At 64.7% G+C, this 57,671-nt stretch carries 47 protein-coding genes and 5 pseudogenes (1 of these 52 cut by a window edge); 16 read left to right on the top strand and 36 right to left on the bottom strand.

Annotated elements, in window-relative coordinates; genetic code table 11:
• From V3C33_16750 to V3C33_16715, 8 genes are all read right to left on the bottom strand, one after another.
• Positions 1-469 carry the 5' portion of a hypothetical protein gene (locus tag V3C33_16750; GenBank protein XAS67083.1) on the bottom strand. The gene continues 272 nt to the left of window position 1, outside the view, so 469 of the gene's 741 nt are visible here — the first part of the coding sequence; it begins with the start codon at positions 467-469; its stop codon lies beyond the left edge, outside the window.
• Between the two features lie 69 nt (positions 470-538).
• Positions 539-709 (bottom strand): hypothetical protein, encoded by a 171-nt coding sequence (locus tag V3C33_16745; protein ID XAS67082.1) that lies wholly within the window; start codon positions 707-709, stop codon positions 539-541.
• Positions 706-1,083 carry a hypothetical protein gene (locus V3C33_16740; GenBank protein XAS67081.1) on the bottom strand — a complete coding sequence of 126 codons (378 nt, stop codon included), beginning with the start codon at positions 1,081-1,083 and terminating at the stop codon, positions 706-708. The genes V3C33_16745 and V3C33_16740 overlap by 4 nt, the downstream gene beginning before the upstream one ends.
• The gene (locus tag V3C33_16735; GenBank protein ID XAS67080.1) at positions 1,073-2,947 is read right to left on the bottom strand and encodes a hypothetical protein; all 1,875 of its coding nucleotides are present in this window, start codon (positions 2,945-2,947) and stop codon (positions 1,073-1,075) included. Before V3C33_16735 ends, V3C33_16740 begins: the two co-directional genes overlap by 11 nt.
• Positions 2,948-2,963: 16 nt before the next feature.
• A complete protein-coding gene (locus V3C33_16730; GenBank protein XAS67079.1) occupies positions 2,964-5,048 on the bottom strand; it encodes a glycosyltransferase in 2,085 nt (694 codons plus the stop codon).
• A 12-nt stretch (positions 5,049-5,060) separates the two neighbouring features.
• Positions 5,061-6,161, bottom strand: coding sequence for a hypothetical protein (locus tag V3C33_16725; protein XAS67078.1), 1,101 nt, complete (start codon positions 6,159-6,161; stop codon positions 5,061-5,063).
• A gap of 60 nt (positions 6,162-6,221) precedes the next feature.
• Positions 6,222-7,220 (bottom strand): glycosyltransferase, encoded by a 999-nt coding sequence (locus V3C33_16720; protein ID XAS67077.1) that lies wholly within the window; start codon positions 7,218-7,220, stop codon positions 6,222-6,224.
• 1 nt (position 7,221) lies between these two features.
• Positions 7,222-8,073 carry a glycosyltransferase family 2 protein gene (locus V3C33_16715; GenBank protein XAS67076.1) on the bottom strand — a complete coding sequence of 284 codons (852 nt, stop codon included), beginning with the start codon at positions 8,071-8,073 and terminating at the stop codon, positions 7,222-7,224.
• A 243-nt stretch (positions 8,074-8,316) separates the two neighbouring features.
• On the opposite strand from V3C33_16715, the gene V3C33_16710 reads away from it, so the two are divergent.
• On the top strand, positions 8,317-9,186 hold the full coding sequence (locus tag V3C33_16710) for a glycoside hydrolase family 16 protein (GenBank protein XAS67075.1): 870 nt from the start codon (positions 8,317-8,319) through the stop codon (positions 9,184-9,186).
• Positions 9,187-9,256: 70 nt separating this feature from the next.
• Here the strand turns inward: V3C33_16710 and V3C33_16705 are convergent, their stop codons facing one another.
• Positions 9,257-10,306 carry a metallophosphoesterase gene (locus V3C33_16705; GenBank protein XAS67074.1) on the bottom strand — a complete coding sequence of 350 codons (1,050 nt, stop codon included), beginning with the start codon at positions 10,304-10,306 and terminating at the stop codon, positions 9,257-9,259.
• A 235-nt stretch (positions 10,307-10,541) separates the two neighbouring features.
• Here V3C33_16705 and V3C33_16700 point away from each other — a divergent pair, with 235 nt between their 5' ends.
• The 6 genes and pseudogenes from V3C33_16700 to clpB all read left to right on the top strand — a co-directional run bounded on the left by V3C33_16700 (position 10,542) and on the right by clpB (position 17,321).
• Positions 10,542-10,952 (top strand): TOBE domain-containing protein, encoded by a 411-nt coding sequence (locus V3C33_16700; GenBank protein XAS67073.1) that lies wholly within the window; start codon positions 10,542-10,544, stop codon positions 10,950-10,952.
• Positions 10,949-11,332, top strand: a pseudogene (gene modA / locus V3C33_16695) (molybdate ABC transporter substrate-binding protein). Before V3C33_16700 ends, modA begins: the two are co-directional and overlap by 4 nt.
• 49 nt (positions 11,333-11,381) lie before the next feature.
• A pseudogene (locus tag V3C33_16690) lies at positions 11,382-12,241 on the top strand (ABC transporter permease).
• A gap of 38 nt (positions 12,242-12,279) precedes the next feature.
• Positions 12,280-13,355, top strand: a pseudogene (locus tag V3C33_16685) (ABC transporter ATP-binding protein).
• Between the two features lie 282 nt (positions 13,356-13,637).
• Positions 13,638-14,393, top strand: coding sequence for a trypsin-like serine protease (locus V3C33_16680; GenBank protein ID XAS67072.1), 756 nt, complete (start codon positions 13,638-13,640; stop codon positions 14,391-14,393).
• 258 nt (positions 14,394-14,651) lie between these two features.
• Positions 14,652-17,321: an ATP-dependent chaperone ClpB gene (gene clpB, locus V3C33_16675; protein XAS67071.1), complete on the top strand. Its 2,670-nt coding sequence runs from the start codon at positions 14,652-14,654 to the stop codon at positions 17,319-17,321.
• Between the two features lie 35 nt (positions 17,322-17,356).
• On the opposite strand, the gene V3C33_16670 is transcribed toward clpB, so the two are convergent.
• Complete coding sequence (locus tag V3C33_16670) at positions 17,357-18,046, bottom strand: hypothetical protein (GenBank protein XAS67070.1); 690 nt, start codon at positions 18,044-18,046, stop codon at positions 17,357-17,359.
• Positions 18,047-18,337: 291 nt separating this feature from the next.
• Here V3C33_16670 and V3C33_16665 point away from each other — a divergent pair, with 291 nt between their 5' ends.
• From V3C33_16665 to V3C33_16650, 4 genes and pseudogenes are all read left to right on the top strand, one after another.
• A complete protein-coding gene (locus tag V3C33_16665; protein XAS67069.1) occupies positions 18,338-18,571 on the top strand; it encodes a DUF3073 domain-containing protein in 234 nt (77 codons plus the stop codon).
• A 248-nt stretch (positions 18,572-18,819) separates the two neighbouring features.
• On the top strand, positions 18,820-19,185 hold the full coding sequence (locus tag V3C33_16660) for a metalloregulator ArsR/SmtB family transcription factor (protein XAS67068.1): 366 nt from the start codon (positions 18,820-18,822) through the stop codon (positions 19,183-19,185).
• Between the two features lie 18 nt (positions 19,186-19,203).
• The gene (locus V3C33_16655) at positions 19,204-20,049 is read left to right on the top strand and encodes a TIGR03086 family metal-binding protein (protein XAS69769.1); all 846 of its coding nucleotides are present in this window, start codon (positions 19,204-19,206) and stop codon (positions 20,047-20,049) included.
• A gap of 88 nt (positions 20,050-20,137) precedes the next feature.
• Positions 20,138-20,305 (top strand): annotated as a pseudogene (locus tag V3C33_16650) (amino acid ABC transporter ATP-binding protein).
• Positions 20,306-20,376: 71 nt separating this feature from the next.
• Here the strand turns inward: V3C33_16650 and purM are convergent.
• From purM to V3C33_16615, 7 genes are all read right to left on the bottom strand, one after another.
• Positions 20,377-21,540, bottom strand: coding sequence for a phosphoribosylformylglycinamidine cyclo-ligase (gene purM / locus V3C33_16645; GenBank protein XAS67067.1), 1,164 nt, complete (start codon positions 21,538-21,540; stop codon positions 20,377-20,379).
• Positions 21,537-23,156: an amidophosphoribosyltransferase gene (purF, locus tag V3C33_16640; GenBank protein ID XAS67066.1), complete on the bottom strand. Its 1,620-nt coding sequence runs from the start codon at positions 23,154-23,156 to the stop codon at positions 21,537-21,539. The genes purM and purF overlap by 4 nt, the downstream gene beginning before the upstream one ends.
• 47 nt (positions 23,157-23,203) lie before the next feature.
• Complete coding sequence (locus V3C33_16635; GenBank protein ID XAS69768.1) at positions 23,204-23,521, bottom strand: hypothetical protein; 318 nt, start codon at positions 23,519-23,521, stop codon at positions 23,204-23,206.
• Between the two features lie 177 nt (positions 23,522-23,698).
• Positions 23,699-24,037, bottom strand: coding sequence for a hydroxyisourate hydrolase (uraH, locus tag V3C33_16630; protein ID XAS67065.1), 339 nt, complete (start codon positions 24,035-24,037; stop codon positions 23,699-23,701).
• On the bottom strand, positions 24,034-24,531 hold the full coding sequence (gene uraD, locus V3C33_16625; protein XAS67064.1) for a 2-oxo-4-hydroxy-4-carboxy-5-ureidoimidazoline decarboxylase: 498 nt from the start codon (positions 24,529-24,531) through the stop codon (positions 24,034-24,036). The genes uraH and uraD overlap by 4 nt, the downstream gene beginning before the upstream one ends.
• Before the next feature lie 422 nt (positions 24,532-24,953).
• Positions 24,954-25,886 (bottom strand): aldose 1-epimerase family protein, encoded by a 933-nt coding sequence (locus V3C33_16620; GenBank protein ID XAS67063.1) that lies wholly within the window; start codon positions 25,884-25,886, stop codon positions 24,954-24,956.
• 262 nt (positions 25,887-26,148) lie between these two features.
• The gene (locus V3C33_16615; protein XAS67062.1) at positions 26,149-26,532 is read right to left on the bottom strand and encodes a hypothetical protein; all 384 of its coding nucleotides are present in this window, start codon (positions 26,530-26,532) and stop codon (positions 26,149-26,151) included.
• Between the two features lie 132 nt (positions 26,533-26,664).
• Between V3C33_16615 and V3C33_16610 the strand changes: the two genes are divergently transcribed.
• Positions 26,665-27,348: a response regulator transcription factor gene (locus tag V3C33_16610; GenBank protein XAS67061.1), complete on the top strand. Its 684-nt coding sequence runs from the start codon at positions 26,665-26,667 to the stop codon at positions 27,346-27,348.
• A complete protein-coding gene (locus V3C33_16605) occupies positions 27,345-28,754 on the top strand; it encodes an ATP-binding protein (protein ID XAS67060.1) in 1,410 nt (469 codons plus the stop codon). The genes V3C33_16610 and V3C33_16605 overlap by 4 nt, the downstream gene beginning before the upstream one ends.
• On the opposite strand, the gene V3C33_16600 is transcribed toward V3C33_16605, so the two are convergent.
• The 4 genes and pseudogenes from V3C33_16600 to V3C33_16585 all read right to left on the bottom strand — a co-directional run bounded on the left by V3C33_16600 (position 28,738) and on the right by V3C33_16585 (position 32,616).
• On the bottom strand, positions 28,738-29,196 hold the full coding sequence (locus tag V3C33_16600; GenBank protein XAS67059.1) for an ATP-binding protein: 459 nt from the start codon (positions 29,194-29,196) through the stop codon (positions 28,738-28,740). The genes V3C33_16605 and V3C33_16600 overlap by 17 nt on opposite strands.
• Positions 29,189-29,521: an STAS domain-containing protein gene (locus V3C33_16595; GenBank protein ID XAS67058.1), complete on the bottom strand. Its 333-nt coding sequence runs from the start codon at positions 29,519-29,521 to the stop codon at positions 29,189-29,191. Before V3C33_16595 ends, V3C33_16600 begins: the two co-directional genes overlap by 8 nt.
• Positions 29,505-31,478, bottom strand: a complete 1,974-nt coding sequence (locus V3C33_16590; protein XAS67057.1) for a glycosyltransferase family 2 protein — start codon at positions 31,476-31,478, stop codon at positions 29,505-29,507. Before V3C33_16590 ends, V3C33_16595 begins: the two co-directional genes overlap by 17 nt.
• Positions 31,475-32,616, bottom strand: a pseudogene (locus V3C33_16585) (SpoIIE family protein phosphatase). Before V3C33_16585 ends, V3C33_16590 begins: the two are co-directional and overlap by 4 nt.
• A gap of 123 nt (positions 32,617-32,739) precedes the next feature.
• Here V3C33_16585 and V3C33_16580 point away from each other — a divergent pair.
• A complete protein-coding gene (locus tag V3C33_16580) occupies positions 32,740-33,837 on the top strand; it encodes an alanine--glyoxylate aminotransferase family protein (protein XAS67056.1) in 1,098 nt (365 codons plus the stop codon).
• Between the two features lie 486 nt (positions 33,838-34,323).
• The gene (locus tag V3C33_16575; protein XAS67055.1) at positions 34,324-34,896 is read left to right on the top strand and encodes a polysaccharide deacetylase family protein; all 573 of its coding nucleotides are present in this window, start codon (positions 34,324-34,326) and stop codon (positions 34,894-34,896) included.
• 230 nt (positions 34,897-35,126) lie between these two features.
• Here V3C33_16575 and bcp read toward each other — a convergent pair whose 3' ends face one another.
• The 7 genes from bcp to V3C33_16540 form a co-directional block, all read right to left on the bottom strand.
• Positions 35,127-35,606 (bottom strand): thioredoxin-dependent thiol peroxidase, encoded by a 480-nt coding sequence (bcp, locus tag V3C33_16570; protein XAS67054.1) that lies wholly within the window; start codon positions 35,604-35,606, stop codon positions 35,127-35,129.
• 104 nt (positions 35,607-35,710) lie between these two features.
• Positions 35,711-36,478 carry a winged helix-turn-helix domain-containing protein gene (locus V3C33_16565; GenBank protein ID XAS67053.1) on the bottom strand — a complete coding sequence of 256 codons (768 nt, stop codon included), beginning with the start codon at positions 36,476-36,478 and terminating at the stop codon, positions 35,711-35,713.
• Between the two features lie 10 nt (positions 36,479-36,488).
• On the bottom strand, positions 36,489-37,832 hold the full coding sequence (gene allB, locus V3C33_16560) for an allantoinase AllB (protein XAS67052.1): 1,344 nt from the start codon (positions 37,830-37,832) through the stop codon (positions 36,489-36,491).
• A complete protein-coding gene (locus tag V3C33_16555; protein ID XAS67051.1) occupies positions 37,825-39,039 on the bottom strand; it encodes a glycerate kinase in 1,215 nt (404 codons plus the stop codon). The genes allB and V3C33_16555 overlap by 8 nt, the downstream gene beginning before the upstream one ends.
• A 3-nt stretch (positions 39,040-39,042) precedes the next feature.
• A complete protein-coding gene (gene gcl / locus V3C33_16550; GenBank protein ID XAS67050.1) occupies positions 39,043-40,821 on the bottom strand; it encodes a glyoxylate carboligase in 1,779 nt (592 codons plus the stop codon).
• A 152-nt stretch (positions 40,822-40,973) separates the two neighbouring features.
• A complete protein-coding gene (locus V3C33_16545; protein XAS67049.1) occupies positions 40,974-41,852 on the bottom strand; it encodes a 2-hydroxy-3-oxopropionate reductase in 879 nt (292 codons plus the stop codon).
• 59 nt (positions 41,853-41,911) lie between these two features.
• On the bottom strand, positions 41,912-42,712 hold the full coding sequence (locus V3C33_16540) for a TIM barrel protein (protein ID XAS67048.1): 801 nt from the start codon (positions 42,710-42,712) through the stop codon (positions 41,912-41,914).
• Positions 42,713-43,255: 543 nt separating this feature from the next.
• Here V3C33_16540 and V3C33_16535 point away from each other — a divergent pair.
• Positions 43,256-44,056 carry a substrate-binding domain-containing protein gene (locus tag V3C33_16535; protein XAS67047.1) on the top strand — a complete coding sequence of 267 codons (801 nt, stop codon included), beginning with the start codon at positions 43,256-43,258 and terminating at the stop codon, positions 44,054-44,056.
• 5 nt (positions 44,057-44,061) lie between these two features.
• Here the strand turns inward: V3C33_16535 and V3C33_16530 are convergent, their stop codons facing one another.
• From V3C33_16530 to V3C33_16495, 8 genes are all read right to left on the bottom strand, one after another.
• A complete protein-coding gene (locus V3C33_16530; GenBank protein XAS67046.1) occupies positions 44,062-44,772 on the bottom strand; it encodes a sulfite exporter TauE/SafE family protein in 711 nt (236 codons plus the stop codon).
• 77 nt (positions 44,773-44,849) lie between these two features.
• On the bottom strand, positions 44,850-46,280 hold the full coding sequence (locus V3C33_16525; protein ID XAS67045.1) for an amidohydrolase family protein: 1,431 nt from the start codon (positions 46,278-46,280) through the stop codon (positions 44,850-44,852).
• Complete coding sequence (locus V3C33_16520; protein XAS67044.1) at positions 46,277-47,650, bottom strand: uracil-xanthine permease family protein; 1,374 nt, start codon at positions 47,648-47,650, stop codon at positions 46,277-46,279. Before V3C33_16520 ends, V3C33_16525 begins: the two co-directional genes overlap by 4 nt.
• Before the next feature lie 896 nt (positions 47,651-48,546).
• Positions 48,547-49,221 carry a response regulator gene (locus tag V3C33_16515; protein XAS67043.1) on the bottom strand — a complete coding sequence of 225 codons (675 nt, stop codon included), beginning with the start codon at positions 49,219-49,221 and terminating at the stop codon, positions 48,547-48,549.
• The gene (locus V3C33_16510; protein XAS67042.1) at positions 49,218-51,881 is read right to left on the bottom strand and encodes an ATP-binding protein; all 2,664 of its coding nucleotides are present in this window, start codon (positions 51,879-51,881) and stop codon (positions 49,218-49,220) included. The genes V3C33_16515 and V3C33_16510 overlap by 4 nt, the downstream gene beginning before the upstream one ends.
• A 94-nt stretch (positions 51,882-51,975) precedes the next feature.
• Positions 51,976-52,605 (bottom strand): hypothetical protein, encoded by a 630-nt coding sequence (locus V3C33_16505; GenBank protein XAS67041.1) that lies wholly within the window; start codon positions 52,603-52,605, stop codon positions 51,976-51,978.
• 211 nt (positions 52,606-52,816) lie between these two features.
• Entirely contained in the window at positions 52,817-54,793 is a 1,977-nt protein-coding gene (locus tag V3C33_16500) for an amino acid transporter (protein ID XAS67040.1), read from the bottom strand.
• A 244-nt stretch (positions 54,794-55,037) separates the two neighbouring features.
• Complete coding sequence (locus tag V3C33_16495; protein ID XAS67039.1) at positions 55,038-57,545, bottom strand: bifunctional YncE family protein/alkaline phosphatase family protein; 2,508 nt, start codon at positions 57,543-57,545, stop codon at positions 55,038-55,040.
• Positions 57,546-57,671 lie beyond the last annotated feature (126 nt).

Raw genomic sequence — 57,671 nt, 5'->3', positions numbered from 1 at the left:
GGAGCCAGAGCTGTCCATTGCTGTTGTACCGGTAGACATCCGCAATACGGGTGCTGCCGGAGAAGAACCGGTAGTACGGGACGTCGTTCCCGGCGACTCCTGCCTTTGTGATGTTAAACCAGCCGTCCGCGTAGGCCGTTGTGGTGCCTGCTGCCAGGGACAGCGCAGAATTCGCTATGGAGCCGGCATCCGCTGTCACGTGCAGTGTGGCTGCGCAGGTTCCGGAGTGGGCCAGCGGGCTGGTGACAGCCGCCGTACCGGTTCCCGCCGTACTCGCAATGAATGGGGAGAGGCTGTTGGCCTCGAAGTTCGTGGCGGCCGCGACGGTGCCGGGATATGTGTTCGTTGGCGCGGCCAGGCCGGTGCGGCATGTAGCCGCCGAACCTGCCTGGGCGGAACCGAATATCAGGCCGCCCGAAATTATCACGCCGAGAGTTCCGATCGTGCCTAGTTTCTTTAACCTACTCATTTGTACGTCATCCCTATCTAGTTCGGTGGTTGGTTTCAGCTGCCCCAGCAACCAGCACGGTAGTGCCGGTCACAGCAGATGCATGAGCCGCGCCAGGAGTGAGACGCCAATTATGGAAAGGAGAGCCGCGGTAGTGTAGACGGCGGCTCGAGGGAGCGGCGCATCCGGCCGCAATACGCGCAGGACGTCGCAGGTTACGAGGGCCACTGCTGTGGCCAGTCCTGTCAGGAAGACCATCATTTTGCACCCGCCAAGGTTTCGCGGGACCGTTTGACGCCGAGCGCCAGCAGACCCAGGGTGATGAGAGACAGCAGGCACACCGCCGCCGGCGGGGACCAGATCCGGGCGTAGATCATGGCCGTGGCCACGACGGTGGAGAGCGCGAGGCTGGAGGCAACCGCAATTGCCACGGCGAGCGGAAATGTCCCGCTGGCGCGCGGACTGCCCGGAGGACCGAACCGAAGGAACAGAACCAGCGCAGTTCCCGGGCCAGCGAGCATCAACAGGCCTATGACAGCCAGCCTGAGACCCTGCGGGCCGAAGAACGACAACGGTGCGGCGGCGATGGCAAGGGCGGCCACCGCGTAGGTCACGTACTTCTGGTCAATTGCCATTGCCGGCTCCTTTAATATGGAAGACAACGCCGCCTGCGTTTTCAAATATCTTCGACCAGCCGGGGCTGGCGCCGCACGTGGCGATGAAACGTTCAAGATCCCCTGGGGGCGTTGATCCGAGAAGCTCGGCGGCGCGCTGTTGGCTGGCTGTGACTATCAGGTAGGCCCCTGAGCGCTGGGCAATCCTGTTGGTTGCATCACAGGTGAGGGGGCTGGCGCCCGGCCTTGGCTCGGCAGCAAGCAGCGCCCTGTAATCGTAATCGGCGTACTTCTGGAAATGCCACGGCGTGTTGCGCACAGCCTCAATGAGCACCGCTCCGGCAGGTGCGGTGGAGTAAAGGCGGTTCACGAGCGAGACCTCATCGTGCGTGAAGTTCTCCATGCCGTCATTGCCGTAGCGGGTGACCACAGTGGTGGCGGCGAGGACCGACCCCAGCAGCAGCAGCGCGAGGCCGCGCCGCCAGCCGGCTCCGCCGGGCTTGTCCGATATCAGAGGAAGCACGGCAAGGCAGGCGGCGAAAGGCAAGCTAAAGAGATAGAGGCGAAGCAGTAGTTCGCCTCCGTAGGGCTGAGCGGGGATCAGGACAAGAGGCGCCAGCATGCCAAGCGCCGCAGCGAGCCACGGCGCACGCCGTCTGTGAGCCATCACGGCTCCAAGAAGGGCCAGTATCCAAACGAGTGCCACCTCGGCCAGCCGCGTGTAGACCACAAGTACGTGCGAATCGCTGCCCGATACTCTCTCTGCCAGTGCGTCGAAGGTATTCGCCTGGATATCGCCGAACGAACCGAACAGCTGGCCAAGGTGTCCCTCGAAATAGGCTGATGCCACAAACACCAGCCAGCACACGGGCAGCACCAGGGCAAGAGCGGGCAGGAGGCGCAATCGGAGGAGCCCGCACAGCGCAAACACCGCCAGGGTCGGGATGACCGCAAAGGGAGTGAGCTGGTGGGAAGCGGTCATTGCCACCAGGAATCCTGCACAGACCACCGCCAGGACGGCAGCATCGGCCCGGGGAGGGCTGATCATGCCCCGCTGCGGAACAGTGGGGTCAAGTCTTTCCACCGCGCGGGCCAGCGACGCGGAGAACCGGTTGCTGCCGGTGGGCCACGCCCATCCGCTGAAGACGCTGAGGACGCAGGCGAGCAGAGTCACCAGAAGCAGGAAAGCGTAGGCCTGGGGGGCCAGATAGTCCTGTCCGATCCAGCTGGTCAGGTAAAACAACCAAACGCCCGCCCACGCCTGCCGCGGATGGGACGTCAGCCTTGTTGCCAGCGCCAGCAACGGCGGCAGCAGAAGCAGGTTCATCCCAAGTGGCGCCCAGGTTGCGATGCCCATCAGGTCCTTCACCCCGGTTGCGCCCGAAAGCATCCCCAGGAGATCGAAGAAGCCCGGCCAGTTGAAGTAGGCGTCCAGATTCGGATCCAGCTGCCCGGATATGGCGATGTGGTCGGCAATGCCCAGGTGCCGGTAGCTGGCCTCAAGGCGGGGCAAACCATGAATGATGGGGTCGGCGCCATGCAGGATGATCACCGTGACCAGGACCTGACCGGCCAGAAGCGCCGGAATGTGCCGGCGCAGAGTCAGGGACGCCGCAAATCCCACCAGGCTAAGGGCGAGAGCGACGAAGTACACGGGCGGGAGGGCCCCCACGAGTCCGGTCCCGCCAATTTGCTGGGGATCCACACGGGTCAGGCTCCAGATTCCGAGAGCCAGAGACGCCGCGGCCACGACGGCAAGAGCGCCGACTTGCCAGGGAGGCGTTGACCCGCGACGCACGACGGCGGGGGGCACGGTGTCGCCGTGCCGTGCCGGCGCGGTGGCCAGCGGCGCCGCGGTGACGGTGGGTGTCGGTTTGAGTGTCATGGTTTCTCGATTCCAGCTAGGTTGTGCGCTGCTGACGGATCTTGGGCCGGTTCAGGGCAGGCATCGCGTGGGTCAGCTTTCTTAGGCGCCAGACGGCGATCAGGGCGGCAGCGGCTTGGGCGGCGGACCAGAGTGCAGAGACGCCGGTAAGGCCATACTGCTGTGCAGCGGCGGCGGCGGGCACCACCACCAGGACGGCTGCGAGGACCGCTACAGCCGTGGCTTCAACCAGGCGCCCCTGGGCGCGGCACAGCCCGTAGTAGACCTGGGTGAGGCAGCTCAGGAGCAGGGCCGGAACGAGGACCGGGAGGAGGATCCAGGCTGACGCGTATTGCGGGCCGAGGAAGCCAAGAAGGTAGGGTCCGGCCAGGAGAAGGATCAGCCCGGCCGCCAGAGTCAGGAGGAGGCTGACGCGGATTGCGGAGGAGACGAGTCCTGGCTTGGACCGGGCACCGGCCAACGCCGTCTGAAGGGAGAAGCCAGCGGACTGCGGTACGAAGAAAACCGCTGAGGCCATCATCCACACTATGTACCACGACGCTGTCGCTGCAGGGCCCATCGTGGCGGCGACGATCAGCGGAAGCAGATAGCCGGGTGCGCGGTCGGCGAGCATCAGGGCGTGGTTCGGAAGTCCGGGCCTAAGGAGTTTCAGGGCTGGGCGCGGCCTCAGCCCGCGCTTCCAGTCCGGGGACGTCCGGGCGCGGCCGAGCTGGCGCAGACCCACGAGTACGCTGGCCAGTGCGCCCGCTGCCACCGCGCCGACAACTACCGCCAGCTCACGGATTCCGGCGGCCAGCGAGATGCCCAGGACAGCGAGCTGAACCAGACTCTGCACCAGGCTGCGTATAAGCGTGCGGTCGGCCCGCTCCTGGGCCACCCCGACGTGGTCGAGCTGGTAGGCGGAGGCGGCGAAGAGGGCAGTCGCGATGAATATCACTGTCACGAGGGGGTCGTTCCAGGCCTCTCCAACGCCCGAGCCCAACGCGTGCGTCACGGCTGCCAGTCCGCCAGCGACAACGAGAGAGGAAATCGCCACTGTCAGCAGGCTGGCGGCGATCAGGCGGCGGCCGCCGTCGGCTTCTGCCGGAAGAAGCGTGAGTGTGGCCGATCCGACGCCGAGCATCCCGAGTTGTACGGCAAGAAGGGCGGCGGACACCACTGCGGAGCCCATGCCTATTTGCGCGGGCGGAAGCATAAGTGCCGCCAGCGCCCAGAACAGGAAGCCTGTCACCATGGGCGCAACCCTTGCTGCGGTCAGCCAGGCCGCATTTTCGCCGAGGGAGAGGCCGCGGGATTCGGGCCGCAGGAGCTCGCCGAACATGGCGCGGTAGTTGTACAGCAGGAATCCAACCCAATAGGGCAGAAAGCGGGGTGCGTGCAGCAGGGACAGGCCCACGCCGCGGACCGAGGCCAGCAGCGGCAGCACCACCAGCCAGCCGGCGCGGCCAGGATGTTTGCGGATGGTGCGGGCCATGCCGGCACCGTCCTGGAGCCACTGGTCGCGGGCGCAGTCGAAGGTGTCGACAAACCGGTGCCTGACCACAGTGGCAGTGGAAACGCCGAGGCGGTAGCCGGCCTCTTCCAGCCGTATCCTCAACTCGAGATCCTCGCCGGAGCGGAAGGTGTCGTCGAATGCGACCGACAGCAGCACGTCCCGGCGCATGAGGGTGGCGCAGACCCCGAACCAGGAGCGCACCCGGCTGTGGTTGTGATGCCAGGCCAGTGCCGCTCCCCAGTACCCGGGCCCGTCCGCCTCGCTGGCCAGCCCGAACTGCAGGCCGTCATAGCCGCCGGTCTCGAATTCGTCCAGAAGCCCCCCCAAAGTGCCGGCGGGAAGGATGACATCGGCATCTATGAGTGCGACGACTTCGCAGCGGGCAGCGCTGACGCCCAGCATCCGGGCGGCAGGCAACCCGCGGCCCTCGTCGGAGATGACGCGCGCCCCGAACGAGCGCGCGATCTTGACCGTGTCATCCATCGAACAGCCGTCGACGACGATCAGTTCGCGGGGGCCCTGGCTGCGGATAGACTCCAGGCATTCGGCCAGCCAATTGGCAGCGTTGCGCGCCGGAACCACCACCGACACCTCAAGATCGCTCACGTGGCCCTCACCTCACTCGTCCAGCTTTGAGTTGATCAGGTTCGCAACATAGTCAGAGGTCCTGTCCGCAGACCACGAGACGGGTATCCGCAGCAAGGAGCACGGAACTCCTTCGAGGGCGCGCTGCACAATGGCGGCCTTTTGGGCGAAATGTTCCGCCAGCGGCACAAGGCCGGTGGCGCCCAGGGCCTCGACGAGCCGCCGCGAAACCATGGGCAGCTCGGAATGGAAGTTCCCCACAATGCGGGAGGTCATCCACTCGATGCTGCGTGCTTCCAGCCGTGCATCAGGACCGTCGAAGCGTTCAAGGAAGATCGCCAGCCGGGTGAGTGCCCCTGATGAGATCCTGTCCGCTCCGAAGACCTGCTCCGGATGCACCATCCGATGTTCCGGGGACCAGCGCCTGGTGAACGCGGCAGTTTTCGGATACCGCACAATCACCGGGTGAACGGCCGTCGCCAGGCGGGCTACGGGGTTTGTGAGCCAGCCCGGGGCCAGCGGCTTGCGGACTCCGCTGAACACGTCCGGGTAGATGGCCCGGTGGTGGGGCTTGATGAACATCGGTTTTGCGTACCCGAGGAGCAGGCCGTCGTCACCGATGAAAGCCCAGTCATCCGCCATGAACCGCACCCCGGGCTGGGCAACCAGCTTGGCCACGGTGCTGGTCTTGCCGACCCCGCCCCAGGCTGGCAGCAGGACTCCGGAACCACGGAAGTCCACCACCGCCGCATGGATCATCGCGGCATTTTCCCTGACGCATAAATGGTCCAGCAAGGGGATCACCGCCGTCAGCAGTTCGCCCCGGCCCTGGACCTTATATCCATCGTGCATTTCAACGATCTGAACCCGGTCCGCGGAAACGTACAGCGAGCCTTCGGTGAAACGGTACGCGTCCTCGGCGTGCGACTGGCCTTCCACCGGCGTCATGTCTCCGCTGACGCGCAGCCGCAGCGGCGCGCGGGACTTACCCAGGAACGGGGCGAGCATGTCGCGCAGCTGCGACTCTCCAGGCGTGCCGGGATCCACCTCGATGCCCACGAGCCCATGGACATCAAAGCTGGCTCCCATTGACGCGGACGACTCTCTCATCACGTCTCTTTCAGACTGGTTCATGATCGAAGCCTCCGGTAGTCGTGGCGGTCAATGTCGGGCCGTCCGGCGGATACATGCGAATCAATTGACTTCCCTCCAGCGGTTAAGCGGTGCGGTTGGTTTGCCTTTCGGCCGCAACGAGACGGCAGGAAGGCTGCGGCCGCGCACATAGCCGCTTGCTGTGAAGGCGAGCACCGCGATGATGGTCATCGCCCGGCCGAAACCTGCCGGGTCCTTGCCCCGGGCCCCGTTCCGGATCCCTGCAAATACCGCACGCGGCAGGACCTGGCGGACATACCGCCGTTCAGTGCCCAGGGCCCGTTTGTGTCCCACCAGCCTGCTCACCTGCGCCTTGGAGATCCCTTCGGACCAGGCGCGAGCCAGCATGTATTTCAGTGCGCCCCGTTCCGCAGGAACATGATGGTGCACGAGCGCTCCCGGTTCATAGACAACACGGGCGCCGGGGGAGCCGATGACTGCCCTGATACAGATTTCTGTTTCTTCGCAGCCGAGCGGTACGGCGTCCTGGCGGCCAAGTGCGGGATTGAACCCGCCGACACGTTCGAGGACTTCAGAGCGGAATGACATATTCGCCCCGATCACATTGCGCACCTCAGCGGCCACCTTGGGCATACCCCGGTGCGTGCAGCCGACGATCCAGTCAAGTTCTTCGGCAAAGTGGCCTGGCCGACCCACTGCCCACACCGGCTCAACCCTTCCGCCCACCGCCAGCACATCAGGGTCGTCGTAGAAGGACGTGAGACGTTCGAGCCAGTTCGGGTCAGCTTCGGCGTCGTCGTCCAGGAAGGCCACGATGCCGGCGGTCGCGGCCCCGACTCCGGTGTTGCGGGCACCGGAAAGGCCCTTGGGGCCGGTGTTTTCGACAATCACCACGTCCGGCACTGTGAAGATGAGCCGTTTGTAAAGATCCACGTTGTAGTCAACAACCACGATCGTCTGCCGGGGGGTGAGCGTCTGGGCGCGGACTGAATCCAGGACGCCCATCAGCATGTCCCAGCGCTCTTCCGTGTACGAGCAGATCACCACAGAAACGTCCGGCAACCCTGTGACCTGGGACATCCTATTCCCCTGCCAGTAGGCCCAGAACGGTCTGGGGGTCCGTGGGGAGGTGCGGGAGCGTGATATTGGGATACTTGTACTTCACGCGCCGGAGCGCCTCGGGCCGGGCGCCAGCGGTGGGTGCCTCCCAACTGACGCATTCCCGCGCGAGGGTTCGCAGTACGCGCCACCCGTCCCGGAACGTGTGGAGGTTCGAGTTGCCGGATATGCGGGCGAGCTCGCCGCTGGGCACCTCGGCGATGCGAAGGCCGGCCCGGGAAGCCCGGACTATCAGCTCGGTTTCGATTTCGAAGCCGTCCGACTGCAGTTCAAGGACTTCCAGGCACTCGCGGCGCAGGGCAATGTATCCATAGCACAGATCAGAGTAGTCGCTGTGGAGCACCAGGTTGGCCAGCCCCGTCAGCACCCGGTTGCCGATGCTGCGCAGCGGGGTCAGGTCTTCAGATCCGCCCCCGGTGACGTAGCGGGAGCCTTTGACGAAGTCGAATTCATGCTGAAGCGGAGAGACGAACCAGCCGATCTCCTGCGGGTCCATGCTCCCGTCCGCATCCAGCATGACGATGATGTCCCCGGACGCCGCGGCAAAGCCGGCACGTACAGCGACGCCCTTGCCCGCCTGCGGCTCGGAAACCACTACGACGTCGAGGCGGAGCGCACGTGCAACGTCGATTGTGCTGTCAAGGGAACGTCCGTCGACTATGACCACCTCGTCGACATACGAGGGCATTCGGCGAAGGACCCACGGTAAGTTCATTGCCTCATTCAGCGTAGGGATCACCACGCTGACCGACGGCGTTGTTAACGGGGCCAGGGCCTCGGGGCGCAGATTTGAAACAAGTATCGGGATGGACATCAGCCTCACCGCTCAATGGAGTTGTTCATGTGCCCCAAACGCAGCCATTCCTGGTCCGGTGAACCAGGAAGAAGACCTACGCGCTGAATGCTGCGTTCAAGGCAACTTGCTTCCAATCCCCCCGCCTGCAATGGTGGCCCCCGGACCTTGTAAAAAGCTTGGGATTCGTTGAAGCAGTGCAGCGTATCGGATTTCCCCAAAAAACAGTTGATCGGCTGTCGGCGTGGTGCGACACTTAGCCGCATGCGGACTTCCAGCCACGGGGCCAAACCCAGGCCGCATCTCGTTCGAAAGCGCCACTTCTGGCGTGTCCTCGTTTCCGGTGCGGTACTGGCTCTCATCGGCTGCGGCGTCGGCCTGCTGGCCCCAGGCGGGCAGACAATGCCTGTTGGCGACCTGCCCGGCTGGAAACAGGTGTTCACGGAGGATTTCAACAAAGGCGATGTGCCCGTCGGCGCATTCCCGGGCGATGCCTACAGTGCACGATGGAGCGCAGGCTATCCGGATGGGACGCCGGATACTGCCGGTCAGCAAAGCGGAGGACGGTCCGCTTACTTCCCGTCCAAAGTGCTCAGCGTCAAGAACGGTCTCCTGGACTGGGACCTGCACTCCGAGAACGGAGTCTCCATGGGGGCGGCGCCCTGGCCCAAAATTCCGAACTCCAGCTCCGGCCCGGGACGTGACAACAGCCAGCTCTATGGAAGATACTCTGTTCGCTTCATGGCGGAGTCGCTGCCGGGCTTCAAGACCGCCTGGCTACTCTGGCCCGACAGCGGCCAATGGCCGCAGGATGGCGAGATTGACTTTCCGGAGGGCGATCTCGCCAAGACGATCTATGGGGCCGTGCATTTCCGCGGGGATGACCCGAAGGCTTTCGAGATGTTCGAGTCGCACACGACCTTCACCTCGTGGCACGTGGCCACAATGGAGTGGAGCCCAGGAAACGTTGAATTCTTCCTCGACGGCAAGAAGATCGGTGTGGGCACCACCGCCACCCCCACGACGCCCATGCACTACATCCTGCAGAGCGAGTCCTGCCTGCCTACGTGTCCGCTGCCGCACACACGGGGACACGTCTACCTCGACTGGATCACCATTTGGACGCGGGACTGAAAGGTGTGACCGAAAGGTGTGGCTGAAGGGTGCGACCGAGTGCCGTGACCGACCCCTGTGAGCGCCCCGGCTATTTCCGCTGGATAATGAAGGAGTCGGTGAAACTGTAGCCTTCAGCCGCAACGAACCGGGCGTCAAGTCCGTCTGCGGTGACCGTCACGTCCAGGGTGCCCAGGGCCGGATTGGAGTTCTTTCCGGACCAGACGGCAAAATAGCCGGCCTCAGAATCGTTGTCGTTCACGTTGTAAAGTCCCACACCGCCCACGCCGGCGGTGACGAAGACAGTTCCTGCGCCCCGCACCATGCTGTTGTCGGAGTCGGTCAGGCACTTTGCCGAGAAGGTGGCGGGGACGAGTTCCGGGCAATTGCCCCCGATCCGAAGCTGATGGGTCCGCTGGTAGACGTGGTCATGCCCTGTGAGCACCAGGTCCACTTTCTTGCGGACCAGCATGTTCGTGAAATCCTGCCCGATCTGGCATTCGTAGTTACCCATGCTGAAACAGGGCGCGTGCATGCCTACCACTGTCCAGATTTTCTTGGACTTTGCCCCGTCAATGGCATTCGCGGTCCACCGCCAACGGTCGCTGTCCTTCGAGTAGTCAAGTGGCTGCCCGCCATGGAAATCGATGCCGGGCGACACCATGACGAACCGCACCAGCGGATTTTTCTCCGGGACGTCCACATACCATTGGGTGCCGTAGGTCCCTCGGAGGCCGGGCAGCCTGTTGGGCAGGCACTTGACAATGTTCTCTATGTCGCCTTCGTGGCCGTCGCTCTCATGGTTTCCCGTGACGACTTCATATGGAAAACGGGCGCCCAGCTTACCGGCAACCATGTCGCAGAATTCCTGTTCGATCCCGGACTTGTAGGTGAAGTCTCCCAGCGCGAGATTCAGCTGCGGTTTGAGGCCGGCGATGGTGTCGAGAACCTTTTTGGCCCCCGTACTGACGCCGATGTCACCCTGGGCGGTGAAGTGTACAGAGGGTGCGGTTGTCGCGGGCCGAGAGGACGGCGGGGGTTGCGGGGGGCCGGGCTGGCAGGCGGACAGCAACAGAACCAGGCTCAGGAGTGCGGCCGCGATCATGCCGGTCCTGCCCCGCTTGTCGGACGATCCAGCCATGATCCCTCACATCAAGAACGGAACCTGATACAGCGGACCAGGCCTCAGCGCAGCGTGCCAATTGCTAGGCTTCAGAGTAATCCCGGCGGTCAGGATAAGACCAGAGCGCCTTCCGCCGTACTTCAGCACCGGCGGCGGTCACGATGCGGGGCCCTTGTGAGTAAATCACCCCCAAACACGCAATTGCGTTTACTACGGTGCCGCAGTGCCGCAAATGAGGAAGTATGCTGGGACTATGCCAACCATACGCGTATCCGAAGCTGCCCGTTTCCTAGGCGTCAGCGACGACACAGTGCGCCGCTGGACTGAGAATGGCAGCCTGACTCCGGTGAAGGATACCGCCGGGCGGCTGGCCGTAGACGGACTGGAGCTCGCCCGCCTCGCCAAGAAACTGGCGCAGCTTCCGGACGATCCCACAGATATCGGCAGCTCGGCCCGCAACCGGTTCGTGGGCCTGGTCACCGGCATCACGTCGGACAAGGTCATGGCGCAGGTTGAACTGCAGTGCGGCCCGTTCCGGGTGGTCTCGCTGATGAGCAGCGAGGCCGTCCGCGAACTCGGCCTGGAACTGGGATCCGTGGCCACGGCCGTGGTCAAAGCCACCACGGTCATTATCGAAACTCCGCACGGAAAGGGAATCATATGAGAATCCCCGCCAAGACTGCCGCCGCCATAGCTGCCGGGCTCATGGCCGCCGCGCTGACCGCATGCGCTTCGGGCGGGGCACCGAATGGAACGGGCGACGGCGGGGCTTCCGCTTCCGGACGCACCGTCACCGTCTTCGCCGCGGCGTCGCTCAAAGCCACCTTCACGAAGCTGGCCAGTCAGTTTGAGGCCAACAACCCGGGGACCAAAGTCACCCTCAGCTTCGCGGGTTCCTCGGATCTCGCCACCCAGATCGCCCAGGGAGCACCGGCCGATGTGTTTGCCTCGGCGGACACCAGGAACATGGCCAGACTCGCGGACGCCGGACTTGTTGACGGACAAGCCCGGGACTTCGCCACCAACGTGCTCACCATTGCCGTCCTGGGCGACGCCGAATTCGGAACGCCGTAGCCAGCGCATGGGCGCGCCAATGAGGATCCGGAAAGGGAGCCGCAAACCCAATGCCTATACCGGCATCCCGTCCTGGATCTACGCCGTTGCCGTGCTCGGCGGCCTGCTGGTCATCCTCCCGCTCGTGGCCATGGTGGCCAAGGTCAACTGGCCACAGTTCATCCCGCTGGTCATATCCGAATCATCGCTCACCGCGCAGGGGCTCAGCCTCCGCACCTCCGGAGCCAGCACCACCCTGTGCCTGGTGCTGGGTGTGCCGCTCGCGATGGTCCTTGCCCGCGGCAGCTTCCCCGGCCAACGGCTGCTCCGCTCCTTTGTGCTCCTGCCGCTGGTGCTCCCGCCGGTGGTGGGCGGCATCGCGCTGCTCTACACTTTCGGCCGCCAGGGTCTCCTGGGCCGGAACCTCGAAGTCCTGGGCATTCAGATCGCCTTTTCCACCACCGCCGTGGTATTGGCGCCGACCTTCGTGGCGCTGCCGTTCCTGGTGGTCAGCCTTGAGGGTGCGCTGCGGACGGCCGGCGGCAGGTACGAGGCCGTGGCGGCAACACTCGGCGCGAGCCCCACCACCGTGCTGCGCCGCGTCACCGTGCCGCTGGTCCTGCCAGGTCTTGCGTCCGGGGCAGTCCTTCCTTCGCGCGCAGCCTCGGGGAGTTCGGCGCCACCCTCACGTTCGCCGGCAGCCTGCAGGGCGTGACCCGGACTCTGCGGCTGGAAATCTACCTCCAGCGGGAATCAGACGCCGATGCCGCCGTCGCGCTTTCACTCGTCCTGGTGGCCGTGGCGGTCACTGTTGTGGCGCTCGCCTACCGCGGTCCGCGCTCCTCTCCAACGCAGGGAATTACGACGGCGGCACCCGCCACGGGCGGGAACGCCGGGTGACCGGGGAACCAGCGGCGGGGGATCGAGCGGCGTTTCAGCTGCAGGCAGCCGTCCATGCCCGCCGCTTCGACGTCGCACTGAGTTTGGGGCCGTCGGAGACGGTGGCGGTCATGGGCCCAACGGCGCCGGAAAATCCACGCTGCTGGCAGTGATTGCGGGCCTGCTCCACCCGGATTCAGGCCGGGCCGAAGTAGACGGCAAAGTGCTTTTCGACTCAGCTGAAGGACACAGAACCTGGACCGCCCCGCACCACCGCGGTACGGCGCTCCTGGCCCAGGAGGCGTTGCTGTTTCCGCACCTGAGCGCACTGGAAAACGTAGCGTTCGGGCCCAGAAGCGCGGGCGCCTCCAAGGCAACTGCGCGGGAAACCGCAAGGCATTGGCTCGCCGCGGTTGACGCGGAAGAACTGGCATCAAGACGCCCCGCCGAGCTGTCCGGCGGGCAGGCGCAGCGCGTGGCCGTGGCCCGGGCGCTTGCGGCGAACCCGGAGTTGTTGCTGCTCGACGAGCCCATGGCTGCCCTGGATATCCACGCGGCCCCGTTGCTGCGTCGGTTGCTCAAACGCGTGCTGGCAGACCGGCGGGCAATCATCATCACCCACGATTTCCTGGATGCGCTGATGCTGGCGGACCGGGTGATTATTCTGGAGGACGGCCGGATCACGGAGGAAGGCGCCACCCGCGAAATCCTCCGCCGGCCGCGGAGCAGGTTTGCTGCCGGTCTTGCCGGGCTCAATCTCGTGACGGGCACCGTCACCGGGAATGGCATCCGGACCTCATCGGGTCAGGACTTTGCCGGCCACCACGATGACGGATCCGAACCAGGCACCCATACACCCGACCCGCTCATGCCGGGACAGCCGGGCGCAGCGGTGTTCCCGCCGTCGGCCGTCTCTGTCTTTCTGACGGAAGCCCATGGAAGCCCCCGCAATTCCTTCCCCGTGACCATCACCGATCTTGAGCCGCACGGCGATCAGATCCGGGTCCGCGTAGGCGAAGCCGGGGGACTGGCGGCGGACATTACGCCGGCAGCCTCTGCTGACCTCGGTCTGGCGCCGGGAATGACCGTTTACTTCGTGATCAAGGCTGGGGCCGTCTCCATCTACCCGGCGTAAGAAAGCAACCCGGCCAAAGCTGAGGGCGCGGCGGCTGCCGGAGTGGCGCTGCGGAGTTACATCGGCCGGGCCCAGTCGGTACGCATTTCCAAGGGCGCCCGCCACCTCCTTCTATGACAGATATTGTCATTTAACGTGACAGACTTCACAAGTGCCAGTAGTGTCTCACTTGGATCGCCCGCACCCTCAAGTGCCGCGGTCCATCCACTGGAACTGACCCAGGCCGGCCCGCACAACGGATCCCTGCCGGTGACGGGTCTCCTCGCGAAGGAGCCAACCGCTTTGAAGATCGCTAAATTCCTGGCCACGGCCGCCGCCACAGCGGCGCTGCTGGTCCCCCTGTCCGCCGCAACCGCAGCCCCTGCACCGGGCGGCGGGTCGGCCAGCACGGACATCGCCGGCGGCACCACCACCACCATCTCCGCGGCTCCGTACGCTGCCCAGATTTCCTTTGACACCACGGGCAACAGCGTCGGCTGCACGGGCAGTCAGATTTCGGCCAGCTGGATCATCACGGCCAGGCATTGTAATTCCACTTCACTCAAATCCGTTCGCCTGGGCACCACCTACCTTGAGTCCGGCGGAACGGTGAAGACCGTCGCCGCCCGCTACGCGTCCACAGCCGGCGACGTCCTGCTGCTGAAGCTCTCCACCCCCTATTACGGCTCCTATGTTGGCCTCGGCAGCTCCATCCCGGCCACGGGTTCCGCCGCCAAGGTGTTCGGCTGGGGCGACCAGACCGAGGGTGCCGGCACCATGTCGTACTACCTGAAGACCGCCAATGTCATGGTTTCCAGCCAGGGCACGGACACATACGGCGGACCGTCGGTCCGCACCCAGTCGCAGACCGGTCACACCCTGGGCGGAGATTCCGGCGGGCCGCTGATTGTGGGCGGCAAGCTGGTTGGTGTGCTCTCGACCTCCAGCATCCTGCCCCCGCAGAACCCGTCCGACTACACCAGGTACTACAACGACCACGCCTCGGTGGCCCGGAACCTTTCGTGGATCACCAGCGTCTCCGGAGTGTCCGGCTCCTGATCCGACCGACCATCCGTCTCCAGACGCGGCCCGCCATCCGGGAACATTTCCGGAGTTGACCAGCCAAGCCCGCAACCTGGCGGGCGGCTCCTTGTGGGGGAGGCGCCCGCCGGGTTGCCTCATGTCCGGAAGGTGCCAGTCTGGACGCCTGTGGACAGGTGTTTCGCTGTGGGCAAACATGGACCCTTGAGGGAAATCGCGCAAAGTTGAGCGTAGTAGACTCAACTTATAAGCAAAACATCCCGAAAGGAGCTCTCTTTGGACGTCAGATTCACCACCAAGAGCCAGGAGGCTCTTTCGGCAGGAGCCATGAACGCCTCCACGGCCGGCAATCCCCAGGTGGAACCCGCCCATTTGCTCAAGGCGCTGATGGATCAGCGGGAGGGTGTCGCCGTCGCGCTCCTCCGCGCCACCGGCACCGATCCGGACGCCGTCAGTGTCCAGGCGAGCACCGCCATCAAGGCGCTCCCGGCCAGCTCCGGCGGCTCGGTGCAACAGGCCCAGCTCTCCCGTACTGCCATGCAGGCGATCCAGAATGCCCAGAACGAGGCCGACAAACTCGGCGATTCCTTCGTCTCCACCGAACATCTGCTGCTGGGGCTCTCGGCCGGAAGCGACGGCGTCGGGAAGTTAATGCGCGACGCCGGCGCCTCCCATGAGGCGCTGCTCGCCGCCCTGCCGGGTGTCCGCGGCGACCGCAAGGTCAACTCGGCCGACCCCGAAAACACCTTCCAGGCCCTCGAGAAGTTCGGCACGGACCTCACGGCGGTGGCGCGCTCCGGCAAGCTGGACCCGGTGATCGGCCGTGATGCCGAAATCCGCCGGATCATCCAGGTCCTGAGCCGCCGCACCAAAAACAACCCGGTGATCATCGGCGAGCCGGGCGTCGGCAAAACGGCCGTCGTCGAAGGCCTGGCCCAGCGGATCGTCGCCGGAGACGTCCCCGAAAGCCTCCGCGGCAAGACACTCATCGCCCTGGACCTTGCCTCCATGGTGGCCGGCGCCAAGTACCGCGGCGAGTTCGAGGAGCGGCTGAAGGCCGTGCTTGAGGAGATCAAGAACTCGGACGGGCAGATTGTCACGTTCATCGACGAGCTCCACACCGTGGTGGGGGCGGGTGCCACAGGGGACAGCTCCATGGATGCCGGCAACATGCTCAAGCCCATGCTGGCCCGGGGCGAGCTCCGGCTGATCGGCGCCACCACCCTGGACGAATACCGCGAGAACATCGAGAAGGACCCCGCCCTGGAACGGCGCTTCCAGCAGGTGTACGTGGGTGAGCCGAGCGTGGATGACACCATCGGCATCCTGCGCGGGCTCAAGGAGCGCTACGAGGCGCACCATAAGGTGGCCATCGCGGACTCCGCACTCGTGGCGGCCGCGACGCTCTCCAACCGCTACATTTCAGGGCGCCAGCTGCCGGACAAGGCGATCGACCTTATGGATGAGGCCGCGTCCCGGTTGCGCATGGAGATCGATTCCGCACCGGAGGAGATCGACCAGCTGCGCCGCTCCGTGGACCGGCTCACCATGGAGGAACTGGCACTCGCCCGTGAAACCGACGCTGCATCAGTCGAACGCCTCGCAGCACTGCGCGCGGACATGGCGGACAAAAAGGAAGCACTGAATGGCCTCAAAGCCCGCTGGGAGGACGAGAAAGCGGGCCTGAATCACACGGGTGACCTGAAGGCCAGGCTGAACGAACTTCGCTCCGCCGCGGACAAGCACCAGCGCGAGGGGGACCTCGAGGCCGCCTCCCGCATCCTCTACGGAGAAATTCCCGCGCTGGAACGCGAGCTCACCGCGGCTGCCGAGGCCGAAGCCGCCCGGGCAGCAAGCGGTGCCGCCAAGCCAGAACTGATGGTGGCCGAGAAAGTCACAGCCGACGACATCGCCGAGGTTATTTCCGCATGGACCGGCATCCCAGCGGGCCGCATGCTCCAGGGCGAGAGCCAGAAGCTGCTGGATATGGAGCATGTGCTGGGGGAACGGCTGATCGGCCAGTCCAAGGCCGTTGGCGCGGTGTCTGACGCCGTGCGGCGTGCCCGTGCCGGCATCAGCGACCCCAACCGGCCTACCGGTTCGTTCCTGTTCCTGGGTCCGACGGGGGTGGGCAAGACGGAGCTCGCCAAGGCGCTGGCGGATTTCCTCTTCGACGACGAACGCGCCATGGTGCGGATCGACATGTCCGAGTACGCGGAGAAGCATTCCGTGGCCCGCCTGGTGGGTGCGCCTCCGGGCTACGTGGGCTACGAGGAGGGCGGCCAGCTGACCGAGGCCGTCCGCCGTCGGCCGTATTCAGTGGTGCTCCTGGACGAGGTGGAGAAAGCCCACACGGAGGTGTTCGACATCCTCCTGCAGGTGCTCGACGACGGCCGCCTCACCGACGGTCAGGGCCGCACCGTCGACTTCCGCAACACGATCCTGGTGCTCACGTCTAACCTGGGCAGCCAGTTCTTGGTCGACCCGACGCTGGACGCGAATGCCAAGCGCGCCGCCGTGATGGCCACCGTCAACGCGTCCTTCAAGCCGGAGTTCCTGAACCGGCTGGACGAAGTGGTGCTGTTTGATCCGCTGAATGTTGAGGAACTGGCGCGGATCGTGGAGCTGCAGGTAGCCGAGCTGGGGGAGCGGCTGCGTGGCCGCAGGCTCTCGCTGGAGGTTACTGACGGCGCCCGTGCGTGGCTGGCCATGTCCGGCTTCGACCCCGCCTATGGCGCCCGGCCGCTGCGCCGGCTCGTCCAGCGCGAAATCGGCGACCGCCTGGCCAAAGCCATCCTGTCCGGGGACATCGCGGACGGTGACACGGTGCTCGTTGACACAGCCGCCGACGTCGACGAACTCACCCTTGAGGGGCTGGAGGCGCTGGAAGGGCCCGACGGCGGTGCTCCCGCCGGAAGCGGCCTGACGGTACGCCGTAAGGACTAGTTCCTGTTGGCAGCGTGCTCCCCCTGAGACTTTCGTCAGGGGAGCACGCTGGACATGATCACGTTGCCGGTTTCCGCCGTGATGTAGCAGTCCACGCGCCGGTCGCCCTTCTCCCAGCTGGTGGTGCTGGGATACGCCCGTTGGAAGATCAGCTTGTATTTGCTGGATGCTGTGGTGAGCTTGGCCGCCTGGCAGGCTTCCAGGGCTTTCGCCTTCAAGGCGCCGCTTCCCGGGTAGGAATCCTCGGCGGGGTAGCGGAAAAGAGCCACCAGCTGGGCCGAGTGTCCGGTATTGCACGCCACCACCGTGGAGCCGAGGGCCTCCGGATCAAAGTCCTTGAAGCAGTCGCCCAGATGGAAGTCCAAGGCGCTGACGCCTCCCCGGGGCAGCGGCAAGGCGCTCGCCGGGGCGGACACCGTGGTCTCAACAACGCCGGGGGTCCCGCTGTCAGTCGCCCCGCCGTTCCCGGGCTGCTGGTTTGCATTGGCCAGAAGCGACGCCACCAACCAGATAAGGAGCCCACCCACAATGAGCAGGACCAGCACAAAGGCGGCCTTGAACAGGCCCAGTCTGGCGGTGTCCGGCGTGGTATCCGGCCTTGCATGCCTGGTCTTCATTGGAGGCGCCGCGGGCTGCTGCGACGCGGGCGGCGCCGGAGGGCGGGGCGGAACCGCCCGGGGGATATCGTCGGGCTTCGGGTCCTGCGCCGGGTCTTGATCGTTCACTGGGAAACATCCTCCCCGCGTTCTCTCAGGGTAGAGCCGCCGGCCGCCGTATGGTGGCCCTGGCAGCGCGATTTACTGTCGTGCATGTGACTCTACCGAACAAAAACGGCGCGCGGGCCCGCAGTTGTGTGGCCGAATAGCGGCGACATTGGCCGTGGCGGCCCCGGCTGGCGAGCAGTTGCCGCCGAAAGCATGTAATCTAGGTGTACGACAAATTGACCAAACATTCCGGGGCCTCACCAATCGCCAATGGTGACCACCTCCGGTCCGAGTACAAAAGGGGGTCACGCCATGGGGCGCGGCCGTCAAAAGGCAAAAGCTACCAAGCAGGCTCGGGATATCAAGTACTACTCCCCGAACACTGACTATTCGGCACTTCAGCGCGAGCTCAAGGGTCCTGAAGGTCGTGCCACGAGCCACTTCGCGAACGATCCGGTTGAACCGGACTATTCGGCGTATGTGGATAAGTACGCGGACGATTTGCAAGAAGACGACGGCGAAGTGGACACCCGTCGTATCGGTTAGTTGTCGCAGGCTGATGTTGCCGTAAGGCCCTTGGCTGCGTGCCGCCGTCGTAGGTTGTCCTGAACGGCGCAGTTTTCCAGCACCCGGGCACTTTGCTCAGTATAGTGCTGACCACAGTTATCAGGCCCGCCGCCTGTACCGGTTTCCGGTGCAGGCGGCGGGCTTTTGTGTTCTCCGGCCCGGTGCCCGCCTGGAGGCAGGGGCTGATGTCTTGACTTAATACGTTAGTGGTCACTAACGAATTAAACATGCTCGACCCCCTGGAAATTGCCGCGGAACCCAACCGCCGACGCCTGCTGCAGCCGCTGGCCGGCGGTGAGCGCACAATGACGGCGCTTGCTGCGGAGTTCACGGTCAGCAGATCGGCCATCTCCCAGCATCTGCTGCTGCTGGAACAAGCCGGTCTGGTGATCGCCCGAAAGGACGGCCGGAACAGGTTGTACCGGCCTGACCCGGCCGGCATGAACGAACTCCGGCGGCTCTTTGACCAATTCTGGACGCACGAACTGGAGCAGCTCAGACCGTCCTTGTCCCGCTGGACATCGACCAGACGTTCGCCGGATCACCCAGCCGGAGCGATTGCGCCGCTGGCAGACGGTTGCTGCCCGTGTTGACCTGATTGTGGGTGGGGAATACCGCTGGACCATCACCCGGGCAACCATGCAACCGGCACTTTCACTGAGATCGAACCCGGCAGGCGCGTTGTCTTCACCTGGGGCTGGGAGCAGAACGCTGACACGGCACCGTCGGATTCGGTAGTGGCCATCACCCTGGAACCGGCCGACGGCGGCACCACCGTCCGACTGACCCACGAGGGCCTCAGCGAGCAGCAGGCAGTGGGGCACGCCGAGGGCTGGAACCACTACCTCCACCGTCTGGTGGCCGCGGCCGCAGGCGATGCCGGCGCGGACGACTGGGCGGCCGCACCGGACCCGATGACCGAGCTGAGCGCTGCGGACGCCACGCTGGCCGTGCTTCAGCAGGTACTCCGCTCTGTCGGTTCCGAGGACCTTAACGTGGCAACGCCTTGCGCCGACTTCACCGCTGGCCAACTGCTGGATCATCTGGCCGGCTCCATTAGCGGGATCGGCAAGGCCCTGGGCGCGGCAGCCATTGACGACGCCACGAAGTCCCCGGAGGGTCGGATCGCTGATCTGTCGCAGCCCGTGCTGGAGGCGTTCTACCGTCGCGGCGTGGACGGAAGCGCTGACATGGGCTTCGCGGAGCTGCCGGCCACCGAGGTGGCATCCATCCTGAACCTGGAGTTCCTGGTGCACGCCTGGGACTTTTCCAAGGCGATGGGGCGGGAGCTCACGGTGGCTGATGCACTGACCGATTACGTGGAGGTTTTGGCACAAAGGACCATCAGCGATCAGGTCCGTGCCGGCGGCAGTTTTGCCCCGGCGCAGCCGGTCGCTGAGACCGCCAGCAGCCTGGAGCGGCTGGCCGCATTCACAGGAAGGAAGGTGCGCGCCTAACCCTGTTGTCAGTGTCGGTGCCCCGTACTAGGTTGATCGTGGGGCATTCATCGAGTCCAGGCGACGCCGCCCGGCGTCCACCCTGACGGGAATGACCATGATCGTGGTGACGCACGAAATGGGCTTCGCGCGGGACGCTGCCGACCGGGTCGTGTTTATGCACAGCGGACGGATTGTTGAAGAGGGTCCCGCGGAATCGGTCATCAACCACGCGCAGCACAAACGGACGCGCACGTTGCTCTCGGCCGTCCTGTAACCCAAAACGAGTGCTCCGCAAGTGCCGTTTTGAGCCCTCTAAACGGCAGTTGCGGAGCAGTCGATGAGTGGTTAGGCGTAGGAGTTCACCAGGCGGACAGCGCCGCCGTCAACACCCTTGGCGCCCTGGACGTAGTCCTGGCCGGTCTTGATGATCGAATCCGAGTTCACGGAAACGGTACCCATGACCCAGGACGGCAAGCCGCGCTCGTTCAGGCGGGCCACGGCAGCGTCAGCGGCTTCGGCGGAGACGATTGCCACCATGCCGACGCCCAGGTTCAGCGTGCGCTCGAGGTCCGCCAGCGGGACGTTGCCCAGCTCAGAGACCAGCTTGAAGATGGCGGGCAGTTCCCACGTGGCGCGGTCAACCGTGGCCACGAGGCCCTGCGGCAGTACGCGTGCGAGGTTGGCGGCCAGGCCGCCTCCGGTGACGTGGCTGAAGCCGTGCACGGCCTTGGCTCCTGTGGCAGTGGAGCCGTTCACCGGGAAGGCGCGGGCCAGGTCCAGGCAGTCTGCGGCGTAAACGCGGGTGGGTTCCAGCAGTTCCTCGCCCAGCGTGCGGCCGAGTTCGGAAACCTGGCGGTCCAGGGCCCAGCCGGCGTGGTTGATGACGCGGCGGACCAGGGAGTAGCCGTTGGAGTGCAGGCCGGAGGAGGCCATGCCGATCACCACATCGCCGGCGCGGACGCGGTCCGGGCCCAGCAGGGAATCGGCTTCAACAACACCGGTGGCTGCACCGGCGACGTCGTACTCATTCTCGCCCAGCAGGCCCGGGTGCTCGGCCGTTTCGCCACCCACCAGTGCGGTGCCGGCAACCGAGCAGGCTGCTGCGATGCCGCGGACAATGTCAGCGATGCGCTCGGGAACAACCTTGCCGCAGGCGATGTAATCGGTCATGAAGAGCGGCTCCGCGCCCACCACCACGATGTCGTCAACGACCATGCCCACCAGGTCAAAGCCAATTGTGTCGTGGATGTCCATGGCCTGGGCGATAGCCACCTTGGTTCCGACGCCGTCGGTGGACGTGGCCAGCAGCGGGCGCTTGTAGGTGAGGAGCCTGGAGACGTCGTAGAGGCCTGCGAAGCCGCCGACGCCGCCGATCACCGAGGAGTTGTGGGTCGCCTTGACGGCACCCTTCATGAGCTCGACGGCGCGGTCACCGGCTTCGACGTCGACGCCGGCGGAGGCGTACGTGATGCCGGCTGTGTTGTCAGCGGCTGGGGATGCGGAGGTCATACTGGCTCTTTCTTGTCAGCTTCAATTAAGCGATCAGCGTCGGTCAACAGATTCTCGAGCTCGGAATCCGGTCCCGGATCGCAGCCCGTGGCGCCTGGCTTGTTGGCCGGGTCCTCGTCCGTTGCATCGGCCGCGGCGAGCAGGCCGCCGAGGTCCGTGCGCTCCAGCAGGTTCTTGCCCGCCTTGTCCGAGCCCGGGAGCTCGATGGGGTACTGGCCGGTGAAGCAGGCGGTGCAGAGACGTTCGCGAGGCTGCTGGGTGGCGCCGATCATGCCGTCTTCGGAGATGTAGGCCAGCGAGTCTGCGCCGATCGCCTGGCGGATCTCCTCGACTGTGGCGCCGTTGGCGATGAGCTCCGCCCGGGAGGCGAAGTCGATGCCGTAGAAGCACGGCCACTGCACTGGAGGGGACGAAATCTTGACGTGGACGCTGGCGGCACCGGCCTCGCGGAGCATGCGCACAATGGCACGCTGGGTGTTGCCGCGGACGATCGAGTCATCCACCACTACAACGCGCTTGCCGCGGATGACCGATTCCAGGGCGTTGAGCTTGAGCCGGATGCCGAGCTGGCGCAGGGTCTGCGAGGGCTGGATGAAGGTACGGCCAACGTAGGAGTTCTTGACGAAACCGTGGGCGAACGGGATGCCGGATTGCTCGGCGTAGCCCACTGCCGCAGGGGTGCCGGATTCCGGGACGGGAATGACGATGTCCGCTTCCTGGGTGTTTTCGCGGGCCAGCTGGCGGCCCATCTCCACACGGGCTTCGTACACGGAACGGCCGGCAATGGCGGCGTCCGGACGGGCGAGGTAAACGTATTCGAAAACGCAACCGGCCGGCGTCGCATCTGCAAAGCGCTGCGAGCGGACGCCTTTCTCGTCAATGGCGATGAATTCGCCCGGCTCGATTTCGCGGATGAAGCTGGCGCCCACGGTGGCCAGGGCTGACTGTTCGGAGGCGACAACCCAGCCGCGTTCCAGCCGGCCCAGGCAAAGAGGGCGGATGCCGTAGGTGTCGCGGGCAGCGTACAGGGTGCCTTCGTCCATAAACACGAAGCAGAAGCCGCCCTTGATCTTGGGCAGCAGCTCGACGGCCGTCTGCTCAAGGGACTTGCCTTCTTCGCCTTCAAGGAGTGCGGTGACAAGAGCGGTGTCCGAGGTGTTGCCCTGCTTCATTTCACCGCTGAGCTGGCCGTCGTTGCGCTCCAGGATCATGGCCTTGAGCTCGGCGGTGTTGGTCAGGTTGCCGTTGTGCGCCAGGGCCACGGTGCCGGTGGAGGTGGCGCCGAGGGTGGGTTGGGCGTTGGCCCAATGGCTGGCACCGGTGGTGGAGTAGCGGCAGTGGCCCACAGCCAGGTGCCCGGTCAGGGTGTTCAGCGTGGTCTCGTCGAAGACCTGGGAAACGAGCCCCATGTCCTTATAGACGTTGATCCGCTTGCCGTCGCTGGTAGCAATTCCAGCCGACTCCTGACCGCGGTGCTGCAGTGCATACAGCCCGTAATAGGTGAGTTTTGCTACTTCTTCACCTGGTGCCCAGACCCCGAAAACGCCACAAGCGTCCTGAGGGCCTTTTTCGCCAGGGAGAAGATCATGAGAAAGTTTTCCATCGCCGCGTGCCACTGGTCGATTATCTCACGATATGGGGTAAGTCTTTTCCGGCCGGGGCTTTATGACTGGTGCCCGGCGGCGGGACCGCCGTCGGCTTCCGCTCCGTCCGCAGCGTCGGGGACGGATTCGACGACGGCGCGGCGGGCGCGCTTGACGCTCAGCCGGTCCAGGAGCAGCGCCACGATGGCGCCCAGGATTACGCCACCGGCGCCGAACATCACCATGAAGAAGCCGAAAACCGAGCTGCGATCATAGCTTTCGTCGCCGGGGAGCCCGTAAGCGATGATCGCGGCCACGGCGATGCCCACGAGCCCGCCCAGGATCAGGAACGGGACGTATTTAGGTGCCCTGCGGACAATGATTTCGCGGCGCCGCAGGGAGTCCGGTGCCGTTTCTGCAGGCGCCGTTTCTGCCGGTGCAGCTGCAGCCGCAGCAGGGGTGGTGGCCGGCGGGTTGGTGGGTCCGGTGCCGGGAGTGTCTTCAGAAGCCATGCCATCTAGCCTACTGCGAAGGCTGCACAGGCAAAGTTCGGCCCGCGCTGAGCCGGGGCAGACTCAGCTCCCGCGGTAGGTGGAGAAGGCGAACGGGCTCAGCAGCAGAGGCACGTGGTAATGCTCGCTGCCGGTCACCTCGAAGACCAGGTCCACTTCCGGGAAAAACGTGGCTGTTCCGATCCCGCCGTAGTAGGCGCCTGTGTCAAAGTTCAGCCGGTACTTGCCGGCCGGCACCTGCTCAGGCCCGAGGTTTTTCGCACGCCCGTCTGCATCGGTGGTCCCCCTGGCGAGCTGAAGCCAGCTGCCGCCGTCGTTCGCGTAAAGCACGACGGCGACGCCCGCCGCCGGGCGCCCGGCGCCCGTGTCGAGAATGTGGGTGGTGATGTGGGAAACGCTCATTCGCTGATCACTCCTTCGAGGCGCAGCAGGGCGATTTCGCGCAGCTGCTGAGCCACTATGACGTCTTCTTGCTCGGAGGTGTTGGCCAGGCGGTCGCGGAGGGCGGTAAGGATTTCCGGGGCGGTGCGTCCGGCGGCGCGGATCAGGAAGACCCGGCCGAATTTGTCCTCATAGTCGCGGTTCCCCTTGGCCAGGGCATCGGTAACGGCGGTGTCTGCGGGGTCCACGCCGGCCTGCTCGGAGCGGGACATGGATGCCTCGGTGGTCTTGGCTGTGGGCCGTTCGCCGATGCGGGGGTGGTGCGCCAGCGCGGCTTCCACCTCAGCGGACGTGAACGGGGCTGCGGCGTCGCGGGCGAAGCTGAGCAGTTCCGCGCCGCCGGCGAACGGCCGGGCGTCGGCAATCTGGTCAACCCAGCGTCGGACATCGATACAGGGTCGAAGGACCGCGGTGACGTCGGCGCGGTCGGCTTCGTTGAATTCGGCAAGCTTCATGCTTGGTGATCCCTCGTGCAAATGCTGGCATCCATGGTGTTGGCTATACGGAAAGCCGGGTTCTCCCGGCAAGACCCGGCGCGACATACCGCGTCGGGTCTTCCGCATCATGGAACTGTTATTTCAGCATACGTAATAGTCAAGCTGATGGGCCGCTCCGGTGTCAAGAGACTACCCCAACCAGGCCGCAGCTTTTACAGCTTTTGGACAAACCCTCCCACGGTTTCTGCCAAAGAAGACTGATGGCCTTCCCTGGCGGGAGCAACCTGATAGATACCGTCTGGCAAAGAAGCGCCATGTCGGCACACGGACTGACCGGTGCCGGTGCGTTGCACTTCGGCTCTGTGCTCTTGCCCGAAGTTTCGACGACGGTCCGTGGATTTGGGCGCGTGGCCAGTCAAGGGGCTGTGGTTGGAGGGTTCCTAGACCGTGATGGCCTGGATGGTCCACTGCGCTTCATGAGACTCGCCGGGGGCCAGGATGATGAGGCCGGTGCCGGTGTTAAAGGCGTCCGGCGGGCAGGTCATCGGTTCCACGGCGAGGCCCACGCGGGTGGCGGCCGGCGCCGGAAGATCGGCTGTATGGATCTGCACCCAAGGGCACTCCGGTCCCCAGGTCATGGCCGTCCCGCTGCCATCGGGGCCCGTGACGCGCGCCCGGACTTCCCCTGCGGACTCCCGGATCAGGCCGGTAAAGGCGTGATCGATCTCGGTTGACCCGATGAGCCGGGGTGTTCTGAAGTCAAAGGACGGCGTGTCCGCCACGGCGCCCACCCCTTCCGGGATCAGCCGGTCCTCGGTGACGTGCAGAACGTCTCTGGCCGGCAGCTCCAACACCCAGCCATCCACCGGACCAGCACCGCCCACCAGATACGGGTGGGGCGCAGTTCCGTAGGGCGCGGAACCCGTGCCGGTATTGGTGGCCGTCACCTCGGTCTGGAAGCCGCCGTCGTCGAGCGTGTACGTCACCTGAAGGTCCAGGCGGAACGGGTAGCCGTCCTGCGCCGGAATCTGGCAGGTGAGGGTGGCCGAGGAGTCGCTGCGGACGGCAATGGTCCAGTCCTCCCAGACCACCAGCCCGTGCAGGGCATGTCCGCGGGCCGGCTCGGTGAGGCTGAGCCGGTGCTCGGCGCCATTGAAGGAATACCGGCCATCAACCACACGGTTGGGCCACGGCGCCAGAATTGCGCCTCGGAAGGCAGGACGGACCTGGTCGGGCTCAAAAGGCACCACCAGATCCCTGTCCTCGAAGCGGAGGCTCCGCAGTGACGCGCCAATGCTGGCGATGTCCGCCGTGTACTTGCCGTGCCCGAGCCGGACCTGATGGCCGGAAAGCGGGGGCGGTGTGGAATTCATTGACATCTTTCGCACGGAAACACGGAACACGCCGGTGACCACCGGAGGCACGGAGGAGCTAAGCGAGCCCCCATGGCTGATCATATTCTGGATGACGCTGAGAAGCAGAACGGTGCCTCCGCGCCGGCCGCCGGGATGGGGCGGGATCAGGAGATGAAGCAGCCCTCCTGCGCATCACATGCGGGAGGGCTGCCTGTTTGCTCGCGAAATATGCAGGTTGCTGGCGAAATTATGCAGGAGGGTTGGGCCGGAACGGCCATAGTCAGTCGTCACCGTGGGAATGGTCGTGCCTGGCTTCGTTCCCTCCATGTCCGCCCTGATCATCGCCGGGTTCATGGGAAGGGGAAGGCGATGCGGTGTCCGTCGGGGACGGCGTCGCCATCCGGTCGTCATCTTCGTCTCGTCCGCGGCGATCATCGTCGGTGCCGGTAGGCGACGGTGTTGGGCTGGCGGTGGACTTCGGGCTGGCGGACGGCGACGGCGTGGCCGTGCCGGTGGCGGAATCCTGCGGCAGGAGAACCTCATTGGAGTTTCCGGTGGTACCGGCAGGCGAGCTGTTCAGGGTCTGGGTATTCACCGCGAGAGCGGCGGATCCGGCGACCAAAAGTCCGGCAATCGAGAGGACAAGGGCTGTCTTTGTTTTCATGTTTCAACTGTATGAATCCGATGGAAAAGACAGGTGCCCTGGAAATCCAAGGGTTGTCCAAGATTGGTCCTGCAATCCGCCCGGCTTGCGGTCATTCGCCCTATTCCACGTCCGGCGGGAACATAATCAGATATGCAGATCCTGGTGGTTGAAGACGATGAAGCCGTGGCATCCGCTGTCATTGATGGACTGACCCGAGCCGGCTTCCAGGCCACCCACGTTGCCACGGGGGCAGCGGCACTGGCCGGGGTCCGCGGCTCGGGCCCCGATTTCATCCTCCTGGACCTCGGGTTGCCTGACATGGACGGCACCGATGTGTGCCGCGCCATCCGGGCACTGATCCCGACCCCCATCATTGTTGTCAGCGCCCGCGACGAGGAGATCGATCGAGTGCTGGCATTGGAACTGGGCGCAGATGACTACCTGGTCAAACCGTTCGGAATGCGGGAGCTCATTGCCAGGATCCGGGCGGTGGCGCGTCGCACGGACGAACGGGCACCGGACGGCCACGCTGCAGCCGACAGCATCAGAACTATTGGCGGGCTGAGCATCGACCACCGATCGCGGCGGGTGCTGGTGGACAACGTGGAGGTCCACCTGACCGTCAAGGAATTCGATCTGCTGTACTACCTGGCGGAGGATCCGGGTGCCGTGTGCCAGCGAAGCGATATTCTTCGCGCCGTCTGGAACGGCACCTGGTACGGCACCACGAAGACGCTCGATGCCCACGTGGCTGCCATCCGTAAGAAGCTAGGGGATCCCCGCTGGATCGAGGCCGTCCGGGGAGTCGGGTTCAGACTGGACGTGCCCGGATGAGGTGGCGGCTCATCTGCGCCTTTATGGTCACTACCCTGCTGGTGGTGCTGGTGCAGGACATCCCCCTGGGTAACTATCTGGTCCGCGTTGAACGCGACCGCCTCACCACCTCCCTTGAACGCGATGCATTTCTGCTCGGCGGAAGGACCGGTGGCCTGCTTGAAACCGCCGGTGGCCTGCCGGATGGCGTGGCCGAAGCCGTCCGGCAATACGGTGAGGCAAGCGGTGCCCGGGTAGTGATCGTCAACCCCGCCGGCACAGCCGTGGCAACCTCGGATGATGATCAATCCGCCACCGGGTCCTCCTACATCTCACGCCCGGAAATAGCCGAGGCACTGACCGGGCAGATCAACTCGGGTCAGCGATACTCGCAGACGCTGGGCTTTGATTTGTTGTACGTGACCGTTCCTGTCCTAAGCGGCGAGAAGATTTCCGGCGCCGTCCGGCTGACCTACCCGGCGTCCGTGGTCACGGACCAGGTGTCCGGCCAGCTGAGGGTGTTGTGGACGGTGGCAGGCACCACGGTGCTGCTCGCCGGCTTGCTGGCGTTCCTGATGGCCGGCGCCGTTGCCAGCAGGATCCAGAGGCTGCAGCGGGCCACGGAACTGCTTGCCGACGGCCATCTTGGCACCCGGACCGAAGAAGGCGGGGGCGCTCCGGAGCTGAGGGCTCTTGCGGGTTCCTTCAACCGCATGGCCGAGAGGATGGAACGCCTGCTCCAGCAGCAGAGGGGCTTTGCCAGCGATGCGTCCCATCAGCTCCGCACCCCGCTGACCGGATTGCGGCTGAGGTTGGAGAACGCCGCGGACTCCCTGGACAGCGATCCGGAGGCCGCCAAAGTCATGGTGTCGGATTCCCTGGAGGAGACCTACAGACTGCAACGGATTATCGACGGCCTGCTCCTCCTGAGCAGGGCGGAGGGCCGCGAGGTGGCCCTCGTCGGAACAGATCTGAGCGAGGTTGCCCGGGGCCGGCTGGAGCAGTGGGAAGCCCTCGCCGAGGAAACCGGAGTCCGCATCACGCTCGATGCGGCGCCGGAGGCAAATGTCATGGCCATGCCCGGAGCAGCGGAACAGATCATCGACAATCTGATCGACAACGCCTTGGCCGTAGCGCCGCAGGGGTCCCTGATCCGGATCATGGTTGCGCATGCCGAAAACCCGGACAGCGTGGAGCTGCATGTCCTCGATGAGGGACCCGGGCTATCCGCCGAAGACCGCCAGCGCGCCTTCAACCGGTTCTGGCGTGGCCCGGCGAGCTCCGGGGGAAGCGGCCTGGGCCTGGCAATCGTCCAGCAACTTGCTGAGGCCAGCGGTGCCGTGGCCACGCTGGCTCCGGGAGTCAAGGATCAACTCACCGGAGCCACCGGACTGGACGCCTCCGTGAAGTTCAGGAGCCGGGAGTGACGTGCCCGTTTTCCGGGGCGAGCGAGGAGTCGCGGGACAGGATCCAGGTGTTGGTCCCGTCCTGACGCTCGAACGTCACGGTTGTCACCAAGGCCTGGATCAGGGCCAGGCCGCGGCCGGACTCGGAGTCCTCATCCGGCATGCCCGGCTCCATCTGCGAAGCGAAGGGCTCCCGGGCGTGGAAGGCGCTGACGCGGGCCTGCAGCAGTGCCAGCTGGACACTGATGTCGACGCCCAGCTCCACGGGATCCTGGGCTTCCGGTTCGGCGTGCTGGACGATGTTCGAGGCGGACTCGATGATCGCCGTGGCAAAGGTCATGCGGTCCATGTCAGGGACAAAGGACGCATCTTCCCAGAGGTCGTCCAGCATTTCATGGACAGCTTCGATGGCCTCCGGGGAGGACTGGCCCCGGAAGCTCCGGCGGGCGAGAAATTCAGTCATTGCCGAACGCCTCTTCCGCGGAATCGTAAGAGGTCAGGACCCGGTCCATGCTGGTCAGCTCCAGGACCATTTTCACCTGCGGCTGGACGCCTGAGATCCGGAGATCACCGCCGGCCTGCCGGGCGGCCTTGAGGCAGCCGATGAGGGCTCCCAGCCCTGACGAATCCATAAACGCGGTGTCTTCAAGATTCACCACGATCCGGCTGGATCCGGCAGCAACTACGCCTGCGACGAACTCCCGCAGCTGCGGGGCGGACACCATGTTGAGGCGTCCCTGGGCCTTGATTTCCGCGTATGAGTCTTTGACCTCATAGCTGAGCTCCATCAGTTTTCCTCTCCTCGGGGTCAGGATCATTTTCGGGTCTGAAACCCTTGTACAGGACTGCCCGCACCAGAATGCTCATGACCACCAGGTCAAAGATTACCCACCCGACGTTCACCAGCGTGCCAATCGGTTCCGACAGGCCCGTGGTCAGGCGGACAACACCGACGACGGCGGCAATCGCCAGCAGGACGGCCACCGCAATCTGTGGCCGGATCAGGCTCCAGCTGGGTCCGCCGGTCTGACGGGCTTTGGGGGTGACGGCAAAGCCGAGTGGGCGGCCGAACCAGACGTTGCGGGCCGCCGTCGTGCATGCCTTGATCCAGGTGGGAAACAGCGCAAGGCTGTACTGCTGGCCCCGCCAGGTGCTGATGCCGCGCCCGGCCACCGCGAACAGCAGCTGGTTGACGATCATGAAGGGGATGAACCGGATGAAGAAGTCCGTGCTGAGGCTGTTCACGGGAAGGACGCCCAGTGTCAGGTAAATGATGGGCGCGGCGAAGTAGATGACGGCTGCGTAGCCGCTGAGATAGGTCCACATGGTGGCGAAGTACATCAGCCGCTGCCCCCATTTCAAGCCGCGCTGCACCAGCGGGTTCTCCCGTAGCATCACCTGCATGGTGCCCTGGGCCCAGCGCAGCCGCTGGGTAAGCATGGTTTTGAGGTCTTCCGGTGCCAGGCCGTAGGCCAGGATCTCGTGGTGGTAGACGCTTTCCCAGCCCATGCCGTGCATCCGCATGGCTGTGGCCATGTCTTCCGTGACGGAGATGGTAGCCAGCGGCATCACGGGCTGCGCTTCGTCATTCCGCTCGATGGACACGGCATCAAGAACGGCCTGCACGGATTCCATGGCGCCAAGCGGTGACCAGTCCCGGGCGGACATCCGCTGCACGGCATCGTCCGTCACCACATGGACGCCGGATTCGCCCACACGGGCCAGCTCCATGGCGGCGATTTCCTCCAGGTCGGCCTGAAGCGCGGAAACGTCTGCCTGCACCAGGGCCTGGACGGCCTGGTCCACCCGGCGGCGCACCCTGTACGTGATCTCGCTGAGCGATTCGCCGTCGCCGAGCTCGCGCTGCGCCCGGACAGTGGCGGCTTCCACCTCGTCCAGCATCTGTGCCACCAGCGGGGCTTCGATGTCCGCGGACTTCCGTGCTTTCCGGATGGCCGACTGGGACGCGGCCAGGGCCCGGCGGATGCTCTTCTCGGTTTCCTTGACGTAGCCCACCAGCCCCAGCTGCATCAGGGCTTCGCGGCGGAGGATGGCGTTTGATCCACAGAAGAATGCCGCGTTCCAGCCGTCCTTGCCCTGCTGGATGGGGCCATAGAACAGGGGTGCCTGGCTGCCCAGGGGATCGTCCGCGGGAACGTTGCTGAAGTACTGGGGCGTCTGCACCAGGGCCACACGCCGGCTGTTGAAGTACCCCAGCGTTTTGTCCAGAATGTCCGGTTCAGGAATCTGATCGGCGTCGAGGATGAGGATGAATTCGCCTTCGGTGACCATCAGCGCGTTGTTGAGGTTACCGGCCTTGGCGTGCCGCGGGCGGTCCTTCCAGTCTTCGCTTCGGGTCACGTAACCCATGCCGTGCTGTTCGGCGAGGTCGCGAAGCTCCGGCCGGGCGCCGTCGTCGAGAATCCAGGTGCTGTGCGGGCGGCGGATCCGCTGGGCCGCCAGGGCGGTGGCCATCACCATGTCCAGCGGCTCGTTGTAGGTGGTGATAAAGACGTCCACGGTGGCGGCGGCGGGTGCTGCCGGAGGTGCCTTGCGGATTTTGAGCTGCCACACCGTCATGCCGAACAGCAGGACGTCGATCAGGCTGTAGGTCTCTGCGGCCACAAGCGGCACGGCGATCCACCAGGCATCCCAGTTGAGCGAAACGGCCCAGCGCCAGCTGACGTAGTTCAGTCCAAGGACGACGGTCAGGATCACGAACAGCCGGGTCCAGAACCGGGTCATGGTTCAGGTGTTCCGGCCGTGCCTTGTGCGGGATTGCGGCTTGCGGGATCGCGGCGGACCACCACTGCCGTGACGTCGTCTTCCGCGGTGTCTTCCGGGGCCAGGCGCAGCACGGCAGCGCACGCGCTTTGTGCGGTGGGCCGGCCGTGGACGGCCCGCAGCACTTCCGCAGTGAATTCGTCCACGGATCCGAAGGCATCCAGAACGCCGTCGCTGACCACCACCAGGGAGTCGCCCGGAGCCAGTTCCAGGTCCGCCTGCCGCCAGTGTGCATCAGGCCACGCACCCACCGGGGGCCCGGCGGAGGGCAACCGGTGTGCCGTTCCCTCAGTCCGAACGTGAATGGCCAGGCCATGGCCGGCGTCCACATAGCTGACCTTGCCGGAACCGGAGTCGAGCCGCGCGTGGAAGAGTGTGACGAATGATCCCGAGAGGTCCAGGTCCGCCGCGATGGCGCGGCTCGCGGTGTCGAAGGCGCTGCCCAGGTCCGGGTTATGGGCCATGGATCGCATCACCGCACGCACGGTAGCAGCGATGAGGGCCGCGCCCATGCCTTTGCCCATGGCATCGGCGAAGGTCAGATGCAGCCCGTCCGGCGTCTGGTACCAGTCGTAGAAATCCCCGCCCACAGTGCGGGACGGCCGGAAGACGCCGGCCACCTCGTAGCCCTCAAGGTGGACTGCCTTCTTCGGCAGCAGGCTTTGCTGGACTTCGGCGGCGCGGTCGAGTTCGCTCCGCGCAGCGGAATCCACTACAGGCGTGCGGCGCGCCGGAAGAGCGCGTTGATCCTGGATTTGAATTCGCGGGGGCTGAAGGGCTTGCTGACGTAGTCATCGGCGCCGCTGTCCAGCCCCGTGAGTTTGTTGATCTCGTCCACCCTCGCGGTGAGCATGATGATGAACGCGTCGGAGAATTCGCGCAGCTTTTTGCAGACCTCCAGGCCGTCCAGATCGGGAAGATTCAGGTCCAGTGTGACCAGATCGGCATTCGTGCGCCGGACCGCCTCGATGCCCGGCAGCCCCGCGCCCGCCTCGGTCACATCAAAGCCCTGATTGACCAGAATCCGCGCGATCAGGCCGCGGATGTCAGGATCATCCTCAATCACGACGGCGCGGCGGGGTTCAGCGATTGAAGGCATGCCTCTATTAACCCCTGTATTTACAAACTTTGTCACGTCGGGTCCATGAAAGTGTTCGCACATGTCCCCGCCGAGGCACGCGCGCGGGGGAGAATATGCATCAACTGCTTCAAGGAGATCCCCATGGCACAAAATCTGACGTCCCGGTACCTGTTCGGCCCCGGGCCGGGCAATTGCTATCCGGAAGTGACCGCCGCGCTGGCACATCCTGTGATCGGGCACCTGGATCCGGTGTTCATCGAGAGGCTGGACAACACCTGCGAGGGCCTCCGGAAGGTGTGGGGGACGGCCAACGCCAGGACCCTGCCGCTAAGCGCGACCGGGTCCGGAGGGATGGAGGCTGCCTTTGTGAACACCGTGGCGGAAGGTGACGTAGCGGTCATCGCCGTCAACGGCCTGTTCGGTGAGCGCATGTGCGAGGTAGCCCGCCGCTGCGGAGCCACCGTTGTGAGGGTCGATCACGAGTGGGGCCGGCCTGTCGACGTCGAGCGCGTCCTCGAAGCCCATCCGAGTCCCACGGTGATTGCGGCCGTCCACGCGGAGACGTCCACGGGTGTGCTGTCCGATGTTGCCCCGCTGGGCCAGAACAAGGGCGACGCCCTGCTGATTGTCGACGCCGTGACGTCCATCGGCGGGCTTGAACTGCTTACCGACGACTGGGGGATCGACGTGGGCTACGCCGGAACACAGAAGTGCCTGGGCGTGCCGCCGGGGCTTTCCCCGTTCACGGTGTCAGATCGCGCATTCGAGCAGCGCGTCATGGATCCCCGGTCCTGGTACCTGGATATTGGCCTGCTGGGTGGCTACGCGGGTGCGGCCAGCGGGAGCGGCAGGACCTACCACCACACCGCTCCGGTCACCATGATTGCCGGACTGGAAGCCGGCCTTGACCGGATCCTGAACGAGGGGCTGGACACCGTATGGACACGGCACCGCGCCGCCGGGGCGGCTCTGCAGGCCGGGTTGCAGGAGCTGGGGCTGACGCTCTTCGCTGCGGAAGGGCACCGGCTGCCCAGCCTCACCACCGTTAACGTGCCCGACGGCGTGGATTCGGCTGCCGTCCGCCGCTATCTTTTGGAGAACTTCAGTATTGAGATCGGCGCGGGGGTGGGCGAGTTCGCGTCAACGGTCTGGCGGATCGGCACCATGGGACCCAACGCGGACAAGGCAGCCGTGACCCTGGTACTCGGGGCCCTTGCGGAGGCTATGGCGAAGGCCTGAGGGGCTCCTTGCCCGGGAAGAGGAAGCCGGTCTCGGTAGATCCTCTACCGGCGAGACCATGATGTTCAGTCTGGACGGAACCTCGTACGAGATCGTCCTGAACGACACTCGCCCGCCGCGAACCCAGCTTTCTGAGTTGATGCCGCTACTCGCCGTATACTCAAGACACCCTCCCGAAGCAGGAACTCCATGTGCCTTAACCATTCACCGGACATGTCCTCCCCCGTTAGCCGGCGCTCAGCCCTCGGCGCTCTCGGCGTTTCGCTGGTAGCTGGATTGAGTGCCTGCGCGAGCCCGGGCACCGGACCTGCGGCGTCGGTCGGCGCCGTTCCCTCCGCTTCCGCGACGAGGCCACCCCCGTATCCCTCACCGGCGGCAGCAACGCACAGTCCGACGGCAAGCGCTTCCCCCTCGGCAATAAAAAGGATCCGGAAGAGTTTTGTCCCGGACTTCCAGCTTCCACCGATTCAGAACGGCCTCGCCCCGGTGATCACCAGGGTCCAGACGAAGCATCCGGTGGTGTTCCTGACTATCGATGACGGCATCACCAAAACGCCCGAGATGGCCGCGCTCATGACGAAGTTCGACTATCCGGCAACCATATTCCTGACCCGGAATTTTGTTCAGGGCAATCCCGGTTTCTTCAAGGAGTTCCAGGCCCAGGGGAGCCTCATTGAGAACCACACGGTCAGCCACAACGTCAACATGGTGCAGCAGTTCGGTTACGATCAGCAGCTTGCCGAAATCACCGGCATGCAGGACTACGCCCTGCAGCAGTACGGGCGCCGCCCCACCCTGTTCCGGCCACCGGGAGGTGCCTACTCAAATCTCATGTTGAAAGCTGTAGCCGACGCCGGGCTAAAGGCCGTCATCACCTGGGAAGCCAAGGCCAACGCCGGTCACATGGACTATCAGGTAGGCAGTTCCCTGCGCCCCGGCGACATTGTCCTGATGCATTTCCGCCCCGAATTCGCCGCGGATCTGGCGGCGTTCCGAAAGGCGCAGCTCGCGGCTGGTCTGGAAGTCGTGCTGCTCGAAGACTTTCTCGGTACCGTCTGACCGTAATTGTCCCCATACTGTCGCGGAAGTGCTGCGGGCCAACTACCCAGCCGGCGCCCGGGACTGGTGGATCCCGGTAACCGAGGAGCCCTGGAACACGGCGGGCGGGCAGCCTGGCGGGTCTCCCCGTGCTCCCGCAGTAAAGCGCAACGCCCCCGCACCTGACGTGCGGGGGCGTTGCCTGAAACCTGCGAAAGCGGCGGGAGGGCCGGGTTTGGCGTTTGGAAGCCCTAAACGCCCAGGGATTCCTTCAGCGCCTGCACGTGGCCCTGGGCCTTGACCTGGTACTGGGCCAGGGTGACCCTGCCCTCGGGATCCAGCACCACGGTGGAGCGCACCAGGCCGTCAACCACCTCGCCGCCCACCAGCTTCTCGCCCCAGGCGCCGTAGGCGAGGGCCACGGCGTGGTCTTCGTCGGACAGGAGCGGGAAGGTCAGCGCGAAGTCGCCGGTGAATGCGGCAATGGCCTCCGGGCCGTCGGGGGAGACTCCGAGGACCTCGTAGCCGGAGCCCTGAAGGGACGCCAGGCTGTCGCGGAAATCGCACGCTTCCGTGGTGCAGCCGGGTGTCGCGGCCTGCGGGTAGAAGTACACGATGACGTTCTTGCCGCGGTAATCGGCCAGCGCGACCTGCTTGCCGTCGGCGTCCGGAAGCGTGAAGTCCGGGGCCTGGGTTCCGGGCTGAAGCTTGGTGGTCAGTGTAGGGCTCATGGGATTCCTTCGGGAGACTCTGGTGTCAATCAAAAACAGGTCAGACAAAATGGATCAGTCAGAAACAAGTGAAGCGGGTAACCGTATAGAGGACAACATCGCCGTCATATGCTGTATTCCGCAGGCCCGCGGACAGTCGCTGACGGGCCGGGGATGAACTGGTAGCCGCCGCCGCGAACCGTGGCCACAACATGGCGGGCACCGCGCAGTTTCCGCCGCACGCGCCCCACATAAACGTCGATGGACCGGGTGGCTGCTCCGGGGCTGTCCCATGATTCCAGGAACCGCTGGAGCTCCTCCCGGCTGATGGCCCGCGAACAGTTTTCCACGAGGTACCGCAGCACCTTGAACTCGACGCCGGTCAGCGCCACGCGCTTGCCGTCCAGCAGCACTTCACCCTTGGCCAGGTCCACGGCTGCCCGGCTCGCAGGGCCGGCCGACGGCGGCAGCCGGGTGGCGCCGGCGTCGTTCGTCGGGGGAACGTCCGCCGTGGAGGCATCCCGGAGGGAGGCATCCTCTGTGGAGGCATCCTCTGTGGAGGCCGACGGCGGAACGGGAGTCCCGCCGTCGTGGTCCGTTGCGTCCGGACCGGCCCCCTCGGGGTACGTTGCAGCTCCGGCGGCAGGCCAGTGGACTTCCGCCTCCGGAGCAATCTTCAGGGCGCGCGCCAGCACCAGCTGCGCGGCGCGGGCCATCACGGCGTGGTCGATTGCCTGGCCATCCGCGGGCATGACCCAGACGGCCAGCCCCCGCGCCTTACGCCCGGCGGCCTTGGCTCCGGCGGCCTCTGCCCGGGCCGCCTTGGACTCCGGGACGGGCGCCAGATGCCGCCGATCCCGGAAACCGCGCGGGGCGTGGACACTTACGGCCATTTGTGGCGCCTCAGACCCCGCCGCGGCGGAGGAGTTTGCCGCTGGGGGTCCGGCCGTCGATCGCGGTGCCGCGCAGGAACGTTTTACGGACCACGCCGGAGAGGGCTTTGCCGTCGTACGGGGTGATGGGGTTTTTGTGCTTTAGCTTGGTCACGTCCACCACGTAGGCCTCGTCCTGGGCGAAGACGGAGAAGTCCGCGTCGTAGCCCAGGGCCAGCTGGCCCTTGTTGCCCAGCCGCGCCAAAGCGGCGGGCTTCTCGGCCATCCAGGACACCACCTGCTCCAGGGTGATGCCGCGGTGCCGGGCTTCGGTCCAGATCAGGGACAGGCCCAGCTGAAGCGAGGAGACGCCGCCCCAGGCCACGGCGAAATCGCCGTTTTCCAGGTCCTTGAGGTCCAGGGTGCTGGGGGAGTGGTCCGAGACGATGCAGTCGATGGTGCCGTCCTGCAGGCCCTTCCACAGCAGCTCCCGGTTGGAGGCCTCGCGGATGGGCGGGCAGCACTTGTAGGCCGTGGCGCCGTTGGGGATTTCCTCGGCCATCAGGGTGAGGTAGTGCGGGCAGGTCTCCACGGTGAGGTGGACGCCGTCGCGCTTGGCCGTGGCGATCATCGGCAGCGCGTCGGAGGAGGAGAGGTGCAGGATGTGGGCGCGGGCGCCCGTCCAGCGGGCGCGCTCGATCACCTCGGCGATGGCCTTGTTCTCGGCGCCGCGGGGGCGGGAGGCCAGGAAAGTGGAGTACTGGTCGCCGCCCGGATGGGGTGCGTGGTCAATGGCGTGGGAGTCCTCGGCGTGCACAATCATGAGCGAGTCGAAGGACTTGAGCTCGGCCATGTCCTCCTCCATCTCGTCCGCTTCCAGATGCGGGAACTCGTCCACGCCGGAGTGCAGGAGGAAACACTTGAAGCCGAAGACGCCTTCGTCATGCAGGCCGCGCAGCTCGGCCTTGTTGCCGGGCACGGCGCCGCCCCAGAACCCTACGTCCACAAACGCCTGGTCCTCGGCCACCTCGCGCTTGAGTTTGAGGCCCTCCACGGTGGTGGTGGGCGGGATGCTGTTCAGCGGCATGTCGATGATGGTGGTCACGCCGCCGGCCGCGGCGGCGCGGGTGGCGGAGGCGAAGCCCTCCCACTCGGTGCGGCCGGGCTCGTTGACGTGGACGTGGGTGTCCACCAGGCCGGGGATGAGGGTTTCGTCGTCGGCCAGTTCAATGATTTCGGTGCCCTGGAGAGCGTTCCCGAGCGGCTCGATGGCCACGATCACGCCGCCGCGCACGCCCACTTCACGGGCGGTGATGCCGGCGGTGGTCAGGATCCGCTGGCCACGGATGACGAGGTCATAGGTTTCTTCAGACATGGAGGTCCTCCTTGGTGTCGGCGCTGCTTGCCGGGTTGTTTCCGGACAGCAGGTTGCCCGCGAGCTGCACGCCGATGTGCTTGCCCAGCTGTTCCAGAAGCGGTCCCGCTTCAGCTATACATATATCTACATTGGCTTCCAGATCCGTCAAAGCATAGACCTGGGCGAAGCCGGCTTCCGCAAGCTGTTCCTGGCTGAGCGTGGTGCGTCCGCACACCGCGATCACCGGGACGCCCGCGTGGGACGCGGCCCGGGCCACGCCCATGGGCGTTTTGCCCAGCAGGCTCTGTTCGTCCAGGCTGCCTTCGCCGGTGATCACCAGATCGGCGCCAGCCAGCCGGTCTGCCAGTTCGGTGAATTCGAGTACGACGTCGATGCCCGGCCTGCGGGTCGCGGCCAGTACCGCGATGGCTGCGTAGCCCACGCCGCCGGCTGCTCCGGCGCCCGGAGCCTGCGCGGCGCGTTCGGCCCGGGAGCCGATCTCACCTGCGAGAACCCGGACAAAGTTGGCCAGAGCAGCATCGAGGGTTTCGACGTCCGCCGGTGACGCACCCTTCTGCGGCCCGAAGATCGTGGCTGCGCCTTCAAGGCCCAGCAGGGGGTTGTCCACATCGCTGGCCAGCACAAAGCGTGATTCCTCGAGCCGGACATCGAAGCCGGACAGGTCAATGCTGGCAAGCCGGGCCAAGGCGGCGCCGCCGGGCGGGAGTTCCCGGCCGTCGGCGTCGAGCAGCTTGGCGCCGAGCCCCTGAAGGAGTCCCGCGCCGCCGTCGGTGTTGGCGCTGCCGCCGACACCCAGGATGATCTGCCGGCAGCCGGCGTCGAGCGCTGCCCGGATCAGTTCACCGGTACCCAGGCTGGTGGCGCTCTTGGCGCTGGCGGAGTCCGGGACGCCGCTGTGTTGGCCGAGGGGAGGAAGGACGGCGAGCCCGGACGCGGCAGCCATTTCAATGACAGCCTCGCGGCCGCGGACCGCGAACTCTGCCCGGAGCGGCTGCCCGGTAGGGCCGCTGACCACGGCGCTCCGGCGGGTGAAACCGGAGCCGACGGCGGCATCCAAGGTGCCCTCGCCGCCGTCGGCCACTGGAATGCGGAGTACCTCGAGGTTGCCGCCGGCAGCTGCCTGCAGCCCTGCTTCCAGATGCCGGGCAACGTCCGGGGCGGAGAGCGAGCCCTTGAACTTGTCCGGGGCAATAACAACGCGCATGGATTAGGCCTGCAGTCCCAGGATGGCCGTGGGGGCGTCCTCGCGGGTCTCGGCCAGGTCCTCGAACTCGTTCACAGCGTTGATTTCCAGGCCCATGGAGATGTTGGTGATCTTTTCCAGGATCACTTCAACCACTACCGGAACCTGGAACTCGCCCATCATCGCCTTGGCCTTGTCGAACGCAGCACCCAGATCATTGGGGTCCTCCACGCGGATGGCCTTGCAGCCCAGGCCTTCGGCCACCTTGACGTGGTCCACGCCGTAGCCGTTGGTCTCGGGGGAGTTGATGTTGTCGAACGCCAGGGACACGTTCTGTTCCATGTTGAAGCCGCGCTGGGACTGGCGGATCAGGCCCAGGTAGGAGTTGTTCACCACCACGTGGATGTACGGCAGGTTGAACTGCGCGCCCACGGCCAGTTCCTCGATCATGAACTGGAAATCGTAGTCACCGGACAGCGCAACAACGGTCTCGTCCGGCTTGCCGCGGACCACGCCCAGGGCGGCCGGGGCGGTCCAGCCCAGGGGACCGGCCTGGCCGGCGTTGATCCATTTACGCGGGCCGAAGACGTGCAGCATCTGCGCGCCGGCGATCTGGGACAGGCCGATGGTGGACACGTAGATGGTGTCCTTGCCGAAGGAGCGGTTCATTTCCTCGTACACGCGCTGCGGCTTGATGGGGATGTTCTCGAAGTGCGTCTTGCGGTGCATGGTGCCCTTGCGCTCGGCACACTCGGCAACCCAGCCGGAGTAGTCCGGCAGGGAGCCGGCGGCCTTGCGCTCACGCGCCAGTTCCAGCAAGCCGTCCAGCGCCGCGCCGGCGTCGGAGGCGATGCCCAGGTCCGGGGAAAACACGCGGCCGATCTGGGTGGGCTCGATGTCGATGTGCACGAACTTGCGGCCGGCCGTGTAGGTGTCCAGGCCGCCGGTGTGGCGGTTGGCCCAGCGGTTGCCGATGCCGATGACGAAGTCCGAGGCCAGCATGGTCTCGTTGCCATAGCGGTGCGAGGTCTGCAGACCCACCATGCCGGCCATCAGCGGGTGGTCGTCCGCGATGGCGCCCCAGCCCATCAGGGTGGGGATGACCGGAACGTTGAGCAGTTCGGCCAGTTCAACCAGCTGCGCGGAGGCGCCGGCGTTGATGATGCCGCCGCCGGCCACGATCAGCGGGTGGGTGGCAGCGGTGAGCATGTCCAGGGCCTTTTCCAGCTGCTTGCGGCTGGCGCGGGGCTTCTCCACGGCCAGGGGCTCGTAGGTGTCGATGTCGAACTCGATCTCGGCCATCTGAACATCGATGGGCAGGTCCAGCAGCACCGGGCCGGGGCGGCCGGAGCGCATCAGCTGGAACGCCTTCTGGAAGGCGCCCGGAACCTGGCCCGGTTCCAGGACGGTCATGGCCATCTTGGTGACGGGCTTGGCGATGGACTCGATGTCCACGGCCTGGAAGTCTTCCTTGTGCAGCTTGGCCACGGGGGCCTGGCCGGTGATGCAGAGCATGGGGATGGAATCCGCCCAGGCGGCGTACAGGCCGGTGATCATGTCCGTGCCGGCGGGGCCGGAGGTGCCGATGCAGATGCCGATGTTGCCGTCCGCGGCGCGGGAGTAGCCGTCGGCCATGTGGCTGGCGCCTTCTACGTGGCGGGCCAGCGTGTGGCGGATGCCGCCGTGGGCCCTCATTGCCGAGTAGAACGGGTTGATCGCCGCGCCTGGCAGGCCGAACGCCTCGGTGGCGCCCTCCTTTTCCAGGATGGCGACTGCTGCGTCTACGGTACGCATCTTCGTCATTGTGTGCTCCTTGAAAGTCTGTTTTTTGGTGCCCGGCTGTGGCGGCTGGGGCTGAAGTTGGGTGCGTTCGGGGAAGCCGGCGTCGTAATGTACGACGCCGGCTGTTCCCTTTTGAATTCTGGTGTCGGCCCGGTGGTTGAGCCTGTCGAAACCTAGCTGCGGCCGGAAAGCTGGAGGACCTGCTTGAAGAGTCCGGAGTGGTCCAGTCCGCCGTCGCCCTGGTTGACGGTGGCGGCGACGAGCTGTGCGACGACGGCGCCGAGGGGGATGGTGACCTTGGCTTCGCGGGCAGCGGAGGTGACGATGCCCATGTCCTTGTGGTGCAGGGCCAGGCGGAAGCCGGGGTCGAAGTTGCGGTCCAGCATCTTCTGGCCCTTCTGGTCCAGGACCTTGGAGCCGGCAAGGCCGCCGCCCAGGACCTTGAGGGCTGCGTCCATGTCCACGCCGTAGGCCTCGAGGAAGGCGATTGCTTCGCCGAGGACCTGGATGTTGACGGCCACGATCAGCTGGTTGGCTGCCTTGACGGTCTGGCCGGAGCCGGACGGGCCAACGTGGACAACGGTCTTGCCGACCGCGTTGAGGATGTCCTCGGCCGCCTCGAAATCGGATGCCTCGCCGCCCACCATGATGGAGAGTACGCCGTCGATGGCGCCCTGCTCGCCGCCGGAAACCGGGGCGTCAAGGGCGCGGATGCCGGCTGCCCTGGCGTCGTCGGCCAGGCGCTTGGCTACGTCCGGGCGGATGCTGCTGGCGTCGATCCAGAGGGCGCCCTGCTTGGCGTTGGCGAAGAGGCCGTCCGGGCCGCTGACTGCGCCTTCGACGTCGGGGGAGTCCGGCACCATGGTGATGATGATGTCGGCGCCCTTGGCTGCGTCAGCGATGCTGGTGGCGCCCTGGCCGCCCTCGGCGATGAGCTTGTCGATCGCGGCCTGGTTGAGGTTGAAACCGGTGACGGTGTGGCCGGCCTTGACCAGGTTGATGGCCATGGGCAGGCCCATGATTCCGAGTCCGATGACTGCAATGTTGCTCATGTTGGTTCCTTACTGATGTCTGTTGGTTTTGGTGCGAGTGGGCTATGTAGCTGAGTGGCTTAGTTGGAGACGCGCTGGCGGATGGCCCAGGCGAAGGCGGTTGCCGCCGGTTCCTTGTATTCGAGGCCGATGTAGCCGTCGTAGCCGAGTTCGCGGCTGCGGGCGATCCATTGGCCGAGGGGAAGCTCGCCGGTTCCGGGAGCCCCGCGGCCGGGGTTGTCGGCGATCTGGATGTGGCCGAAGTCCTTGGCATGGTTTTCGATGACGGCGGCGACGTCATCCCCGTTGACTGCCAGGTGGTAGAAGTCCGCAAGGAGCTTGACGTTCTCCGCGCCGGATTCCTCCTTGACGCGGGCGATCACCCTGAGGGCGTCTGCCGCCGTGAGGAGCGGGTACTTGGGGGCGCCGCTGACGGGTTCCAGGAGGACTGTACCGCCGATGCGGGCAACGCCTGCTGCTGCCTTGGCGAGGTTCTCGGCGCCGACGGCGTCCTGTTCCTCGGCCGATGCGTCGTCCGTGCGGTTGCCGTAGAGGGCGTTGAAGGCCTTGCAGCCGAGGCGTTCGCCGATGCCCGCGACCACGTCGATGTTGTCCTGGAATTCTGTGGAGCGGGCGGGCCAGGAGACCAGGCCGCGGTCGCCGCCGGGCATGTTGCCGGCGTTGAAGTTCAGGCCGGTGAGCTGGACGCCGGCGTCGCTGATGGCGCGCTCGAACTCGTTGGTCTGAGCGTCTGTGGGGACGGAGGTGTCGAAGGGCCACCAGAATTCGACGGCGTCAAAGCCGGCAGCCTTCGCTGCGGCGGGGCGCTCCAGGAGCGGCAGTTCCGTCAGCAGGATGGAGCAGTTCACTGTGTACGTCATTGTCTAAATCCTTGCGGGTCCGGTGGTGGTGTCTTTGCTTAGCAGCCTTGGCTTCCTGAGTTATTTCGTATTGTGGAAGTTATATTCTGCTGTATGAAAAGTGTAAGGCGGGGAGGGCAGGGCCGTCAACCACTTTGTTGGTTGACGTGTGAACATGAGGTATCTGAACAGCAAGTGCTTCGACGACAAGAGCAGCAGGTTCTGAGTGGACGTAGAGGCCGCGTCAGTACTAACCGCGGAGGTACCTGTACTCCGGGTTCGACTTCAGGCCCATCTGACGGCCAAGTGGTAATGTTCGAGCACTGGAGCTCGGCGTCGGAGGAATAATTGCGTGAAGGAAAACGTCCCACGATTAACGACGTCGCGCGAGAAGCAGCTGTATCCGCGACGACGGTTTCGCACGCCCTAAATGACCGTGGCTACGTCGATTCACGGACCAAGGCGAGGGTTCAGACCGTGGCGCGAGAACTTGGCTATCGCCCAAATCTCCGAGCCCAGCGTCTTCGCGGTGGTAGTGCCCAGACAGTCGGTCTCGTTGCGTCGATGCCTGCATCGATCGCCGCCGGGCCGTCCAAACTGGGCTTCTTCATGGAAGTGGCAGCATCTGCGGCAGAAACAGCTCTAATGCGCGGGTTTGCAATGATCTTAGTGCCACCTTTGGAGACGCAACTGGAACTGGATCAGTTCGATATTGATGGTGCGATCGTTGTGGAACCGGAGGAGAATGATCCGGCTACGGCCCGGTTGAGAGCTCTTGGAGTTCCCGTGGTGAGCTTGGGCCGGCAACCGGGAGCTGAAACTGAGGTTCCGTACATTGACATGCAGTCCTATGTCACTGGAAAGCTACTACTGGACCACCTTTATGAGCAAGGGGCAAGGGCAATAGCTCTGTTCATCGGTTCGGCGAAGCGCCACTCATATCTGGACGTAGCTGAGGCCTATTCGGATTTTGTATCGCAAAACCAGCTTGAATCCCTAATAATCCGTTTGGACGAGCATGAGGGCGAGGACGGCGGATATCAGGCCGTCCTCGCCCTGCTGGAATCGCATCCCAACGTTGACGGTGTCTGTGCATTGGTGGATGCGTTCGCTGTTGGCGTGGTCCGAGGTCTTCAGGAGAGGGGCCGTAGAGTACCGGAAGACGTCAGGGTCGTCACCCGCTACAACGGCCTAAGGGCACAGACATGTCAGCCTGCTCTGACCGCCGTCAACCTGAACCTGGCTGTGGCCGCTGAGCTTGCTGTTGATCTGCTCCTGGAGCACCGAAACGGCGATCGCTCGCGACAGGTGGTGCTTGGTCCACCACCAGAGCTGGTACCGCGCGCCTCGTCCGTAAGCCTCTGAGCCCTTCATCCCTGCAACAAAACAACAACCCCTGAAACCAGCGCGAAGCTAAGTACGATGGTCCGCATGCGTTTCCCTCCGAGACGGTGGTGGACCGCAGCACTCGTCAGCGCACCGACAACGAGCGCTGGCAGGAGATACAGCGCCATCTGGAATTGCTCCGGATGGACATTGTTTGTCGCCGCGAGCAGTCCGAGTGACATGAGCTCGCCTAGCAAAAAGCAGAACGCAACAGTTGAACGGAGCACCGGCGCAGGTCGATGCTGGTAGGCCAGTACCAGGGGAGGGCCACCAATACCTGTCGCTGTCTCGGTGATTCCGGTGATGGTACCTACCGTGAGCAGCGCACTGCGGTTTGCTTTGAAGGCTGGCACGATTAGAGACACGAGCGCGGCAAGAATTGTGGATCCCCCGATGAGCAGACTCAATCCTGATGCTGGAACTGCCACTAGCACCCAGAAGCCACCAGCGGTGCCTGCTACACGACCAATCGTGATCCAGCCGGCCCCACGAAAATCGAGCGCATGACGTTCTCGCCAAACAACATATGCGTTGAGCGGCAGCATGAGAACGAGGAGCAAGACCGGAAGTAGCTGGGGTTCAAAGAGTCCGACGACTGGAGCCACGATTAGAGCGAAGCCCATTCCTGTACTGCCCTGGACCAAGGATGCGATGGCGACGGCAACGGCTACTATTACGAATACTTCCGTGCTCAAGTGGTTCCTTTGTTCGAGATCTTTGCGTTAAATCGGTGAAAGCAGGCCGGACCGGGGGTTGAGTGCTCAGCGGTGAATCAGCTGACGCCACTCGCAATGTCCATCCTGCTTCGTTGCCGGAGCATTTGATGTTCTGTAGCGGTCGGGTGCAGGCGTTTAACCGGTGCCTGTGCCATAACCCGGTGTGCGACCTCCTTGGCCTCTTGAATGAAGGCGCGAGCATCCCAATCCAGGGGCCAGCCCTCCCAGAGCCGCAACTTACCCCCGACGACAACGGCAATAATTTGGTCCCGGTTCGCATATCGGACGACTTCCCAAGTGGGGTCCCAGGACGGCTGCAGCTCAGGGACCGACCAGTCCAGGACAAGGAAGTCAGCAGCTTTGCCTGCTGAGATTTCTCCCGTGATATCCCCGAGGCCCGCGGCTTCTGCGCCACCCCGCGTGGCATGGTGAAGCCACGTCCAGCCACCTCCACAGGACGAATCACCGGTCTGAAGGCCAAAGGCCAATCGCTGGGCCAACTCGGCGATGTCCAGCAGCCTGAATGCATCACTCCTGGTTCCGTCGGTGCCGATGCCAAATCGGATCTGCCTTTCGGCAAAATGCAAAGCCGGTGCGACGGCGTTACCCTTCCATGCGCTGGCGACGGGGTTGTAGCTCACGGCACTGTCAGTCTCTTCCAGAAGGCGTAGCTCATACGGGGTCAGCAGTGTCGCATGTGCGGCCAGAGTCTGGGGGCCGAGTGCCCCGACCGAGTGCATATATTCCAGGGGCCGCATCCCACAGCGTTCGATGGATCGTTCCACTGATGCCAGATGCTCGTTGAGATGGACCTGATACACGGCATTCGCCTCTGCGGCGAGGCGGGACGTATATCGCAACACGTCTGCACTGGCCGCTTCCGGGATTGACACCGCAAGCGAGGGGTGTACCAGAGAGTCTGGACTCCAACGTCCCAGATGGCGCTCGGCAGCGCGCATGATGGTCACATGATCAATCATTGATCCGTCAGGGGCGATGTCGTTGCATATGTAGCCGAGCACACAGCGCAACCCGGCATCCTGGGTGGCAGCGGCGACGGTGGCAACATCGACGTTGGCACGCGTTCCCGCATCGCAAACGGTCGTGAAGCCGCCGCGCAAGGATTCAAGGGCGGCCAACTTCGACGCTATATAGATTGATTCATCATCCAGGTGCTGCTCTAGTGGCACCCATAACCGGCGGAAAATCTCAGAAGGTTCGCCACAGACCATCGATTTTCCGAAACTCTGAGTCAAATGGTGATGCGTGTCGACAAAGCCGGGCATCAGCAAGTGATGTCGTAAATGGACCGGCGAGAGCGTCGGGTTATCGGCGATAAGGGTGGATGCGGGACCGACCTGACGGAAGACTCCGTCCGCCACGACTACTCCGTAGTCGCGAACCGGGCCAGCCGGCAATAGAAGTAATTCCGGCAGCAGTAGCATTGCTGCGCCGCTCAGTTGATTAGGCGTTACAGGGGTATTCACAGGGTGCCTTTCGCTTGGTTCTCAACTTCCGGTGCCACTTCAATTTCAGCTGTTTTTTCTGAGACTGCTGGGCGCTTGCCCAGGTGCCGGAAGAGAATGTTCATGATTACGCCGACGAATGCGGTCATCGCCACGCCACTGCCCAGTAAAATGCGTGCGTTTGGCGGCAACTGGTCGTACATGCCTGGTACGAGTATCGGCATTAGACCCGCGGAAAGCGCGACTGCGGCGATCATCATATTGCCGTGATCGTTGAAGTCCACTCGGCGCAGCATCTGGAAGCCCATGGCGATGATGATGGAGAAAACAATGACTGCTGTGGCGCCGACAACCGGTGAGGGTATGCCCGCCATTAATCGGCCCAGGGGGGCAAGCAGGCCAATGAGGATGAGGATAATGCCTGCACCGACGGTGACGAAACGAGAGCGGACTCCGGTCGCTTTTACTATGCCAATGTTCTCACCGCTCGTGACAATAAGTGAGGTTCCGAACAGTCCACCCACAAAGGACATAAGGGCGTCGCCTCGGATGGTCTTCGGCGCGTCTCGTTCGGCGACAATTTTCTTGCCAACAACTTCGCCATTAAGTACCGTTTGCCCGGTAGCTTCGGCCATTGAGGCGATGCTGAAAATCAGCAAAGGCAGCGATGCGAGAAGATCAAACTCCGGAGGGCCAAAGGGTAGGAACTGCGGGAAGGCGACGATGCTGCCTTCTCCCAGGCCGGCAAAGTCCGCCAAGCCTGTAATAGTAGCGATGATGGTGCCCGCCAACATACCTAGCAGCACGGCCACTTGTCGCAAGTTTTTAGGCATAACGCGGTAGAAAAGCGCTATGAGACCAATTGTGGCGACCCCGAGCGCGAGGTTGTCGAGACGTCCGAAGTTAGCGGTCCCGGGCTGGCCCGTGATGAGAAACGCCGAGACCTTCACCAGATTCACTCCGATGACTACGATCATCGTTCCGATCACGACCGTAGGGAAGAACCGCAACAACCGTGTGAACAACGGCAGTATTAGGAAATAGAAGACACCGGTAAGAATCACGGCACCGGAGGCCATTTGAAGCCCGTGTTCCTGCGCAATCATCAGGAACATGATGATGGGTGCACCTCCCGGGAGCATGACGAAGGGGAGTCTCGCACCCATCTTCCAGGGTCCGAAGGACTGCAGCAGGGTGCCCAGTCCGGAGAGGATGAATGTGGCGCTGAGCAAATTGGTTGTGAGGGATTCTGACAGCCCGAGCGTCTGACTGACGAGAAAAACTGTGGACAGGGGCGTTGCGACCATGACCATGACGTGCTGCAAGCCCAACGGCACGAGCCGCCGAAGGGGTGGAACCTCGTCTACAGGGTGAAGATTCGTACGTTCCATAGTGCGTGACTTCTCTCAAGATTGGTCTGTTATCTATGGACACCTAAAAGATGTGTCAGGATGCTGGGGCCGCCGTGATCTTTGTGGAATCGGACAACCGAGTTGTCGACGGATCCGCCAGGAAAGTGCTCTTTCTAGCCCGCTCGAGAGTCGCTTGTAACTCGTCCCAAATCGTTTTGGTAGTCTATGACGTGGATCACCCCTGGTGTCAATAGGCAACCGTGAATCCCGGATGTGACTATCAGCTGGTCAGTATCCGGCGTCTTCAAAACCAGGCCGATAATCTTCTGGATTTCCGCCTGCAATGCGGGCGGTCCCTCGGGGCGAATATCGCTGGCCGACGAGCGGTTCAGGAACGTAGCAGTGTCCCGTGTATGGTTCACTCACCGGTCGGTTCACCGGGCTGGTCATCCAGGCCGTGCAAACGGCCGAAGCGGCCTCTGCCGAGTTCTCACCCTTGGGTCTGTCGGCGGGGGACCGGCTTGCGGGACAGGTTTCTGCGGTCCTTTGAGGAGCCTTCGGCGGGACCGCTGACTGCTGAACACCGGTGGGGTTGCGTTGATATTCATACCTCGGGTGGGCGACGAGCCCTGAATAATTCTCGCGCTCCGCGACCAGCTCCACCGGTCCCTGCCGGTTCTATCGCTCCGGATCTCGTTCGCCGCGGCCGGCGGCGACAGGGTCCAAATGGCTGGCATGAGGGAGATCGTTTTGGACGCCCGTGGTCCGCGAAATCATCCGCGAACACGACCCTGACCCCGACCGCCGGCCCGGTGTCCACGTCGGCTGACACCCTTCACTGCCCACGGCCGTCGGAGCCGTGGGCTACGCCGGAATCTCCGCGGCGATCAGCTACCTCAGCGCGCTTTTCTCACGTCGGTACGGCTACAGGTGATTCACCGTTCGAAGCGGTATCCCCTTCCGGGTTCGGTGATCAAGTGTGCGGGGTTGGCCGGGTCGGGTTCGAGTTTTCGCCGCAGTTGAGCCATATAGACGCGAAGGTACTGGGTTTCGCCGGCGTAGGCGCTTCCCCAGACGTGTACCAGGATTTCCTGTTGGCTGATGAGCCGGCCTGGGCTGCGGGCAAGGAGTTCCAGGATGTTCCATTCTGTGGGCGTGAGCCGGACATTCTCTGTTCCGCGGCGGACCAACCTGTTGGCGAGGTCGACAGTGAAATGTGCGGTTTCGACGGCTGGTGCTTCACGGTCTTGGCCGGAGTGGCGCGAAACAGCCCTGACGCGGGCGAGGAGTTCGTCGATCATGAACGGCTTGGTGACGTAGTCGTTGGCCCCGGCGTCGAGCGCTTCGACTTTTTCCTGTGAGGTGTGCCGGGCGGACAGGACGATGATCGGGGTCTGGGTCCAGCCCCGTAGGCCGCGGATGACGTCCATGCCGTCCATGTCCGGCAGGCCGAGATCCAGAATGATGATGTCCACGGGGCTGCGGGCCGCGGTTCTCAGGGCTGATGCCCCGTCGTCTGCGGTGAGTGCCGTGTAACCGTGCGCGCGGAAGTTGATCTGAAGTGCGCGCAGCAGCGGGCGCTCGTCATCAACGATCAGGACGGTGCTCATTGCCGGGGCTCCTTCGATCGGGAGGGCGAAGGTCCGGATGTGAAATGTTGCATGATCCTGGGCCGAGGTTCTGCGGCGGCGGCGCCAGTGGGCGCAGGAAACTCGGCCCCGGCGGACAGGGGCAGCCGGATGACCACGGTCAGGCCTCCTCCCGGGGTTTGTTCCGCGGTGAGGGTCCCTGCCATGGCTTCGGTGAACCCTTTGGCTACGGCCAGGCCGAGGCCGATGCCTGTGGAGGAGGGGTTGTCGTTGAAACGCTGGAAGGGTCTGAACATGGACATGATCTTTTCGGGGCCGACGCCCTGCCCGTGGTCGATGATGCGGAGCTCGCTGGCGGGCTGTCCGTCGATGGTGGCATCCCCTGCGCCTCCTGCCGCGCCGACGATCACGATGTCCGATGCGGGGGCGTATTTGACGGCATTTTCGGCTACGTTGGCGATGACCCGTTCCAGCATGCCCGGATCCGCGTCAATGGGAGGCATGTTGGCGGGCAGGTCGACGCGGACAAGGTCACCGGGAGTGCCCTGAAGCGCTGCGGGAAGCACATCGCGCCAGCGGACCGGTTGAAGGAGGGGGGTGACGGAGTCGCTGGTGATACGGGACATGTCCAGCAGGTTTCCCACCAGATGGTCGAGCCGGTCGGAGTAGTTTTCAATGGTTGCCAGCAGTTCCTGCCGATCCGCCGAACTGAACCGTACCTGCCGTTGTCGAAGGCTGCTCACGGCGAGTTTGATGCCTGCCAGCGGCGTGCGCAGGTCGTGGGAGACCGCGCGGAGAATCGACGTGCGCATCTTGTTGCCTTCGACCAGGCGGAGGTTGTCGCGGTTGCTGGTGACCAGCTGCTGCCGGGCCTGGATCGCGGTCACTTGGGCGCCGAAGGCCGCGAGGAGGCGGCGGTCGGCGGCCGATAGCGTCCGGCCCGACAGCGCCAGGGCCGTGTCGGCATCGATGTCTTCAACGCTCTCCGCCTCGGAAGGAGATGACGGCAGAGGCAGGCCTGCTCCTGCGGCGAGCCGCCATGGGGCGGGTGTGCTGGTCCCGGGACCGGTGCTCCCTTGCGTGATACGCTCCTCGTCGCTGGCCCGGGTGAACAGGGCCGCGCTCTGGACCTGGAAGACCTCTCTGGCCTGTTCGAGGAGGGGTTGGAGCGACTCCTCCGAGGCAATTGCGATCCGGGTCAGTTCGCTCAGGGTGGTGGCCTCGGCCCGGGCGCGCGCGGCCTCCTTGGCCCGCCGGGCGGATACGTCCACGATCACCGCAACCACGGCCGAAACAGTAGTGAAGACGATGAGCGACACAACGGTGTCCGGGTCATGAATGATGAGCGTTCCTGTGGGTTCGGTCATGAAGTAGTTCAGCAGCAGGCTGGACCACAGGGCCGCCACTATCGCCGGCGTGAGCCCGCCGATCAGCGCCACCGCAACGGCCCCGGTGAGCTGGAGCAGAGCCCCGGTGGTCAGGCTCAGCCCCGGCTGCATGTTCAACACCAGCTGCAGCAGAGCCGGCAGCAGGCCCGCGAGCAGCAGGCCGAGGACGATTCTGCGCCTGCTCAGATCACGGTGACGGGCCGTCCCTGTGCTGCGGGTGCTCGCGGAATGGGAAACCATGTGCACGTCGATGTCGCCGGAGCCGCGGACCACTTTTGACCCGACCCCGGTGATGATCCTGCCCAGGCCGTGGCGGCGGGAGACTCCCAGCACGATCTGGGTGGCGTTGACGCTGCGGGCGAACTCCAGCAGTGACTCGGCCGGGTCATCTCCGGCGACGACATGGTAGCTGCCGCCAAGGTCCGTAATGAGTCTCTTTTGCGCCTCCAGCGCCACAGGGGATTCTTCAAGTACTCCGTGGGAGGGGCGCACGTGCAGTGCCAACAGGTCACCGCCGCTGACACGGGTGAGGATGCGGGCGGCCCGGCGGATGAGCAGTTCGCCTTCAGGGCCGCCAGTGAGCCCGACGATTACCCTTTCCCGGGCCGGCCAGCTGGTGCTTATGCCCTGTGCGGCACGGTACCGGGACAATCCCTCGTCGACCCGGTCGGCGAGCCAGAGCAGGGCCAGTTCCCGAAGGGCCGTGAGGTTTCCCACGCGGAAGTAATTCGCCAGAGCGGCATCGATCTTGTCGTGTGCGTACACTTTTCCTGCGCCCAGGCGCTGGCGCAGGAGTTCAGGCGTGATGTCGACCAGTTCAATCTGATCGGCCCGCCGCACCACCTCATCCGGGACGGTTTCAGCCTGCTCGACTTCGGTGATGGCGCTGACGACGTCCCCGAGGGAGGCCAGATGCTGGATGTCGACGGTGGAGAGGACATGGATTCCGGCCGCGAGCAGCTCCTCGATGTCCTGCCACCGCTTCAGGTTACGGCTGCCCGGGACATTGGAATGGGCGAATTCATCGACCACCGCGGTTGCCGGTCGGCGGCTCAGGACGGCGTCAATGTCCATCTCCTCCACGTCCGATCCACGGTGGCTGAGGATCTTCGGAGGGATAATCGCCAAGCCGGCCAGCAGGGCCCTGGTCTCAGGCCGGCCATGGTGCATGGCGAAGCCGACAACGACGTCTTCGCCCACGGAAAGCAGCCGGTGCGCTTCTTCAAGCATGTCGAAGGTCTTTCCGACTCCGGGGGCGGCCCCCAGAAAAATCCGCAATGTTCCGCGTCCCATGTGCTGATCCTTTCAGGGTTCGGCGTGGGGGGCTAACTTTTCGCGGCGGCCACGTCCAGGTTCAGGGTAGTCACGTGAACGCAGACCGGGCCGGCTAGGCGGGACCGGTTTCCCGGTACACCACAACATGGCGTTCCGTGAGCGCCAGCCGACCCCGGCTGAGACGGGCTGGCCGGTAAGAATGTCCGAAGGGATCGTCGACAACCGCGTCCGACAAGTCTTTTTCTTTGAGCAGCAGGGCACTGACTTCGAGGAGGCTTTCCACATGGTAGTCCCGGCGGCCCAGATGCAGGACCCAGGTACCCGGGCCACCCGCCGTCGCTGCGAGCACCTCGAAGAGCGAGTCCAGGAAGCCGGCGTCGGTGGCCGGCATCGCCCTTACGAGTGGATAGTTTCGGGGCTGTTCCCGCTGGGCGTCGTTCCAGGCACGTCGAAGCCAGACCAGATCCGCTGCCCCCAGGGTGGGTCCAAGCATGATCCTTCCGCGCTCATCAGCCAGCAGCGGGTAGTTATTGCCGCGCCGGTCAACGATGCACTCCGCCTGTCCGGAGTATTCGAAGCTCCGGGCCGCCGAAGTGGCCGAAGGCGCGTACTCGAACGTCCCGCCGTCCACCGTGACGAAATCGAGGTCCACTCCGGGGCGCCGGCCGGCACCAGCATTATCCGAATCCGGCAACCCTGCTGCCGTCGGTACCATCGACGTGATCCAATGCATCATCCACATGCGATTCCCTTTTCCGGTCGCAGACCACGGAGCGCTCTGCCCCTTCACTGTGGTGGTAGCCCTTCTGGCCACACCATGAGTAGACGCCGCAAACGGCGCCGGGAACGGCTTCTTAACGCAACCCTTACGGGCCGGGCGCCGATCTTAACGGGATCCTGACGGGGACAGACGGAAGACCCTTTCATGGAGCGGCGGAAGCGGGTGTCCATCGTCAGCCAACGTGGACCCAGGGGCGTCTCGTGACGTCAGGTTCGGCTTCGCGCAGCACTTCGCGGGTGACGGGGGCGATTTCGCCTTCGCCCAGGAACAGGAAACGCAGGAGATTGACTACCGGGTTTCCCTCCGTCCAGCGGAAGTAGATGTGCGGCATCAGCCCCGTCACGTCACGGATGTGCAGGAGCACCGAAGCGATGGTGTTCGGCACGACCGGGCCGTGGACTTCCAGGATCTGGTATCCGTGGCGGATCACGCCGCGTACTTCGAGTTCTGTTTCGAAGTCGGAGGAATCGTCCACGATCACTTCCAGGAACAGCGCCTGGTAGTCGATGGGCAGGTGGCTGACTTCGATCGCGGACGTGAGCTTGTCCCGGTACGCTTCGGCGGTCAGCCGAAGGGGCTCGTGGGAGATGATCCCGATGGGCCCGGTGAGGTTGGAGGACATGAATTCCAGCGCCTGCCGGTCCAGGTGGACGCGGGTGGCGTGCAGTTCGAAGGAGCGCCGGACCCGGGAAAGCAGCGAGATCACGATGATGCCCAGAATGAACACCGCGGCGATCCGGATGCCTTCAGGACGCTCGAAGATGTTGGCGATCGTCGTGTAGATGAACACCACCGCGATTGTGCCGAATCCCACGGTGCGTTTGCGTTGTTTCCGGCGGCGGGCCGAAAGCGTCACGGCCACCGCGGCCGACGTCATCAGCACGAGGACGCCGGTGGCGTAGGCGCCGCCCTGGGCGTCGACGTCGGCGTTGAAGAGGTAGGTGATCAGAAACCCGATCAGGGTGAACACGAGCACCAGGGGACGGACGGCCTTGGCCCATCCCGGGGCCATGCCGTACCTGGGCAGGTACCTGGGGACCAGGTTCAGCAGCCCGGCCATGGCGGAGGCGCCGGCGAACCACAGGATGGCGATGGTGCTGATGTCATACACCGAGCCGAACCCGACCCCCAGGTACTCGTGGGCGAGGAAGGCCAGGGCACGGCCGTTGGCCTGGCCGCCGGGCTGGAATTCCTGCTCCGGGATCAGGACGACGGTGATGAAGCTGGTGGTGATCAGGAAGGCACTCATGATGACGGCGGCCGTGGTCAGCAGCCTGCGGGCGCCCCTGATCCGGCCTGCCGGATTGTCCTCGGTGTCGTCTTCGTCACCTTGGATCTGGGGCATGACGGCTACGCCGGTCTCGAACCCGGACAGGCCCAGCGCCAGTTTGGGGAAGACCAGCAAGGCGATGCCGATCACCATGAACGGGTTCCCGTGCGAAGTGGACAGAGCCTGCCACCAGTCACCCACGGCAACAGGCTGGGTGAATACCTCGAAGAGCGTCACGGCCACCACCACGACGTTCAGGCCCAGATAAAGTGCAACCAGGACGACGGCAACACCGATGGCTTCCTTGAACCCCCGAAGGAACACCGCGGCCAGCAGCGCAAGCAGGATGAGCGTGACGAGCACGTTCTGCCCCTGCAGCCAGCCGGGGGCGATCGGGTTCTGGATCACATGCGCGGTGGCGTCCGCGGCCGACAGCGTCATGGTGATCATGAAGTCCGTCGCGGCGAAGCCCAACAGGACCAGGACGAAGAGCTTGCCGCCCCAGCGCGGCAGCAGCCGCTCGAGCATGGCGATCGACCCCTCGCCGCGGTGGCTTTCCCCGGCAACCCGGCGGTAGACGGGCAGGGCGCCGAGCAGCGTGACGGCCACCAGCACCAGTGTGGCCAGCGGGGAGATCACCCCGGCCGCCAGGGCGGCAATCGCCGGCTGATAGCCCAGGGTGGAGAAGTAGTCCACGCCGGTCAGGCACATGACCCGCCACCAGGAGTGCTTCCTCTGGTGCGACGCCAGCACTCCGCCCGGACCCTGATGGGAGCCCTTGCTGTCCTGCAGCCCGAACAGCAGCCAGCTCTTCAGAGCCGCCTTGCCCCCGGGCTTCGGTGCCGACGGGTCTGCCGGCGGCCTGCTCAACGTAGTCATCAATGCCTTTCCGCGCGGCGCACCGCACCGCGATCAACGCCGAACATAGCACTGTGCCTCAGTCGCCGGACCGGATTAAGGGCGATCTTGACGAATCCTTAACGCCCGCTGTGTTCCTCGACACATCAGTGGCGCCCATAGTCGCGGCTGAGACTTCCCTGATGTGGCCGGTGGCTCATGTTTGAGGGGACATGGGTGGGGGCGGCCAACCGATTGTCGGTGACCGCCCCCGAGCCGTGAATGGCTAGCCGTCGGAATCCCTGGGCGCGGGTTGCCCGCTCCCGGTGACGGCGGGTTGGCCGCCGGAACCGATGACGTTGTGTTTAGGTTCGGGCATCTGGGAACCGGCACCGTGCACTGACTGCCAGATGGCCCTGTTGTAGAGCTGCTCATCAATCTTGTCTTCTGTGCCGGTGTCCTGCGTCGCTACCTTTGCGGCCAGTGGGGCATTGGCCGCATTGACGGTTGTCATGTCGTAGCTTGGCTTGAGCGCGGAGTACGGCGCGTTGTCGGGATTGGCCGTGAAGGACGCGCTCATCGGGGTGGCGAACGCGTCGAACTGGGTCAGCGGCGCGATGCCAGCGATCAGGCCGACGGTTCGCACCATCGAGGCGGTGCTGTAAAAGGTTGAGTCGACCTTCCCGGTCTGCGTGTACGGGCTGATGGCCAGCGCCAGCGTGCGGTGTGCATCCACGTGGTCCGAGCCGTTCTGGGCGTCATCCTCGGTGACGAAGATGGCGGTGTCCTTCCATACGGATGAGTGGGAGACCGTGTCCACGAGCTTGCCGAGCGCGAGATCGTTGTCAGCGACGTAGGCCTTCGGCGTCGGGGCACCCGTCCGGGTGGCCTGCGTGTGGTCACTGGGTAGCCGGACAAACTGGACCGCGGGCACAGTTCCGGCCGATTCCTGGGACTTGAAATCGTTGGTCCATTCATCCACACGCGGGGTCCCGCAAGTGGCGTTCAGCGGTGTGAACGTTCCGGCGGTGTCTGGGCAGTTCATGTCGAAGCCGCGGTAATTGTGGTCTGTTTGGGCGTTCAGGACCGGGTCGGCGGCGTTGAACGTGCCGGCATTGTTGGCGACGTAGAAGCCGTAGTTGCGGAAGCTGACGCCTGCCTTGGCGAGCCGCTGCCAGACGTACGTGTTGTCCGGCTGCTGCGCTGCGATTTCCGGGGCATTGCCCTCGCTGGGGTACGGTGCCTTCCGGCCGGAGTAGTTGGCCGGCCACATCTGCTCGGCGTACGGGTTCGAGTTGGCCGAGGCTACCCAGTTCCATCCGTTGGCGCTGACTTCCGCGTCGGCGTAGAAGTTGTCAATCGTGGTGAACTTTTTAGACAGGGCCCGGAAGTTCGGGGCGGACTCGTCGCCGAAGAGATTCAGCGACGGATCGCCGTTGCCCTTGCCCAGACTGCCAAGCACCTGGTCGTAAGTGCGGTTTTCCCTGACCACGTAGATCACGTGTTTGATGGGGCTCTGCTGACCGGGCTGGCGGGGGATCACGTTGCCCCCGGCGTTCTCCGGCCGGTTGTTGTTTTTGACCTGTTCGGTGGTTTTCTGCAGCTGCCCGCCCTCAGGGACGTCAAAACTGCTCAGCGTGCCAACGATCATGGACCCGCTGTACTGGTTCTCCGCGGTGCCGGCAGCCGACTCCGGGTTCGGATGGGAGGGGCCGTTGTTCGGCCCCGCTCCCAGTCCCTTGGCGTTGGTGACATGCAGTTTCCCGCCGGCCAAGGCAAGTGAGGTGGGGTACCAGCCGACGGGTACCACGCCGGAGACGGCCTTGCGGGCCAGATCGACGACGGCGACGTCGTTGTTACCGGAGTTGCTGACGAAGAGGCGATGTCCGGTCTCGTCCAATGCCAGCCCGGTGGGGTTTGTTCCGATCGGTGCGCCATCTTCGGGTGCGAGACTGATGCTGGCGGTTGTGCCCGAGGCGGTGTCGACCACGGAGACTGTGTCATCGTCGCCATTGGCGACGTAGAGGTTCCTTCCGTCCTTGGAGAGGACGGACTTGTTGGGGTGCAGGCCCGCTCCGAGCGTGCGCGATGTCTTCGGCTCAGCTCCGGTGATGTCCACCGCGGAGAGGTCGGAGGCGCCCTGGTTGGTGACGTAGGCCGTTGTCCCGTCCGGGGAGACCGTGACGGAGAGCGGACGGTGCCCGGCCGGCGTTGTCGCAACATGGCCCGTGGCGAGGTCGACGACGGACACGGCGTCGGCCAGCTGGTCCGCGACCACCAGGCGCTTGCCGTCGGGAGTAAGTGCCAAGCCGGCCGGGAAGAGGTTCAGGGCTTTGCCGGCAGGTGTTTTAGTGGGCAACTGGATGGGCGTGCCCTCGGCCAGTTTGCCGCCGGAGTAGTCGTAGGTGCGGATTTTGGAATTCGCGGCGGCGCTGGCGTAGAGCTTAGTGCCGTCCGGGCTCCATGCCAGGCCCATGTAGAGGGACTCCGGGGACTTGTAGGTGATGGTCTGGTCCACCTCGTGGTCGGCCAGATCGACGAGTTGCAGGGACTGGGTTCCTTGTCCGTTGTTGGTCACGGCGAGTCTGTGTCCGTCGGGGGAGATGGCGGAGTTCAGCGGCAGGTCCCCGAGCGTGGTTTGCCGCCCGGCCGGTGTGACGCGCATGCCCACGGGCGTGACTGCCGTGCCGTCTTCATGAGGGCCGGCGAAATTGGAAACCGCCGCAATGGCTGCCCCTCCGATGAGGACGCAAGACAATGTTCCGACCAGGACCGGGACTGTTTTGTTTTTCATGGGTCCAAGGCTAGGAAACCCGGAAAACGGTTGCCCGACTCGAAGGGAACCGTCCGCCGAATGGCCGATGAACGACTGGCGCGACGCCGCCTGATCGGTTCCGTTTGCCGGTCGGGCTGCCGGCAG

Source organism: Micrococcaceae bacterium Sec5.7 (assembly GCA_039636785.1).
Classification (GTDB): Bacteria; Actinomycetota; Actinomycetes; order Actinomycetales; family Micrococcaceae; genus Arthrobacter.
Note: the sequence above shows the minus strand (reverse complement) of the source record. Positions and strands in the feature narration are given on the sequence as shown.

Excerpts from the sequence above, each read along its gene's own strand:
- V3C33_16520 (XAS67044.1), bottom strand. The coding sequence starts at position 47,650 with ATGGAACGTACGAATCTTCACCCTGTAGACGAGGTTCCACCCCTTCGG.
- V3C33_16665 (XAS67069.1), top strand. The coding sequence starts at position 18,338 with ATGGGGCGCGGCCGTCAAAAGGCAAAAGCTACCAAGCAGGCTCGGGAT.
- V3C33_16565 (XAS67053.1), bottom strand. The coding sequence starts at position 36,478 with ATGGCCGTAAGTGTCCACGCCCCGCGCGGTTTCCGGGATCGGCGGCAT.
- V3C33_16545 (XAS67049.1), bottom strand. The coding sequence starts at position 41,852 with ATGAGCAACATTGCAGTCATCGGACTCGGAATCATGGGCCTGCCCATG.
- V3C33_16540 (XAS67048.1), bottom strand. The coding sequence starts at position 42,712 with ATGACGTACACAGTGAACTGCTCCATCCTGCTGACGGAACTGCCGCTC.
- bcp (XAS67054.1), bottom strand. The coding sequence starts at position 35,606 with ATGAGCCCTACACTGACCACCAAGCTTCAGCCCGGAACCCAGGCCCCG.
- V3C33_16605 (XAS67060.1), top strand. The coding sequence starts at position 27,345 with ATGAGGTGGCGGCTCATCTGCGCCTTTATGGTCACTACCCTGCTGGTG.
- V3C33_16720 (XAS67077.1), bottom strand. The coding sequence starts at position 7,220 with ATGTCCCAGGTCACAGGGTTGCCGGACGTTTCTGTGGTGATCTGCTCG.
- V3C33_16745 (XAS67082.1), bottom strand. The coding sequence starts at position 709 with ATGATGGTCTTCCTGACAGGACTGGCCACAGCAGTGGCCCTCGTAACC.
- V3C33_16735 (XAS67080.1), bottom strand. The coding sequence starts at position 2,947 with ATGACACTCAAACCGACACCCACCGTCACCGCGGCGCCGCTGGCCACC.
- purM (XAS67067.1), bottom strand. The coding sequence starts at position 21,540 with ATGACCTCCGCATCCCCAGCCGCTGACAACACAGCCGGCATCACGTAC.
- V3C33_16715 (XAS67076.1), bottom strand. The coding sequence starts at position 8,073 with ATGTCCATCCCGATACTTGTTTCAAATCTGCGCCCCGAGGCCCTGGCC.
- allB (XAS67052.1), bottom strand. The coding sequence starts at position 37,832 with ATGTCTGAAGAAACCTATGACCTCGTCATCCGTGGCCAGCGGATCCTG.
- V3C33_16510 (XAS67042.1), bottom strand. The coding sequence starts at position 51,881 with ATGGGACGCGGAACATTGCGGATTTTTCTGGGGGCCGCCCCCGGAGTC.
- V3C33_16500 (XAS67040.1), bottom strand. The coding sequence starts at position 54,793 with ATGACTACGTTGAGCAGGCCGCCGGCAGACCCGTCGGCACCGAAGCCC.
- V3C33_16740 (XAS67081.1), bottom strand. The coding sequence starts at position 1,083 with ATGGCAATTGACCAGAAGTACGTGACCTACGCGGTGGCCGCCCTTGCC.
- V3C33_16515 (XAS67043.1), bottom strand. The coding sequence starts at position 49,221 with ATGAGCACCGTCCTGATCGTTGATGACGAGCGCCCGCTGCTGCGCGCA.
- V3C33_16555 (XAS67051.1), bottom strand. The coding sequence starts at position 39,039 with ATGCGCGTTGTTATTGCCCCGGACAAGTTCAAGGGCTCGCTCTCCGCC.
- V3C33_16495 (XAS67039.1), bottom strand. The coding sequence starts at position 57,545 with ATGAAAAACAAAACAGTCCCGGTCCTGGTCGGAACATTGTCTTGCGTC.
- V3C33_16590 (XAS67057.1), bottom strand. The coding sequence starts at position 31,478 with ATGACCCGGTTCTGGACCCGGCTGTTCGTGATCCTGACCGTCGTCCTT.
- V3C33_16700 (XAS67073.1), top strand. The coding sequence starts at position 10,542 with ATGCCAACCATACGCGTATCCGAAGCTGCCCGTTTCCTAGGCGTCAGC.
- V3C33_16710 (XAS67075.1), top strand. The coding sequence starts at position 8,317 with ATGCGGACTTCCAGCCACGGGGCCAAACCCAGGCCGCATCTCGTTCGA.
- V3C33_16600 (XAS67059.1), bottom strand. The coding sequence starts at position 29,196 with ATGACTGAATTTCTCGCCCGCCGGAGCTTCCGGGGCCAGTCCTCCCCG.
- uraH (XAS67065.1), bottom strand. The coding sequence starts at position 24,037 with ATGAGCGTTTCCCACATCACCACCCACATTCTCGACACGGGCGCCGGG.
- V3C33_16535 (XAS67047.1), top strand. The coding sequence starts at position 43,256 with ATGCCTGCATCGATCGCCGCCGGGCCGTCCAAACTGGGCTTCTTCATG.
- uraD (XAS67064.1), bottom strand. The coding sequence starts at position 24,531 with ATGAAGCTTGCCGAATTCAACGAAGCCGACCGCGCCGACGTCACCGCG.
- V3C33_16580 (XAS67056.1), top strand. The coding sequence starts at position 32,740 with ATGGCACAAAATCTGACGTCCCGGTACCTGTTCGGCCCCGGGCCGGGC.
- V3C33_16660 (XAS67068.1), top strand. The coding sequence starts at position 18,820 with ATGCTCGACCCCCTGGAAATTGCCGCGGAACCCAACCGCCGACGCCTG.
- V3C33_16615 (XAS67062.1), bottom strand. The coding sequence starts at position 26,532 with ATGAAAACAAAGACAGCCCTTGTCCTCTCGATTGCCGGACTTTTGGTC.
- gcl (XAS67050.1), bottom strand. The coding sequence starts at position 40,821 with ATGACGAAGATGCGTACCGTAGACGCAGCAGTCGCCATCCTGGAAAAG.
- V3C33_16610 (XAS67061.1), top strand. The coding sequence starts at position 26,665 with ATGCAGATCCTGGTGGTTGAAGACGATGAAGCCGTGGCATCCGCTGTC.
- V3C33_16620 (XAS67063.1), bottom strand. The coding sequence starts at position 25,886 with ATGAATTCCACACCGCCCCCGCTTTCCGGCCATCAGGTCCGGCTCGGG.
- V3C33_16725 (XAS67078.1), bottom strand. The coding sequence starts at position 6,161 with ATGAACCAGTCTGAAAGAGACGTGATGAGAGAGTCGTCCGCGTCAATG.
- V3C33_16595 (XAS67058.1), bottom strand. The coding sequence starts at position 29,521 with ATGGAGCTCAGCTATGAGGTCAAAGACTCATACGCGGAAATCAAGGCC.
- V3C33_16505 (XAS67041.1), bottom strand. The coding sequence starts at position 52,605 with ATGTGGATGATGCATTGGATCACGTCGATGGTACCGACGGCAGCAGGG.
- V3C33_16705 (XAS67074.1), bottom strand. The coding sequence starts at position 10,306 with ATGGCTGGATCGTCCGACAAGCGGGGCAGGACCGGCATGATCGCGGCC.